Raw genomic sequence first — 54,283 nt, 5'->3', positions numbered from 1 at the left:
CGCCCTCGCCCAGCTTCTCGCGCAGCGAGGCGAAGAACCGCAGCTTCACCGTGATCACGACAGCAGCTCGGCGAAGGGGATGAAGCGGACCGCGTCACCCGCCTTGAAGGCCTGGCCGGCGGGGTTGTCCAGCAGGCCGTCGGCCCAGAAGGCCGAGGTCAGCACGCCGCTGCTCTGGTTGCCGAAGAGTGCCAGCCCACTCTCCTCGTCCAGGCGCACGCGCAGGAACTCGCGGCGCTTGTCGGGCTTGGGCCAGTCGAAGCCCGCCGCCAGCCGGTAGCCGCGCGGCGTGGTGCGCGCGGCACCCTGCAGCTTCAGCAAAAAGGGCCGCACCAGCACCAGGAAGGTCACGAGGCTGGACACCGGGTTGCCGGGCAGGCCGATGAAGTGGGCCGCACCGACACGGCCATACGCGAAGGGCTTGCCGGGCTTGATCGCGATGGCCCAGAGGTCGAGCTGACCCTCGGCCTGCACGGCCGGGCGCAGGTGGTCTTCCTCGCCGACAGAGACGCCGCCCGAGGTCAGGATGACGTCGGCCCTGGACGCGGCTTCGCGCAGGGCAGCGCGGGTCGCGTCGAGCTTGTCGGGCACGATGCCCAGGTCGATGACCTCGCAGCCCAGGCCTTCGAGCAGGGCCCGCAGCGTGAAACGGTTGCTGTTGTAGATGGCGCCCGGCGGCAGGGGCTTGCCGGGCATGACGAGTTCGTCGCCGGTCGAGAACAGGGCCACGCGCGGGCGGCGGGTCACCGTCAGTTCTGCGGCGCCGGCGGTCGCAGCCAAGCCGACGGCCACGGCATCCAGCCGCGTGCCGGCCGGCAGCACGACGGCACCGGCGCGCACATCCTCGCCACGCACGCGCACATTGGCGCCGGCGGTGAGGGGCTGGGTCACGCTGACCTGGTCACCCACCAGCTCGGTGAACTCCTGCATGACGACGGTGTCGGCACCCGGCGGCACATGCGCGCCGGTGAAGATGCGTGCGGCCTCGCCCGGCGGCAGCGGCGCGGGCACGCTGCCGGCGGGGATGCGCTGCGTGACCGGCAGCGGCTGGCCGGCATCGGCGGCACGCAGCGCGTAGCCGTCCATGGCCGAGTTGTCGGCCGGCGGCACGTCGACCGGCGAGATCAGGTCCGCCGCCAGCACGCGGCCGACCGCGGCGCTGGTGGCCAGCGTCTCGCGTTCAACCAGCGGCCGGACCTGCGCCAGCAGCGCGGCCAGCGCGTCGTCGAGAGGGGTCAGTGGCTTGCGGGGGGCGTCAGACATGGGCGTGAATGTAGGCCTTCACCTGGCCCACATCGGCCGGCATGACCTTCACGCGCTTCGGCAGAGTCTCGATACCTTCCAGGTTCGCCGGCCGCGGCGGTTCGGTGCCCAGGGCTTCGACGATGGTCGCCGCGAACTTGGCCGGCAGGGCCGTTTCCAGCACCAGCATGGTCACGGCCGGGTCGCGCTTCTCCAGCGCCACCTTGAGGCCGTCGGCCGTGTGCGGGTCGATGACGACGCCATGCTCCGCATGGCAGCGGCGGATGGTGGCGACGCGATCGGCATGGGTGCTGCGGCCGGAGATGAAGCCGAAGCCGGCGATGTCGGCATGCTCGCCGGCGCCCAGCTCGAACTGGCCGGCACCGAAGTGCTGCTTGACCAGGGTGCCATCGCGGCCCAGCAGGTCGAAAATGAAGCGCTCGAAATTGCTGGCCTTGGAGATGTCCATGGAGGGGCTGGACGTCTCGTGGGTGTCGGCCGTGCCGCGCGGGCGGTAGGCGCCGGTGCGGAAGAACTCGTCCAGCACGTCGTTCTCGTTGGTGGCGACGACCAGCCTGGCGATGGGCAGGCCCATCTGGCGCGCGACATGGCCGGCGCAGACATTGCCGAAGTTGCCGCTGGGCACCGTGAAGCTGACCTTCTCGGCGTTGCTCTTGGTGGCCTGGAAATAGCCGGCGAAGTAGTAGACGACCTGGGCCAGCAGCCGCGCCCAGTTGATGGAGTTGACCGTGCCGATGCGGTGCTCGCGCTTGAAGGCCAGGTCGTTGGACACGGCCTTGACGATGTCCTGGCAGTCGTCGAACACGCCGTCGATGGCGATGTTGTGGATGTTGGCGTCCTGCAGGCTGAACATCTGGGCCTGCTGGAAGGGGCTCATGCGGCCGTTGGGGCTGAGCATGAAGACGCAGACGCCCTTCTTGCCGCGCATCGCGTATTCGGCGGCGCTGCCGGTGTCGCCCGAGGTGGCGCCCAGGATGTTCAGCGTCTCGCCGCGGCGGCCGAGTTCGTACTCGAACAGGGCGCCGAGCAGCTGCATGGCCATGTCCTTGAAAGCCAGCGTCGGGCCGTTGGACAGGCCTTGCAGCGCGATGTGATCGCCCAGCCAGGTCAGCGGCGTGATCTGTTCGGTGCCGAAAACTTCGGCCGTGTAGACCTTGCGTGTGATGGCGCGCAGGTCATCGGCCGGGATGTCGTCGATATACAGCGACAGGATCTCGAAGGCCAGGTCGGCATAGGCCAGGCCACGCCAGCGCGCGAGCAGGGCCGCATCGACGCGCGGGTAGGTCTTGGGCAGGTAGAGGCCGCCGTCGGGCGCCAGGCCTTCGAGCAGGATGTCGGAGAAGCCGCGCTCGGTCTGATCACCGCGGGTGCTGATGTACTTCATGTCGTCGATTCCATATTCACTTCACCCGCATTCCATGCATTTGCGGGCCGAGCGCCGGGCCGCTCCCTAGCCGGCCCGCGCTGGCGATGTGCTTGCCGGTCGATCCGGCAAGCATCGCCGTCCCCTCGGGGGACCGGTCAGACGCACCGCGTTCAGCGGTGTGCGGCTGGACGAGGGGCTTCATTTCAGGCCAGTTCTTCCTTGCGGATGCGCACGATAGGCGCCAGGACCGTGGGCAGGCCCTGCATCTTGGCCAGGGCCTCGTTCATGCGGCCCTCGACGGTGTCGTGGGTCAGGATGATGAGGTCGGTCTGGCGCTCGCCTTCGCCGGATTCGCGCTGCAGCACGGCGTCGATGGAGATGTCGTGCTCGGCCAGGATGGTGGTGATGCGCGACAGCACGCCGGGCTGGTCGGCCACGACGAGGCGCAGGTAGAAGGCGGTGTGCACTTCGGCCATCTCGAGGATGGGCGTGTTGCTCATCGCATCGGGCTGGAAGGCCAGATGGGGCACGCGGTGGTCGGGGTCGGCGGTGTGCAGGCGGGTCACGTCGACCAGGTCGGCGACGACAGCCGAGGCGGTGGGCTCGGCACCGGCACCCTTGCCGTAGTAGAGCGTCGTGCCGACGGCATCGGCCTGCACGACGACGGCGTTCATCGCGCCCTCGACATTGGCGATCAGGCGGCTGGCGGGGATCAGCGTCGGATGCACACGCAACTCGATGCCATTGTCACGGCGGCGCGTGATGCCCAGCAGCTTGATGCGGTAGCCCAGCTGCTCGGCGTACTTGATGTCGGTGGCCTGCAGGCTGGAGATGCCTTCCACATGGGCCTTGCCGAACTGCACCGGCACACCGTAGGCGATGGCGCTCATGATGGTCAGCTTGTGGGCCGCGTCCACGCCTTCGATGTCGAAGGTGGGATCGCTCTCGGCATAGCCCAGGCGCTGGGCTTCCTTCAGCACGGTGGCGAAGTCCAGGCCCTTGCCGCGCATCTCCGACAGGATGAAGTTGGTGGTGCCGTTGATGATGCCGGCGATCCACTCGATGCGGTTGGCCGTCAGGCCTTCGCGCAGCGCCTTGATGATGGGGATGCCGCCGGCCACGGCGGCCTCGAAGGCAACAACGACGCCCTTCTCGCGGGCGGCTTCGAAGATCTCGGTGCCATGCAGGGCCAGCAGCGCCTTGTTGGCGGTGACCACATGCTTGCCGTTGGCAATCGCCTGCAGCACCAGGCTGCGCGCCGGCTCGATGCCGCCGATCAGCTCGACGACGATGTCGATGTCGGGGTTGTTGACCAGCAGCTGGGCGTCGCCGACGCAGGGCACGCCGTCACCGACGATGGCCTGGTAGGCCTTGGCGCGCTCGGCATTGCGGGCGGACACCATCGCAATCTCGATGCCCCGGCCGGCACGGCCGCGAATCTCGGCCTGGTTGCGCTGCAGGACATGGAAAGTACCGGCACCGACGGTGCCGAGGCCGATCAGGCCGACTTGGATGGCTTTCATATCAGTTCTCAGTCAGTTGGGGACAGAGCTACTCGCTTCGCTCGGGCGGTCAGTCCCGCAAGGTTTTCAGCTTGTGTGGCGACGACGGTAACCCGCCAGGAAACGTTCGATGCGGCCGATGGCTTCGCGCAGATCGTCCACATTGGGCAGGAAGACGAGGCGGAAGTGATCGTGCTGGGGCCAGTTGAAGCCGGTGCCCTGGACGATCAGCACCTTCTCCTCGGCCAGCAGCTCGTAGGCGAATTGCTGGTCGTCGGCGATGGGGTACATCCTGGGGTCCAGGCGCGGAAACATATAGAGCGCGGCCTTCGGTTTGACGACGGTGACCCCCGGGATCTGCGTCAGCAGCTCGTAGGCCAGGTCGCGCTGGCGAGCCAGTCGGCCGGTCGGGGCGACCAGGTCCTTGATGCTCTGGTAGCCGCCCAGGGCCGTCTGGATCGCCAATTGACCCGGCGTGTTGGAGCACAGCCGCAGCGAGGCCAGCATGTTCAGGCCCTCGATGTAGTCGCGGGCGTGGCGCTTCTCGCCGCTGACGACCATCCAGCCGGCGCGGTAGCCGCAGGCGCGGTAGTTCTTGGACAGGCCGTTGAAGGTGACGAAGAGCACGTCGTCGGCCAGGCTGGCCATGCTGACGTGCGTCTCGCCGTCGTAGAGCGTCTTGTCGTAGATCTCGTCGACCATCACCACCAGCTGGTGCTGGCGCGCCACCTCGATGATCTCCAGCAGCACTTCCTTCGGATACAGCGTGCCGGTGGGGTTGTTCGGGTTGATCACGACGATGGCGCGCGTGTTCGGCGTGACCTTGGCGCGGATGTCGGCGATGTCGGGCGCCCAGCCGGCCTGTTCGTCGCACATGTAGTGCACCGGCGTGCCGCCCGACAGGCCGGTCACGGCCGTCCACAACGGATAGTCGGGCGCCGGGATCAGCACCTCGTCGCCGTTGTTCAAGAGCGCGTTCAGGCTCATCGCGATGAGCTCGGAGGCGCCATTGCCCAGGTAGACATCGTCGATGCCGACGCCGGCGATGTTCTTCTCCTGCGTGTAGTGCACCACCGCCTTGCGCGGCGCGAACAGGCCCTTGCTGTCGGTATAGCCGGCGGCCACCTGGCTGGGCAGGTTGCGGATCATGTCCTGCACGATCTCGTCGGGCGGCTCCAGGCCGAAGGCGGCGATGTTGCCGATGTTCAGCTTGATGATCTTCTGGCCCTCTTCCTCCATCTGGCGCGCCTTGTCCAGCACGGGGCCGCGGATGTCATAGCTGACGCTGGCGAGCTTGCTGGACTTGGCGATGGGCTTCAAAACGGGCTCCGGCGCAGCGTTGCTGCAGTGCAAAAACAGGGATCTTGGAGTTTAAGCAAGGCCCGGGCATGCGCCCCGCCGACTTGAGGGACACTCGCGCCCGGCTTTCCTGGGCGATACCGCCTGTTTTCCGATGAAGTTCCAGCTCGACGAGCCGCAAGGCGGCAACAGCATTTCCCGCCATGACGCCCAGGGCGTCTGGGTCAATGGCCGGCCGCACACGGCCAGCGTCCTCGTCCCCTGGAAGGGTGACGTCGTCGCGTGGGCGCCTTCGCGCTTCGAGGAACTTGAAGCTGCGCATTTCGAAGCGATCCGGGCCCTGAATCCCGAGCTGGTCGTCTTCGGCAGCGGCGCCCGGCTGCGCTTTCCCAGCCCTGCGCTGTGGCGTGGGCTGGTCGAAGCGCGCATCGGTTTCGAGGTGATGGACAACGCAGCCGCTTGCCGTACTTACAACGTGCTTGCCAGTGAAGGTCGCAACGTTCTGGCAGCATTGCTCATCGAGGGATGACCGGACCGACCGGGAGGTCGGGGCGAGGCTTTATAATCACGGGCTATTGCTTGCGGGCGCCCGCGTGGAATGTTTCTGTGAAAGGCTTCACAGTCGCAATCACGAACCGGGGACCCCGTGAGCACAACGCTTCTGCTGCACTCCCCAATGACGCCTGCGCTCAACAAACCCCTGCCGGAAATTGAGGCTCAAGCCACCGGCGGCGTGAAGTTCACTGCCAATGCCTTCCTGGGCAAGTCGGTCGTTCTGTATTTCTACCCGAAAGACAACACGCCGGGTTGTACCACCGAGGCGATGCAATTCCGCGACCGCCACAAGGACTTCGTGAAGGCTGGCGCAGTCGTGCTGGGCGTTTCGCGCGACAACATGGCGTCGCACGAGAAGTTCAAGCAAGCCCTGGAATTGCCCTTCGAGCTGATCGCCGACACGGAAGAAAAGCTCTGCCACATGTTCGGTGTGGTCAAGAACAAGATCATGTACGGCAAGAAGGTCAAGGGCATCGAACGCTCGACCTTCCTGATCGCCCCGAATGGCATCCTGGTGGGCGAATGGCGCGGCATCAAGGTCGCCGGCCATGTCGACGAAGTCCTGAAGGCCGTGAAGGGCCTCAAGAAGGAAGCCGCCTGAGGCACCACCCTGACGCGTGAAGAACGCGTTGTTTGCTGACATCGCGGAGGCCCGCGGGATGTGCATAATCAGCTCATGCCCCGGGTCGAATCCTTGTCTCAGACGTCAAAGCCGCACTCATCCTGTGCGGCTTTTTGCTTTCTGGAGCCTGGATCGCGTGGGGTTCACTTCCCGTCGACACGCCGTACATGCCACTGCCTAAGCCTCCTGCACAACGCGCCAGCCGCCTCGATGCCACTGCTTACTCGGCCACTCTGACCCCCAGCAAACCCCGCGCGACACCACCCGTCGCGCCTGCGGTTGCCCCGGTGATACCGGCCGCAGCCCCGACAGCCGAAGTGCTGCGCCTCCCCACCCCTGCTTCCAGCCCGAATTCCGGTCCTGCCGCCCGGTCTGCCCTGCCCACCAAATCGGCCAGCAAGGCGCCCGCCAAGGCCGCCGCGCCCAAACGCACGCGCAAACCGGCCGGCGCCGCCAAGCTCTTCGTGCTCGACACCAATGTGCTGATGCACGACCCGATGTCGCTGTTCCGCTTCGAGGAGCACGACGTCTTCCTGCCGATGATCACGCTGGAAGAGCTGGACGGGCACAAGAAGGGCATGACCGAGGTCGCCCGCAATGTGCGCCAGGTCAGCCGTGAGCTCGACCAGCTCGCCGCCAGCCTGCAAAGCAGCAGCATCGCCGAGATGGCCAAGGGCCTGCCCCTGGCCGGCACCGGCCACCGCGAGGCCGAGGGCAAGCTGTTCTTCCAGACCGAGCTGATCGACGCTCCGCTGCCTCAGGGCCTGCCCCAGGGCAAGGCCGACAACCAGATCCTGGGCGTCGTCCAGGCGCTGAAGGGCCGCCACCCGGGCCGCGAAGTCGTGCTGGTGTCCAAGGACATCAACATGCGCATCAAGGCCCGCGCCCTGGGCCTGCCGGCGGAGGACTACCGCAACGACAAGACGCTGGAAGACTCCGACCTGCTCTACACCGGCGTCCAGGCCCTGCCCGCGGACTTCTGGGACCGCCATGGCAAGACCATGGAAAGCTGGCAGCAGGGCGGCACGACCTATTACCGCATCAGCGGCCCCCTCGTGCCCACGCTGCTGATCAACGAGCTGGTCTACCTGGAAGCCCCCGGCGAGACGCCGCTCTACGCCAAGGTCACCGAGATCACCGGCAAGACGGCCGTGCTGCGCACGCTGAAGGACTATGGCAACCAGAAGCATGCCGTCTGGGGCGTCACGTCGCGCAACCGCGAGCAGAACTTCGCCCTCAACCTGCTGATGGATCCGGAGTGCGACTTCATCACGCTGACCGGCACCGCCGGCACCGGCAAGACGCTGATGACGCTGGCCGCCGCCCTGGCCCAGGTCTTCGACGAGCGCCGCTACAGCGAGATCATCGTCACCCGGGTCACCGTGCCCGTCGGCGAGGACATCGGCTTCCTGCCCGGGACCGAGGAAGAAAAGATGGGCCCCTGGATGGGCGCCCTGGACGACAACCTCGAGGTGCTGGCCAAGGGCGGTTCTTCCGCCGGCGAATGGGGCCGTGCGGCCACCAACGACCTGGTGCGCAGCAAGATCAAGATCAAGAGCCTGAACTTCATGCGCGGGCGCACCTTCCTGAACAAGTTCGTCATCATCGACGAGGCCCAGAACCTGACGCCCAAGCAGATGAAGACCTTGATCACCCGCGCCGGTCCCGGCACCAAGATCGTCTGCCTGGGCAACCTGGCGCAGATCGACACGCCCTACCTGACCGAGGGCAGCTCGGGCCTGACGTTTGCGGTGGACCGCTTCAAGGGCTGGGCCCACAGCGGCCATGTGACGCTGGCCCGCGGCGAGCGCTCACGGCTGGCTGACTTCGCCTCCGAAGTGCTCTGACGAAAACGCCCCTCTGAGACGGCCCCCTCGGGGCCGTTTCTTCCTACCAAAATGGTTGCGATACCATTTCGTTTCCACTTTGCTGACCACCCCATGATCTACCGCCCCCTCGGCCGCACCGGCTGGAATGTCTCTGCCATCGGCTTCGGCGCCTGGGCCATCGGCGGCACCTGGGGCGACACCGATGACACGGCCGCCATGGCGGCCCTGCACCGCGCCCTGGACCGCGGCGTGAATTTCTTCGACACGGCCGACGTCTATGGCGACGGCCACAGCGAGCGCCTGCTGGCCCGCCTGAAGCGCGAGCGCCCGGGCGACGCCTTCGTTGTGGCGACCAAGGCCGGCCGGCGCCTGAACCCGCATCTGGCCGAGGGCTACCGTGACCTGAAGCCCTTCATCGAGCGCAGCCTGAAGAACCTCGAGACCGAGGCCATCGACCTGCTGCAGCTGCACTGCCCGCCCTCGGCCGTCTACGCCATGCCCGAGGTCTTCGGCGCGTTGGACGACTTGGTGCGCGCGGGCAAGCTGCGCCATTACGGCGTCAGCGTCGAGCGCATCGACGAGGCCCTGGCCGCGCTCAAGTTCACCGGTGTGCAGTCGGTGCAGATCATCTACAACCTGTTCCGCCAGCGGCCCGCCGAAGCCTTCCTGCCGGCGGCCCACGCGGCCCAGGTCGGCGTGCTGGCGCGGCTGCCGCTGTCCAGCGGCATGCTTACGGCCAAGTTCACCCGCGACAGCACTTTTGGCGCCGACGACCACCGCGGCTTCAACCGCCAGGGCGAGGCTTTCGACAAGGGCGAGACCTTCTCGGGCGTCGACTACGAGCAGGGCCTGGCCGCCGTCGAGGAGCTGCGCGCCCTGCTGCCCGAAGGCGTGTCCATGGCCCGCCTGGCCCTGCGCTGGATCCTGATGAACGAGGCCGTCACGACCGCCATCCCCGGCGGCCGCACACCGGCCCAGGTGGACGAGAACGTCAGCGCCGCCGACCTGGCTGCCTTGCCCGCGCCGCTGATGGCCGCGCTGGCCGAGCTCTACCAGCGCCGCATCGCGCCGCAGGTGCACGGTCTGTGGTGAGGCCCTTTCGTTGCGCATGAAAAAAGCGGCCCGCGGGCCGCTCTGCTCTTGTTCCCTGCGAGGGATCAGGCGCGACGACGGCGGCCGGCCACCAGGCCGGCCAGTGCAATCCCCACCAGGGCCATCGAGGCCGGCTCAGGCACGTTGACCGTGATGTCGGTGGTCGCCAGGGTGGCGCCGGCCGCATCGGTGACGAACAGGCGGAAGTCCGTCGAGCTGGCCGCATAGGGGTTGAAGTTGAATGCCGGCGTGGTCAGGAAGGACATCTCCAGATTCCACGATTCGCCCAGGAAGGTCGGCAGGCCGAAGCTCAGCAGGTCGATATCGGTGTAGTTGACGGCGGCGCTGCTGTCGGTGTCTATGCCCAGCCAGATCTTGCAGCCCTGGCAGCCACGAATGTCGTAGGCGAAGTCGAAGCTCCAGTTCGCGTAGTTCTTGCCGTCCGGCACATAGAGACCGCTCTGCGCGTAGAAGTTGCGCACGCCGTCATTGGGCAGAAAGGCGCTGTTCTTGTAGGCATGGGCCCCGATGGCGACCTTGACCCCACTCGCGGCCACCGCAGCGAATTGCACGGTCTCCAGGCCCGAGCTGCCAGCGGGCGGCCAACCGTCGGCCGCGTTCAACATCGTCAGGCCGGCGTGCGCCGCGAGCGGGGACAGGCCGGCAATCGCCGCCGTGGCAAGCATCTTCTTCATCATGGGTTTGTCTCCAGTGGATGTCGGTGTTCGCAGGCGCCGCGACGCAACGGTACGTTGGAGCGGCGCGCAATCCCTAACGCATCAACCATGCCAACACCGGGATGCTTGTAGGACGCTCCAGTAGGACAGACGCCCGACCGGTCTTGAAATGACCCCCACGTTTGAAGGTGGCAATTACCCCGACATGCGGCAAACCCTGAGTTCACCCTCCGCTGAAATGACCCGTCAGCAAATCGCAGCTTGCCGCCGCCTCATTCGCCGCGCTGCACGCTCGCCGAGAAGCGCTGCACGCCCCGGTCGCGCTGCACCGCGCGCCGGCCGGCAGCAATCAGTGCATCGATCTGCTCGGCCGGCAGCTTGAGCCGCGTGGGGATGGCGTTCAGCACCGCTTCCTCGGCCTCGGGCAGGTCGGCGAAGCTGATCTGCGTGACGGCGAACTTGATGTCCTCGCAGCGCCAGTCCGGGTTCCAGGCCCGCAGCGCGGCTTTGCGCTCATCGGGCAGCGAGCAGCGCCAGGTCACGATGTCGCGCTCCCAGTTGCGCACCATGGGGACGAAGTACGCGTAGCTCATGCGCATCGTGCTCTCGATCGCGGTGTCCACGGCGGCCGTTGCCACGTCCAGGCCCGAGGGCCCGGCCACCTCGCGGCCAAAGTCGCCGCTCGGCCCCTGACCCGCATCGACCACGACGAAGAGCAGGCGCCGCATGTTCGCCGCGTCATGCTCGCTGATCGGTCCATAGGGCGTGTTCAGCAGGATGCGGCTTTGCAGGATGCTGACCAGGCCCAGGTTGTCGGTGATGCCGCCATCCACCAGCTTGATGTAGCGGCCCGTCTGGGTATCGCGGAAGTCCTTCAGCGCCCGCAGCAGCGCCAGGCGCAGCCTGTGCTGGTCGTCGCGCTCGGGGCCTGGCACGCGGCTCACGCTGGCCGCAATGGGCTTCTGGCAGGACTCGGGAAACTTCTCCAGCACCACCGGCGCGAAGAACAGCGGCACGGCCATGGACGCCGCGACGGCCTCCGAAACCGGGAAGCTGGCCAGGTCGCTGCAGATCGCGTCGAAGGCCCGCTCATGGAAGGGGAAGGCCAGCCGGTACTGGGCATTGCTCGCATTGATCCAGATGACCGGCTTCTGATGGCGGAACATGTCAGCGAAAGTGGCGCCCTGGAAGACGTCGCGCTCCAGCCAGTCGCTGAAGTTGCTGCGGTCGTTCAGGCCGCCGGCGAACAGACGGCGCAGGTTGTTGGGGTTGAGCAGGCTGAAGCGCAGGCCGGCCTCGCCGTCGCGCATCAGCACCTTGTCGCGAAAGCCTCTCATGCCCTCGGTGCCATGCAGGCCGAAGTAGGCCGCGGTGATGGAGCCACCGGACACGCTGGTGATGAAACCCACGTCGTCCAGCAGGTTGTGGCCGCCGGCCGAGGGCTGGTCGCGCAGGCCCTCCAGCACGCCATAGGAGAAGGCCGCGGCACGCAGGCCGCCGCCCGAGAAGCTCAGGGCCACGATGGTCTCGCTGACGGCGCTTTGCGGCTCGCGCGCCACGGGCTCGGCCACGGCCGGCCTGTTCTTGGGCGTGTTCAGCGGTGCGCCCGCACAGGCGGCCAGCGAGAGGCCGATGAGGCAGGTGAAAAGCAGCAACAGGACGCGCATCGGACCTCTCTCCCTTGAGATTCGGCGCATTCTGCCGATGCTGCCAACCCCTGTCTTTATTCCCAGTGACAATCAGGGCCATGAACCAACCGGAGCGCTGGATCGCCCACCTCGACATGGACGCCTTCTACGCGTCCGTCGAGTTGCTGCGCTATCCGCAGCTCAAGGGCCAGGCCGTCGTCATCGGCGGCCGGCGCGCCGATGCGCCCCAGCAGCTGGAAGACGGCAGCTGGCGCTATTCAAAGCTGCGCGACTACACCGGACGCGGCGTCGTCACCACCAGCACCTATGCGGCCCGCGACCTCGGCGTGTTCTCGGCCATGGGCCTGATGAAGGCGGCCCTGCGCGCGCCCGACGCCATCCTGCTGCCGGCCGACTTCGACAGCTACCGCAAGTACTCGCGCCTCTTCAAGGCCGCCGTCGCCGAGGTCGCGCCCGTCATCGAGGACCGCGGCATCGACGAGATCTACATCGACCTGACCGACGTGCCTGGCGTGCGCGACGCCGTCGGCCACGACCCCCTCGGCGGCGTGAAGGCCGTGGCGCGCGAGATCAAGAACTCGGTCGGCCGCGCCACCGGCCTGACCTGCTCCATCGGCATCACGCCCAACAAGCTGCTCAGCAAGATCGCCAGCGAGCTGGACAAGCCCGACGGCATCAGCGTGCTGACGATGGACGACATCCCCGGCCGTGTCTGGCCGCTCGGCGTGCGCAAGATCAACGGCATCGGCCCCAAGGCCAGCGAGCGGCTGATCAAGCTGGGCATCGAAACCGTGGGCGACATCGCCGCGGCCGATCCGCGCTGGCTCGTCGAACAGTTCGGCGACAGTTACGGCCAGTGGCTGCACGCCGCCTCCCACGGCCGCGACTCGCGCCCCGTCGTCACCCACAGCGAGCCCGTCTCCATCAGCCGCGAGACCACCTTCGAGCGCGACCTCAGCGCCGTGCACGACAAGGTCCTGCTGGGCCAGATCATGGACGAGCTCTGCGAGAGCCTGTCGCGCGACCTCGCCCGCAAGCGCTATGCCGGCAAGACGGTGGGCATCAAGCTGCGCTTCGAGGGCTTCATCACCGTCACGCGCGACCAGACGCTCAAGCGCCCCATCAGCAGCGCCGCCGACATCCGTCATGCCGTTGGCCTGTGCCTCAAGCGCGTCAAGTTCGACAAGCGGCTGCGCCTGATGGGCGTGCGCATCGGCAACCTCGTGCATGCCAGCGAGGTGCAGGACGCGCCGCCGCCCAAGGACAGCGCGGCTGAGCCCCAACGCGAAAACCTCTCACTGTTCTAGCCCTTCATGCCCGGACCCGACATCCCCTTCTGGCAACAGCGCTACCTGACCCGGCAGACACCCTGGGACGACGGCGCCGACGACCCCGAGCTGCTGGCCTGGCTGGACGACGGCCAGCTGACGCTGAAGGACGCCCCCGTCCTCGTGCCCGGCTGCGGCTCCGGCCGCGACCTGCCGCTGATCGCCGCGCGCGGCATCGCCGTCACCGGCATCGACTACACGCCCGCCGCCGTCGCGCTGGCGCGCGAGCGGCTGGCGCAAGCCGGCCTGGCCGCGCCGCTGGCCCAGGTGGAGCAGGCCGACGTGCTCGCCTGGGCGCCGCCCGCCCCCGTGGGCGCCATCCTCGAGCGCACCTGCCTGTGCGCCCTGCATCCCGACCATTGGCAGCGCTACTCGCAGCAGTTGCATGCCTGGCTGCGGCCTGGTGGCCGGCTGTTCGCCCAGTTCGAGCAGGCCCTGCGCCCCAGCGCCGCCGAGGGCCGCGTGGAAGGCCCGCCCTACCACTGCGACATCAACGCCATGCGCGCCCTCTTCAGCGCCGACCGCTGGGCCTGGAGCAAACCGCCCTACCCGCGCGGCGCCGATGACGACCACTTGACCGTGCTGCTGACCCGGCTGCCCGGCTAGCCTCATGTCGCCCTCCTGGAGCTACAGCGTCTCGGTGCGCAGCCTGTGCGAGTTCACCGCCAAGCGCGGCGACCTGGACCGCCGCTTCACGCCGTCCGCCACCGCGCTGGAGGGCCAGGCCGGCCAGCTGGCCGTGCTGGCGCGCCGTTCGCCGGGCTATGAGATCGAGCTGCCACTGGAAGCCCAGGTCGGCCACCTGCGCGTACGCGGCCGGGCCGACGGCTACGAGGCCGACGTGAACCGGCTGGAGGAGATCAAGACCATCCGCGGTCCCGTCGACCTCATCCCCGAGAACCGCCGCGCCCTGCACTGGGCCCAGCTCGAGACCTATGGCGCCCTCATCGCCGCCGACCGCGGGCTGACCGAGCTGGAGCTGGCCCTGGTCTATGTGGACGCCGACAGCCAGAACGAGACCGTGCTGCGCGAGACCGTCACGGCCGCCGCCCTGCAGGCCGCCTTCGAGGCCCGCTGCCACGCCTTTGAGGCCTGGGCCCGGCAGGAGGCCGAGCACCGCGTCCGGCGCGATGCAGACCTGAGCGCACTGCCCTTCCCCAAGGGCGAGCTGCGCCCGGGCCAGCGCCTGCTGGCCGAGGCCGTCTACCGCGTCGCCGCCCACGGCCGCCATCTGCTGGCCCAGGCGCCCACCGGCATCGGCAAGACCCTGGGCACGCTCTACCCGCTGCTGCGCGCCATGCCCACGCAGCAGCTGGACAAGATCGGCTACATGACCTGCAAGGGCACCGGCCGCATCGCCGCGCTGGAAGCCCTGGATGCGCTGCGCGAGGTGTCGACAACGAAGTCGCTGCGCGTGCTGACCCTGGTGGCCAAGGAGCAGGCCTGCGAGTACCCGACCAAGGCCTGCCATGGCGATGCCTGCCCGCTGGCCAACGGCTTCTACGACAAGCTGCCCGCCGCCCGCGCCGAGGCCGTGCAGACCGCCTGGCTGGACCCGGCCGCCCAGCGCCGCATCGCGCTGCAGCACGAGGTCTGCCCCTACTACCTCGGCCAGGAGCTGCTGCGCTGGGCCGATGTCGTCGTCGGCGATGTCCACCACGCCTTCGACCCCTATGGCCAGCTCTATGGCCTGTCGCAGGCCCAGGGCTGGAAGCTGGCCCTGCTGGTGGACGAGGCCCACAACCTCATCGACCGCGCCCGCGACATGTACAGCGTCAGCCTCAGCCTGGCGCGGGTGCGCGAGGTGCTCGCCAGCGCGCCCATGAGCCTGCGCGCGCCGCTGCGCCGCCTGGCCGGCGAGCTGGCGCGCCTGGGCCGCGACCAGGTCGAGGACTACCAGCCCCTGCCCAGCCTGCCCGACGCGTTGGCCGAGGCCCTGCAGCGCGTCAACGTCGCCCTGGGCGAGCATGTGCAGAAGCACCCGCTGGAGGTGGGCACGCTGCTGGAGTTCTATTTCGAATGCTTCGGCCTGCAGCGCCTGCTGGACCGCTTCGACAGCCACTCCCTGTGCGACCTGCAGCGCAGCGCCGGCCGCGTGCTTCTGGCCGATGCGCCGCTGAACCTGTCGCTGCTGGAAGACGACGAGCCCGTCGACACCGGCGAGGTGCGTGACGTGGTGCTGTCTGTACGCAATATCGTGCCGGGCTTCTTCCTGAAGGAGCGCTTCGAGGGCTGCCACAGCGTCACGCTGTTCTCGGCCACGCTGGGCCCGCCCGACTACCCGCGCCAGCTTCTGGGCATGCCCGAGGACACGGCCTGGATCGACGTGCCCGCGCCCTTCCCGCCCGAGCATCTCGTCGTGCAGGTCGCGCAACGCCTGTCCACTCGCTACGAGCACCGCGAGGCCTCGCTGGACGCGCTGGTCGACCTGCTCGCCGCCCAGTTCGCCGAGCACCCCGGCAACTACCTCGCCTTCTTCAGCAGCTTCGACTACCTCGACAAGGCCGCGGCCCGCCTGGCGCTGCGCCACCCCGAGGTCGTGCAATGGAGCCAGGGCCGTGCCATGGGCGACACGGCCCGGCGTGCCTTCCTCGACCGCTTCGTCGAGGGCGGCCGCGGCATCGGCTTCGCCGTGCTGGGCGGCGCCTTCGCCGAGGGCGTGGACCTGCCCGGCACCCGCCTCATCGGCGCCTTCATCGCCACGCTGGGCCTGCCGCCGGTGTCGCCGCTGCAGGACCAGGTGCGCGAACGCCTGGACACCCTGTTCGGCGCCGACCATGGCTATGCCGACCTCGTACCCGGCCTGCAGAAGGTCGTGCAGGCCGCCGGCCGCGTGCTGCGCTCGGTGGACGACAAAGGCTGGGTCTGGCTGCTGGACAAACGCTATGCCCGGCCGGAAGTGCGGGCCTTGTTACCCGCTTGGTGGCAGCTGTAGCGGCGGCGCATCCGCGCGCATTCCGGGCCGAGCGCTGAGCCGCTCCCGAGCCGGCCCGCCATGGCGATGTGCTTGCGGCTCGATGCCGCAAGCATCGCCGTGCCCTCGGGGGACCGATCAGGCACGCCCGCGTTCAGCGGCGCGGGACTGAGCGAGGGGTAGAGTTGATTCCATGTTTGACCACGTCAAGTTCGGCGTCAGCGACTTCGCCGCCAGCAAGGCCTTCTATCTGCAGGCCCTGGCGCCCCTCGGCGTCACGGCCGGCACGGAAGGCGAGCCGAGCTACGGCATCGAGCTCGTCATCGAGGGCCAGATCACCAGCCTGTGTCTGTTCGAGACGAAGGAGAAACCGGCCCATCTGCATCTCGCCTTCATGGCGCAGACACGCCAGCAGGTCGATGAGTTCTATCGCGAGGCGCTGGCGGCGGGTGCCAGGGACAACGGCATACCGGGCCTGCGGCCCAAGTACCACGCGAACTACTACGCGGCCTTCGTCATCGACCCGGACGGGCACAACATCGAGGCCGTGTGCCACGCGCCCGAGGCCTGAAGCGACCCTCTTTGTGTGGGGATGTTGCGACCCGTCGCGAACGGGCTGCACCCGGTAACCGGGGCCGCGCCAAGGCATGCCACGCTGCGGGCCCATGAGCCCCTGCCCTTTGCCTTCTTCTCCCTTGTCCCTCACTGCGTCGCGCCTGCTGCCCCTGACTGTCGCCACCGTGGTGGCATTGACCGGCTGCGGCGGCGGGTCCGACTCACCGGCTCCGCCACCATCCCCCGCTCCCGCGCCTGCTCCGACGCCTGCTCCCGCACCGACGCCTGCGCCGGCCCCTGCACCCACGCCGGCGCCCGCGCCTCCCACCGCCGGCACCCGCATCACCTGCAATCTGGCCAACTTCCAGGCCGACATGCTGGCGGCCGTGAATGCCCATCGCCGTGCCGGCGCCACCTGCGGCGCCAACGGTGCCTTCGCGGCGGCGCGTGAGCTGACGTGGAACGCGGCCCTGACTCAGGCCGCCGTGGCCCACAGCGACGACATGGTGGCGAACAACTTCTTCAGCCACACCGGCAGCAACGGCAGCACCCTGGGCACGCGCGCGACGGCGGCCGGCTACAGCTGGAGCAGCCTGGGCGAGAACATCGCCGCCGGCCAGTCCACCGTCGCCATCGTGGTGGACGGCTGGATGAAGAGCGACGGCCATTGCGCCAACCTGATGAACCCGGGCTTCCGCGAGATCGGCGTCGCCTGCGTGGCGGGCAATGCCAACACCACCTACCGCACCTACTGGACGCAGGATTTCGGCAGTGGACGGTGAGCCCCTCGCCCAGCCGGCCGCGCTGAACGCGGGCCGGTCTGGTCGGTCCCCCGAGGGGACGGCGATGCTTGCAGCATTGAGCTGCAAGCACATCGCCATGGCGGGCCGGCTTGGGAGCGGCCCGGCGCTCGGCCCGAATGCATCAGCCGCAGAACCTGCAATCTTTTTTCTTCTGAGCTGAATCCAAACGCCTCGCCCGGACGCTCCAAGGAAGCACCATTCACCTGTTTCCCCGGAGCCGCCCATGTTCTTCGACAGCTTCCACGACGTCAGCCCGCTGATGATTCCCATCCTTTCGCTGCTGATTCCCATCGTGGCCATCGTGGCCCACTACCTGGGCAAGGCCCACAGCGAGCGCCAGCGCCACGAGACCATCCGCGAGCTGGCCCGGGCCGGCCAGCCCATCCCGCCCGAGCTGCTCAGCGATGTGCAGGACAGCGACTGGCACCGCGCCAGGCGCGACCAGGCCAACCCCAATCGCATCCTGATTCCCACCGTCATCAACGTCGGCCTCGGCCTGGGCCTGATGGGCATGTTCAACGCCATGATGCCCGGCACCTGGCTGTGGAGCATCGGCCTGATCCCCCTCTTCCTGGGGCTGGGCCTGGGGATCTACTGGGCCGTCGAGCGCAAGCAGCAACCGTCCCAGCCGTGACCTCCGGCGTGCCCGCCGCGCCTGCCGAGGCGGCCTTGCAGGAGGCCCGCCTGGTGGCCCGCGCCGCTGCCGGCGATCGCGCGGCCTTCGCCGCCCTCGTGCAGGCCCACCAGGGCTATCTGCGCAAGCTGCTCGGCCGAGTCTGCCGCGGCGACCAGGGCCGCGCCGACGACCTTGCACAGGAAGCCTTCGTGCGCGCCTGGCGCGCCCTGCCCAAGTTCCGCGGCGAGTCGCGCTTTCGCACCTGGCTGACGCGGCTGGCCTATTCCGCGCTGTCGGCAGAGAGGCCGGCCCTGCCCCTGATCGACGACGCAGCGCCCGAGCTGGGTTCCGACAGCGACTTCGCTCCAGGCGCCGACTGGCGCATCGACCTCGACCGCGCCATGGCCGGCTTGAGCGAGGCCCAGCGCCACGCGCTGCTGCTCTGCTATGGCGCCGACCTGAGCCACGCCGAAGCCGCCCAGGTGCTGGGCTGGCCGCTGGGCACCGTCAAGACGCAGGTGCTGCGCGCCAAAGCCAAGCTGCGCGAGCAATTGAAAGCATGGGAGAACACGCCATGACGACCACGAATCTCCACGACGACGGCAGCGACGCTTTCGACGCCGCGCTGCGGGCCCGGCTGCAGGGCGATGACGAACCCGATGACGACGGCTTCAGCCTGCGCGTGATGGCGGCGGCGGCTCCCAAGGGCGTCACGACGCAGCAACGACGCTGGGCGCGCAGCGCCAGGCGGGCGCAATGGGCGGCCATCAGCATCGCGGCCTGTGGGACGGCGGCGCTTTTGGCGGGCGAAAACGGGCCGCTGGACCTGCCCCATGCGGTGGCTGCGGTGGCGCTGATGGGATTGCTGATCTTCTGGTCGATCCCGAGCCGCTGGAGTCGGGGGTGAGGCTGCTCCGGGCGGCCGCGATGGCGCTCTGACCGGCGAGAATCGCGCCCCAGGCGGCCTCTCGCGGAGGCCATCAGAAGAATTTCACAGGTCGGCGTGGCGCCTCACGGACGACGAGGGAGGAATGGATGATCGGTCTCGGAATTGCCGGGCGGCGGCTGCTCGCCCTGGCGCTCGCCTCTTTGCTGCTCGCTCTCGGCGGATGCGCGACCAGCATCCAGACCTACGACAACCAGAAGCCGTCCAAGAGCCAGGCCATCGTGCTGCTGGGGCTGGATTCCAAGATCCCTCTGTCCGGCGCCGCCGCATGCTCGCTGTGTCCGTCGATGACCTTCGGCGGGCGCAAGGACATCTATGCCTTCGCGGTCAATGTGGGCAGCTCCTTCGCCATCACGGGCCTCTCGACCTATGACAAGCGGGTCGCCACCGTGAACGCCGAGGCTCTGAAGATCGACAAGCCGGGCATCTACTACTACGGCACCATCACGGGCAACCGCTTGGGCGCCGCTGTCCTGCGCGCGCCCGATGTGCGCATGCTGCTGGCGGCCAAGCGCAAGTTCGGCGACCGCTTCGACGATCTGGCGCCCGTCGACTTCAGCTGGCCCGATCCGTCGCGAGACAGCCTGCTGCCCGACAGCTATCGCGTCTCCAGCACCGTGCAGGCGGCGCTGCGCAAGTACACGGGTTTCTCCATCCGCGTCGACCGGCTGGCCGCCGCTGCCCAGCCCGACGTCCGCTGCCGCATGGGCGGCCCTCTGCCCAACCCCGACTTCCTGCCCTACGAGGAATACATCCGGCGCGCCCTCAACCTGGAGCTCGCCATCGCGGGCCTGTACGGCGAGGACGCCCAGGCGCACACGCTTTCCGGCGCCATCACGGAACTGTCCTTCGCCAACTACATGGACACGCACTGGAAGATGGGCATCCGGCTCGACGCCAGGCCCGGCCTGAGCGTCTCGGCCCGCCGGACGGCGCCCTATGCGGTCTCCATCCACGCCAATCCTGGCGAGGCCTGCGCCGCCGGCGAAGACGCCGTCGCAGGCGCGGTCGCGCGGCTGCTCGAAACCCTGGTTACCTCCGGCGAATTCGACGCGTTCATGACAGGGCTGGCCAGCGCATCGACACGCGCACGCTAGTGCGGCTTGGCTGCCGGCCCCGCCTGGGCAAGATGCGGCGCCATGATGAAGCCACACGCCCACGGCCGGCGCCCTGGGGCAGGCGGCGATGACGAGCGCATCGTGCCGACGGCCCGCACCTGGCAGGTCGGCCGGCGCTGACGCCCGCGGCTCAGGCCTCGATGCCGAGGCTCAGCCTGAGCTTCTTGGGCAGCTTGCCCGCCACCAGCTCATGCGAGCGCTTGACCAGCGCCTTCAGCTCGGCCAGCGGCAGCGCCTTGGGGTCTTCTACCGCCACCCAGTGATAGCGCGCCGCATAGGGCGCCGGCTTGATGCCGGGCAGGCCGGTCAGCTCCAGGAAGCGGTGCTCGTCAACCTTGAAGCTGCAATGCGTCCATTTGTCGGGGTGAGGCCCGCCGACGAAGAACATCTTGGCGCCAACGCTGGCGACCCAATCGGCGCCCCATTTGACGTCTTGCGTCGCACCGGGCAGTTCCATGGCGTACTTGGCGAGTGTGGAAAAACTCATGGTGCAGGGCACGACGCCGAGGCGGCCGGGGTGGAGGGAGGGCGATTCTCGTCCTCTGAAACCGCAATAGCGGCAATTTGCAGCAGAGCCACCCCTGGCTGGGTGGATGCGCGGCGGGCGAGGCCGTCGACAATGCGGCGATACACCTTGTCACACCGGGTTTGCGCCCGGAAGCGGCCGTCGCCGCCTTCGTCACCTCGCCTGCCGGATGCTCCTCCAAGACCTGGGCCCCAGCCCGATCAAAGCGCCGCCCGTCACCGCCTTGCAGAAGGGCATGGAACTCTTCCATGCCACGCCGCCGAACTATGAATCGGCCGTGCGCTGCTTTCGCGCCGCCGCGGACGCAGGCAGCGGCGACGGCCTGGCCATGCTCGGGCTGTGCCAGCTGGAGGGCCTGGGCATGCCGGCGGATCCGGTGCAAGCGCGTGCGCTGCTGAAGCAGGCCGCCGCACGCCGCAGCGCCCTCGGGCGCTTCCAGCTGGGCCGCGTGCTGATGACCGGCCGGGGCGGCGAAGCCGATGAAGGCGCGGGCCTGACGGCCTATGTGGCCGCGGCCGCCATGGGCCATGCCGAGGCCACCTTCAATCTGGCCAACTGCCTGTTCGCCGGCGTCGGCTGCATTCCGGATCGCCTCGCCGCCAAATCCCTCTACCTGCGCGCCCGTGCCCTTGGCTGCAGCCTGCGCCCGCAAGGCGTGCAGGTCAAGCGCAGCGAGCTGAAGGCGGTGCGCGTGCTGGCCGAGCGTTTCGCCGACCCGAGCCGCATGTTCTTCCTCGTGCAGGAGCGCCAGCAGCAGCTCGCCCTGGCCTATGCCCCGGCGCCGCGCGACCCGGCACAGGAGGCGGGCGCCGATGCCGGCCCCGGCACCCTGCGCAACGCCGGGCGGCTGGCCGCCGGGGTCGTGGCCGCCATGGCCGGCACCCTGGGCTACTACCTGCGGCCGAGCTCCGGCGACGCGGGCCCGACGACGATCGACTTCTGACCTCGGGGTGGCCGGCGCGCCGGCAATATTTCACGCTCCGCTCGGCCAACAAGTTACACCTTGCAAGACCCGGGTCCTGCAATCGATGTCGAGGCCGGCCGTTGCCCACAATCTAGGGATTAGAGGCCCCATCGGGCCCGCATCACCAGGTTGTCGTTGGATGAACTCCCGAGATCCGGGCCTTGCCCCACCCCCTGCCGCGAGCTTTGACGCCACGGCCATCAACCCCTTGGACCATGGCATGGCCCTGTTCGAGGCCACGCCACCCGACTACACGCGCGCCGTGGGCTGGTTCCGCGCGGCGGCGGATGGCGGCGACGCCGACGGCCTCGCCATGCTGGGCCTTTGCCAGCTGGAGGGCCTGGGCCTGCCGGCCGACACGGCGCAGGCCCGCGGCCTGCTGGAGATGGCGGCGACGCGCGGCAGCGCCATCGGCCGCTTCCACTTCGGCCGGGTGCTGATGACGGGCAGCGGCGGCCCGGCCGACGAGGCGCGCGGTGTGGCGGCCTATGTGTCGGCGGCGGCCATGGGCCACCCCGAGGCCTGCTTCAATCTGGCCAACTGCCTCTACGCCGGCGTGGGCTGCCTGCCCGACCGCCTGGCCGCCAAGGCCCTGTATCTGCGCAGCCGCACGCTGGGCTGCACGCTGCGCGCCCAGGGCGTGCGGATCCGCACCCGCGAATTGAAGGTCGTCAGCACGCTGGCCCAGCGCTTTGCCGATCCCGACCGCCTCATCTTCCTGGTCCAGGAGCGCCAGCAGGAGATCGCCCTCGTGCAGGCCGTGGCCCAGCGCGAGCTGCGCCGCGAGGCGCGGGCCAAGCCGCGCGGCTGGCGCAAGGCGAGTCATCTGGCTGCCGGTGTCATGGCGGCCATGGCCGGCACGCTGGCCCACTATGTGCGCATGCCCAAGCGCGACGCCGGTCCGACGACGGTCAACTTCTGAGCCACCGCCAGCGCCTTCCTCGGTGAAAAATCCCGCGCCTCAAGCTTGAGGATGACAGGCCGGCCGGACCGCCCCTAACTTCCGTTTCGCTAACGAACTTCTTCGGCGCAGCGAAGAAGGCGAACAGGGAGCGCGGATGGCCACCATCAAGAACATCAAGTCGCTGGACCAGGGCGACTTCACGATCGGCCCGGTGACGGGCCGCATCAAGGTCGAGCCCAAGCCCAAGCCGCCGCAGCTCAGCCTGCTGGGTGGGCTGGCGCCACTGGTCGGCACCTGGAAGGGCTCGGGCTTCAACCAGATCTGGCGCCCTCGCCAGGGCACCCCGACCCATTTCCTGCAGCTCAATGAAACGATAGAGGAACTGCAGTTCGTCGAGATCGCGGGCGAGATTCCCAACCGTGGCCTGCTGCAGCAGGACATCAGCCTGCACGGCATGACCTATCTGCAGCTGGTCAAGGATGCCCATGTCAAGGAGGGCGGCAAGCCGCTTGGCATCCATATCGAGCCTGGCCTCTGGCTCAACATCCCGGCCACCAGCAACCCCGCGAATCCTCCGACGGTGGCGCGGCTGGGCAATGTCCCCCATGGCACGGCCTTCGTCGCGCAGGGCATTGCCCGCACGCGCAAGGGGCCGCCGCAGTTTCCTTTCGCCAGCATCCGGCCCTTCCGCCAACTCGAGGACACCGTCCAGGAGTTCGATTTCCCCGAGGAGCAGCTGGGCACGCCCTCGCTGTTTCGCACCGCGGCGGCCGACATCCCCAACGTGACGCAGGACATGGTCGACAACCCGAACTCCGCGCTGCAGGCCGCCCAGGCCGGCAAGACCATCCTGTCGACGACGATGCTGCGCGTCTCCACCATGGCCCTGAAGCCGCCCTCGGCCGGCGGTGGCAACGGCAATATCGATTTCCTGCTGACGAACGCGAACTCCGTACAGGTGGATGCCACCTTCTGGATCCAGGACATCGTGATCAACGGCGAGAAGAAGCTCCAGCTGCAGTACAGCCAGCGCGTGATCCTGGACTTCAACACCCTGAGCTGGCCGCACTGGAGCGTCGCGACGCTCATCAAGCAGTAGCGCGCGCCGAGCGGCGCAAAAACTCATCGCGCTGAGAACTGGCGGCCGCGGAGCGCCGCAGAATCCAGGGCTGCATCCATCCGCCCTGCCTCGCGCCATGCCCGTCATCACCTGCATCGAAGACCTGCGCCAGCTCGCCCAGAAGCGCGTGCCGCGCATGTTCTACGACTACGCCGATTCCGGCTCCTGGACGGAGACCACCTACCGCGCCAACGAGAGCGACTTCCAGGCCATCAAGCTGCGCCAGCGCGTGGCGGTCAACATGGAAGGCCGCAGCACGGCCGTGAAGATGGTGGGCCAGGACGCCAAGATGCCGGTGGCCATCGCGCCCGTCGGCCTGACCGGCATGCAGCACGCCGACGGCGAGATCCATGCGGCGCGGGCGGCCGAGAAGTTCGGCATCCCCTTCACGCTGAGCACGATGAGCATCTGCTCCATCGAGGACATCGCCGAGCACACCTCGGCGCCCTTCTGGTTCCAGCTCTACATGATGCGCGATCGCGACGCGATGGCGCGCATGATCCAGCGCTGCAAGGCGGCGAAGTGTTCGGCCCTGGTGCTGACGCTGGACCTGCAGGTCATCGGCCAGCGCCACAAGGACCTGAAGAACGGCCTCACCGCGCCGCCGCGGCCGACGCTGGCCAATATCCTCAACCTGGCCACCAAGCCACGCTGGTGCCTGGGCATGCTGGGCACGAAACGCCACACCTTCCGCAACCTCGTCGGCCATGTGAAGGGCGTCAGCGACATGCGCTCCCTGTCGGCCTGGACCAACGAGCAGTTCGACCCCCGCCTGTCCTGGGCTGACATCGCCTGGGTCAAGGCCCAATGGGGCGGCAAGCTCATCCTCAAGGGCATCATGGACGTCGAGGACGCCAAGCTGGCCGTGCAGGCGGGCGCCGACGCCATCGTCGTCAGCAACCACGGTGGCCGCCAGCTCGACGGCGCGCCGAGCAGCATCCACGCGCTGCCGGCCATTGCAGCCGAGGTGGGCTCGCAGCTCGAAGTCTGGATGGACGGCGGCATCCGCTCCGGCCAGGACGTGCTCAAGGCCTGGGCTCTCGGAGCGCGGGGCACCATGATCGGCCGCGCCATGGCCTATGGCCTGGGCGCCATGGGCGAGGAAGGCGTGGCCAAGGCGCTGGCCATCCTGCACAAGGAGCTGGACGTGACCATGGCCTTCTGCGGCCACACGCAGTTGGCGAACGTCACGCGCGACATCCTGGTGCCCGGGACCTACCCGATCGCCTGAAGCCCCTCGTCCAAGGAGTACCTTGGCCGGTCCCCCGAGGGGACGGCGATGCGTGCCGGATCGACCGTCACGCACATCGCCGGTGCGGGCCGGCTAGGGAACGGCCCGGCGCTCGGCCCGCGTACTGAACTTCACCACGGTGTCTCGGCCGCCGTGCCCTGGTGATAGAGCATCTGCCAGGCCCCGCCCTCGTTCACCCAGATCGACGAGCGCAGCGTGTGCCGCGTCAACGATCCGTCGGGCAGACGATGTGCGGCGCGATAAGTCAGCAAGGCAGCAGCAGGTCCGAGGAGGCGCACCGCAAACTGATCTGGCACCACGCTTGCCGGGCCTTCGGCGCTGCCCCCCTGCTCAACCAGAAAGCGCAGGACGGTCGGCCTGTCATAGGCCCGGCCCGAACGCCCGACCTCGTGGAAGTCCGCATGCAGCAGGACTTGCAGGCGCGCGGCGTCCAAACGTAGGCCAGGATGGTGCAGGTCGGTTTCGAGGCGCCGCAGCGTCTCCAGCAGAGCGTCGTCTTCCATGCGGCGCATTGTCGTCAGCCGCGATGACTTTTCGCTGGCGCGATGACTTTTCGCTGGCGCGCCCGGCCATGCGCTACTGTGCCCCCATGAAGCCCGTCGCCGCCTGCATCGCCTTCGCCCTGTCCACGCTGAGCCTGGCGGCCGCCGCCCAGACCTGCGCGCCGCCCGCCAACCTGAAGACCGAGGCCGACCCGGTTCGCATCCAGCAGCAGGCCATCGCCCTGCTGCCCTGCCTCGCCCACCTCGACCCGCAGCTGCGCGACGACATCGCCTTTGAACAGATCGCGGCCTGGGCGCGTTCGGGCAAGCTGGAGGCGCCCACGCTGCAGCGGCTGCGGGCCGACCTGGTGGCCGTGCTCGACGCCAAGCCCGACGCGGCCGGTGTGCACCAGCCCTTTGCGGTGCTGACCCTGGCCGAGGTGGCGCGGGCCGACCGGCTCAAGCCCTTCATGAGTCCCGAGCAACGCGCCGAGCTGGTGGACCGCGCGGCGCGCTTCCTGACCGGCGTGCGCGACTACCGTGGCCTCATCTCCGGCGAGGGCTGGCGCCACGGCGTGGCCCATGGCGCCGATCTGGCCCTGCAACTCGGCATGAACGAGGCCCTCAGCCCCGCCCAGCGCCAGGCACTGCTGGACGCCGTCAGCAGCCAGGTGCTGGCCGACCACAGGCATGCCTATCGCTACGGCGAGGGCAACCGCCTGGCGCGAGCAGCGCTGCAACTGCAGCTCCGGCTCAAGCCGGAGGAAGCCGCGCTGCAGGCCTGGCTGGACCGGCTGCTGCAGCCGCTGAAGGCCGCCCAGGCCTGGGACGAGACCGCCTTCACGGACCTGCACAATCTGCGCGAATTCCTGTGGCCTCTGCTGGCCGGTGCACTGGACGTGACCGACGCTGGGCAGCGAGACAAGCTGGTCGTGCCACTGCAGAAAACACTGCGCCGTCTGCCCTAGCGCTCAGCGTCCGCGTGGCGCTCGAAATGCAGGCGGTCGTGCCAGACGCCGCCCAGCTCGAAGCTGCGCAGCGAGCGGCCGAACTCGCGAAAGCCGTTGCGCTGCAGCACCTTGATCGAGCCCTCGTTGCCGACCCGTGCCACTGCCTCCACGCGTGCCAGGCGCAGTTCGCTGAAGGCCTTGTCCAGCACCAGGCGCACGGCCTCGCTCGCATAGCCTCGGCCGCAGGCGGCTTCGGCCATGCGGTAGCCCAGCTCGCACATCTGGAAGTGGCTGCGCTTCACGCCCACCAGGTTGACGCGCCCGACCAGCTCGCCGGCCTCGTTGCGCACCAGGAACTGGTAGCCCTTGTCCTCCGCGGCCTCGCGCTCGGCCAGCGCGATGGCGGCGCGCACGGCCTCCGGCGAATAGTAGGTGGCCGGCCGCCAGTTGATGCGGGCCTCGAAGAAGGCACGGTTGTCGGCCTCGAAGCGCAGCAGTTCGTCGGCGACGTCGAGGGTGGGGGCAATGAGTTGAAGCAAAGGCATGGCCGGCGCATTTGAACAGCCGTTAGGCTCTCGGCCCGGAGGTCGCCCCATGCATCTGAACCGCTTCCTTGGATGGCTCGCCGCCCTGCCCCTGCTGGCGGCGGCCGCCGACATTCCCGACAGCGCCGCCATCGACGCCGAGGCCGCCCGGCTGATGGCCGCCACCCAGGCCCAGGGCCTGGCGCTGGCCGTCGTCGGCGACGGCCAGGTCGTGCATGTGGCCGCCTACGGCAAGCGCAATGCGGCCGGCGAGCCGCTGCTGACCGACACCGTCATGTACGGCGCCTCGCTGACCAAGGCCGTCTTCGGCTTCGCCGTCATGCAGCTCGTGGACGGCCGCCAGCTGGACCTGGACCGGCCGATTGCCGCCTACCTCGACAAGCCCCTGCCCGACTACCCGCGCGACGGCAAATACGGCCCCTGGCAGCACCTCGCCGGCGACGAGCGCTGGCGCAACCTGACGCCGCGCATGCTGTTGACGCACAGCAGCGGCTTCGGCAATTTCGCCTTCCTGGAGCCCGACCGCCGCCTGCGCATGCATTTCGCCCCCGGCACGCGCTATGCCTATTCGGGTGAAGGGCTGATCCTGCTGCAGTTCGTGCTGGAGCGCGGCCTGGGCCTGGACATGGGCGCGGAGATCCAGCGCCGCGTCTTCGACCGCTTCGGCATGAAGCGCACCGCCATGATGTGGCGGCCCGACTTCCGGCCCAATCTCGCCGACGGCTGGACCCTCGACGGCAAGGCCGTGCCGCATGACGAGCGCAGCCGTGTGCGCGTGGCCGGCTCCATGGACACGACCATCGCCGACATGGCGCGCATGGCGGCCGGCTATGTGAAGGGCGTCGGGCTGTCACCGGAAGCCGCCGCGGCGCTGACCGCCCCGCATTTGCCCATCACGACGGCCTCGCAGTTCCCGACGCTGCAGCCCGAGCTGCCGCCGGCCAAACGCCGTGCCGATCTCGCCGCAGGCCTCGGCGTCATCGCCTTCACGGGGCCGCAAGGCGCGGGCTTCTACAAGGGCGGCCACGACGACAGCACCGGCAACACCTGGGTCTGCGTCAAGGCCAGCCGGCGCTGCGTCGTCATCCTGGCCAACGACGTGCGCGCCGAGCGGGCCTTTCCTCAGCTGGTGAAGTTCATCCTCGGCGAGACCGGCGTGCCCTGGGACTGGGAGTACGGCACGATGGCCTTCGTGCGCTAGCGGCCCGCCGTCGTCACGAGTGCCTGTGCCTCTGCCGCCGTGACAGGGCCCGTCCCCGTCACCTCGACGACGACCAGATAGCCCGCCAGGTCGGCCCGCGCGCCGGCGGCGGCATAAGTCTGCGCCAGCGTGAGCTGGCGGCTGGCCAGCAGGCGGCCGCTGGACGGGTCCCAGTCCTCGTTGGAGATCATGCAGCCCTGCTGCGGCGTGCCGGGGAAATAGCTGGTGCCGGCGTAGTAGGCGGGGTTGATGGTCGTGCCGTGGACGAGCAGCTCGTCGCGTCCCGCGCGGCCGGCCAGCCAAGCCTCCTTGATCGCCGGAAAGCCGCGCCAACTGGGTGGCAGGAAGCTCTCGTAGACGGCCTCGCTCCAAGCGGTGGGCAAGTTGTCGACATGCTCGAACTCGGCAGTTGTCGCCTCGATGGGCAGCTTGCTGTGCAGATAGGGCACGGGGCCGATATTGGGATTGGTGGCCGTGCCGGCACCGACGACAGTGAAGACGCCTTGCGGCGTGTTGCCATTGGTGATGGTGCCGGGCAGGCCGCTGCGCGACAGGGCCAGCTGGGGCTGAGCGAAGAGCTGGCCGCGCGCATCGCGCACGAAGCGGCCGTCGGCGGCGCGAACCAGCACCAGGCCCATGTCGCCACGGCCGGGGCGCTGCAGGCTGTAGAGGACCGGGAAGCCCGGGCGCAGCGGTGCGGCCAGCAGCTCGGCCAGCGGCGGCTGGGCGGGGCGCGTGGTGGCCACCTCGTCCATCAGCGCGACCAGCCGCGCATCGTCGCGCCATTGCGGGAACTGGCGCGGCACGAGGTCGCGGATGAACTCGGCGTAGCCCGGATTGGCGGCTTTCAGCGTGTAGGCCGCGATGGCGAAGGGCCGGCTCAACGTCAGCTGCGTGAGCAGGGGTTGCAGGGCCGCTTGCACGGCGGCGTCGCCCGTGTACAGCGCGCGCGCCGCGGTCAGCAGCGCACGCTGATGGTTGGGGTCGCGGCTGGCCAGCGTCGGCAGCGCGTCCAGCAGCAGGGGCTTGGCGGCGGCGGCCTCGAGGTTGTATTGCGCGACCAGGTCGAAGAGGCGCGGCAGCGCCGCGTCGCGCTCGGGGCCGGGCGGCAGCGCGATGCGGGCGCGGATGTCGGCCAGCACGGCCTCGCGCAAGGCACGTTCACCGTCGGTCGACGTGGCCGGCCAGCTGAAGTCGCCCGGGCGCAGGGCCAGCAGTTCGGCGGCGCTGTAGCGCTTGTCGGGTCCGGGCTGGGGCTTGAGCGGCGCGCAGGCGGCCAGGGCCAGGGTCAGCAGGGCGATGGAGAGTCGGGCGATCATGGGGGCAGAGAAATTTGCGGGCTGCTGTCGAAATCGTGCGCCCCGCTTCGTCATAGTGTCAGGCAAGCGCCTCTCATCCACTTCACACCCATCCCAGGAGACTCCGATGACCCGACTGCTGCTGATCCCCGCCCTGCTCTGCGCGTCGCTCGCCCAGGCCGCGCCGATCACCTATGTCGTCGACCCGACCCACACCTACCCCAGCTTCGAGGCCGACCACATGGGCCTGTCGGTGTGGCGCGGCAAGCTGAACAAGAACGCCGGCACCGTCGTCTACGACAAGGCCAATGGCAGCGGCAGCGTGGACATGCAGATGGATCTGGCCAGCATCGACTTTGGCCTGGACGCGATGAATGCCTGGGCCAAGGGCAAGGATTTCTTCAACGTCGAGAAGAACCCCAGCGCCAGCTTCAAGGGCCGCTTCGAAGGCGCCAATGGGGGCGTGCCGGGCAAGCTGGTCGGCGAGCTGACGCTGAACGGCCACACCAAGCCGATGACGCTGGCCATCCACCAGCTCAAGTGCGTCCCCCACCCGCTGTTCAAGCGCGAACTCTGCGGCGCCGACGCCAGCGGCAGCTTCAACCGCGAGGACTTCGGCCTGGGTGCCGGCAAGGACTGGGGCTTCAAGATGGACGTGAACCTGCGCATCCAGGTGGAAGCTCTGGCGAAGGAGTGAAGCCAAAGAAAAACCGGCCCCGCGGGGCCGGTTTTGCATGGGGCGCGAGGGCTTACTTGACGCCCATCTCGTCCAGCAGGCGCGTCGTCTTGTCGACGGTGCTCATCTGCCACAGCATGTAGCGCGAATCCACGCAGATGCTGCGGACCATCTTGGGGTTGAAGTCCCAGTCGGAGATGACGGCGTCCAGCGTGCCGTCGAACAGCAGGCCGACGAGCTCGGCCTTCTTGTTCAGCACCGGGCTGCCGGAGTTGCCGCCGGTGGTGTCCAGCGTGGCCAGGAAGTTCACCGGCACGGAGTCCAGGGCCTTCACGCCATAGGGGCCGAAGTTGCGGGCCTTGATCGCGGCCAGCTGCTCGGCGGGCGCGTTGAACTCGCCACCGGCTTCGACCGGCCCCTTGTGCTTGGCCTGGATGCCGCGCAGCGTCGTGAAGGCAGACCAGGTGTTGCCGTCGTTGCCAGGGTTGCGGCCCTGCACCTTGCCGAAGCTGATGCGCAGCGTGTTGTTGGCATCCGGATAGACGGCGCGGCCCTGGGCGGCATTGAAGTCGATGACGGCCTGCATGGTGCCGGCATAGGCCTGCTGCAGCTTGCCACCCAGCTCCTTGTCGCGGCTCTCGCGCTGCTGGTCGTCGTCATACAGGGCCACGGCGGCCTTGATGAAGGCGTCGTCGCTGGCCTTGAAGGCGGCCACGTCCTTGGACAGCCAGGCCAGGCGGGTGGCCTGGTCGTTCAGCTTGGAGCCGGCGTAGAGGGCGTCCAGCTTGGCGCGCACCGCCGCCTCGTCCATGCCGGCCTTCAGGCCCAGGGCGTTCAGCCAGGCGGCGTTCAGCGTGCCGGCCGGCTGGGCCAGGTACTGGGACAGGAAGTGGGCGGCGCTCTTCTTGTCGGTCTGCTCGTCGTAGCGGCGGTCCAGGCGCTCCTGGTTGGCCTTGATGCGCGAGGCGTCGCGGTCCTGGTAGCCGCTCTTGCGCTCGGCGTCGGGCTTGGCGCGCTGCACGGCGGCCTCGTAAAGCTGGCGCGCGGCCTGCAGCAGCGACGGCGAGCTGAAGCCCAGCAGCAGCTCGTTGCGCGTGGTGGCCTCGCGCTCGGCCAGCAGGGCCTCGGTGGCGGTGATGTCGGCGCCGTAGCGGGCGTTGCGCTTGGCGTCGGCCTTGACCCAGGTCTTCACGGCGTCGAAGCCGGCCGTCTTGCGGGCCAGGATGTCGCCGCCGTCATAGCTCTGCTGCTGGCCCTGCAGGTTCTTGAAGTAGTTCTGCAGGCCCTGCATGCGGTTGGCCATCTTGATCTCGGCATCCCGGCGGTTCGCCGTCTCGGCCTTGATGATGTCGATGGCCTCGCCCATGGTCTTGATCTGCATGGGGTGCTGCCAGCCGAAGGCGAAGTCCACTTCGCGCGGCAGGCGGTGACGGTCGGTGTGGCCCGGGTAGCCGGCCACCATGACGAAGTCGCCTTCATTCAGCGGGCTCGCCGTCGGCGAGGCGACCTTCAGGTGGTGCTTGGGCTGGTAGGGCTTGTTGTCCTTGCTGAAGTCGGCCGGCTTGCCGTCCGGGCCGACATAGGCGCGGTAGAAGCTGTAGTCGCCGGTGTGGCGCGGCCAGATCCAGTTGTCGGCGTCGCCGCCGAACAGGCCCACGCCGGTGGCCGGCGCATGTACCAGGCGCACGTCGCGGATCTCGAGCTGCTTGATCAGCTGGTACTGCAGGCCGCCGTAGAAGGCGTAGACATTGCAGCGGTGGCCGGCGTCGGCCTCGCAGGCGGCGACCAGCTTCTTCTGCGTGTTCTCGATGGCGTCGGTGCGCGCCTTGCCGGTCAGCTTCAGCGTGTCGGCGTTGAGGATCTCGGCCGACACGTCCTTCATGTCGACGGTGACCAGGATGCGGCTGCCGGGCGCGGCGGGCAGCTCATCGGCCAGGGTCTGGGCGTAGAAGCCGTTCTTCAGCAGGTCGCGGTCCGGCTTGGAGTTGTACTGGATGCTGCCGTAGGCGCAGTGGTGGTTGGTGACCGTCAGGCCCTGGGGCGACACGAAGCTGGCCGTGCAGCCGCCCAGGGAGACGACGGCGCCCATCGGGAAGGCGGTCAGGTCGTTGAGCTTGGCCGGATCCAGGGCCAGGCCGCCGGCCTTCAGGGGCTTGGCGATCTGCGGCAGTTGCTTGGGCATCCACATGCCTTCGTCGGCATGGGCAGCGGTGGCGGCCAGCACGGCCAGGGCCAGCAGCGAGAGGGAATGACGGGTCATGGAGCGGTTCGGCAAGAAGACGAAACCGCGAGGGTAACCCGCGACGGGCGCTTGCCCGGGGTGAGGAAAGCCAGACTTCGGGCTGGGGAAAGCCCCGTGATCAGGGGACGGAAAAGACCCTTAGTGGGTCATGCCGATCCACTCACCCGCGGCCTGGTAGGCCTCGAAGAGGTCCAAAGCCAGGTCGCGCAGACCGGGGTGGTCGCTGGCATGGCCGTCGGCCAGGCGCTCATAGGCGTACTGGCGGTCGTAGAGCATGCGCGTCGGGTTGATGACCAGGCCGGCGTCGTTCATCAGCTGGCCGAAGCGCAGCAGGTCGCGGCTGCGGACCGGGCCGCTGGTGGTGCCGGCGCTGGTCAGGCCGAGGGCGCGGATGTCGCCCAGATTGACGCCCTGGGCGATCTTCAGGCCGCTCCAGGCGTGACCGGGATCGCCCGCGCCGCGGGGTTCGTCGGCGGGAATCGGGATCAGGTGCAGCGGGATGAGCATGGCGGGCCTCGGCGGACTTCTGGCGTGTGTAGCCATGGTGCCGAGGCCTCGGCAAAACAAAGGCCGGATTAAGCCCGAAAAGCCCGGGCTAACTCCGGCTCATCGGGCTCAAGTGAACTGCAGGTCGAGGTCGCCGTGGGCGTAGATGATGACGCCGGTGTCGGTCTCGGTGATGCGATGGCCGGTGCCTGCGGGAGCGAGCTGGTAGTCGCCCTGCTGCAGCAGCAGGTCGTCCAGGAAGAGCTCGCCCTGCACCATCAGGCATTCCTCGTCATGGCCATGGCTGTGCACGGGCACGCTGGCGCCGGGGTCGGCGCGGTAGAGCAAGGCGGCCTGGCCGTCGGCCGTCCACAGCACGCGGCGGCGGATGCCGGGCGCGAACTCGGGCCAACCGGCGTCGGCGTCGCGCACCAGGGTGCGTTCGACCGGGCCCTCGGCTTCGCGCACGAAGACATGGGCGCCGTCGCGGCTCGCCAGCTGAGGCGTGGCGCCGGCCGGCAGCAGCAGGAAGTCACGCAGGCTCAAGGGTTCGGCGTCCACGGTCAGGCTGCCGCGCACGACCAGGAATTCGCGGGCTCCGGCAGCGCTCATGTCGAGGCGGGCGCCGGGCTGCAGCTCGATGACACGGGCCGTGCGCGGTTCACCCGGACGCAGCGCGCGGCCTTGGTCTGCGCGGTAGAGCCAGCGCTGGTGCACGCCGTCGGCCAGGGCCTCGGGCTCGGTGCGGCGGCGGCGCACGGTCACCATGCCGCGCTCGGCATCCAGCGACTGCTGCAGGCGGCCGCTCAGGCGCTCGCCGAATCGGCCGGCCGACGCTGGGGCTGCCCAGGCGCTCGCGAAGGGCTCGCTGAGCAGCGGCGTCATGTCGTCGTCTTCACGTGATTCGGGGGTGGTGGGCATCGTCGTCATGGCGCCCTCCTTCAGGCCGGCAGCGCGTGCGCGCCAGTGTCGCCCAGGGCCTCGCGCAGCGTGATCAGGGCGCGGCGGATCTGGGATTTGACGGTACCCAACGGCAGGCTGGTCTGGCTGGCAATCTCTTCATGGGACAGGCCGTTGAAGAAGGCCAGGGCCACGAGCTGGCGCGGCTGGGGCTTGAGCAGCAGAAGGGCCCGGTGCAGTTCGGCATGGCCCTGGGCCACGGCCAGCAGCTCGTCGCCGGACTCGGCCGTGGGTGCCGACAGCGGCGCGCTTTCCTCGTCCAGCTCCTCGTGCTGGAAACGGGCCTCGCGGCGGATGGCGTCGATGGCGCGCGAACGGGCCATGCCCAGCAGCCAGGTCAGCGGCCGGCCGCGCTCGGGATCGAAGCGCGGCGCCTGGCGCCAGACCTGGAAAAAGACCTCCTCGGCCACCTCCTCGGCCAGCTGGGGCCGGCGCACCAGGCGCAGCACCAGGCCGTAGACGCGTGACAGCGTCGCTTCGTACAAGGCCAGCAGCGCGCGTTCGTCATGGTCGACGATGGCGTCTATCCAGGCGGCGAGCTGGGCGTCATCCAGCGTCGGGCAGCCGGGCTTGGCGGCCGCGGCTTCGACGACGCAGTCCTCCTCCTCATCGGCCTCCCGCAGCTCGATGTCGTCGAACAGCAGTGCCGGCGCGGGCGGCTCGTCGACGGTTTCTTTCGGATGAGGAAGGGTCATGGCGTCTCCTCAGACCAGAAGCTGGTCCACATGCGGCTCGGCACCGCGCAGAAAGATGGTGGCACCCGTCTCGGTGCTGATGCCGGCATGCAGGCTGCCAGCGCGGGCCAGGTGGTAGCCCCCGGGGCCGACCTCGACCTGGCTGCCGACCTTCAGCACGCCCTCCAGCACCAGGCATTCCTCGTCCTGGGGATGGCGGTGGGCCTCGAGGCGGGCGCCGGGCGCGAGCTTGAGCAGATAGCTCAGAATGCCTGCGTTCTCATGCAAGACCTTGATCTGCACCCCATCGCCGTAGGCCTGCCAGCCGCCCGCACCCGCGGGCACGGTCAGGTGGCTGTCATCGGTGTCGGCCACGCGCTCCAGCAGGCGCCGGCGGATGGCGCGGGCCTGGGCGGGGGTGGCGGAAGGCGAGGTCATGAAAGGCAGTTACGCAGCGTGAAGATTTCCGGATGCAGCGTAATCCTCGGCATCTACCCTGGGTAGTCCGGCGTATCCCCTTTGCATGTCTCAAACCGCGTATTTCGACCTTGTCAGCCATTGGCGCCTGGACGCGCCGGTCAGCCACGTCTGGCGGGCCATCACCGAAACCGAGCACTGGCCGCGCTGGTGGCCGGGCGTCGTCGACGTCAAGCAACTGCGCAGCGGCGACGGCACCGGCCTGGGGGTGATCCGCCAGATCACCTTCCGTACCGGCCTGGGCTACCGGCTGCACCTGGCGCTGGAGGTGACCGAGGTCATCACCGAGGAGCGGCTGCGCGCCAAGGCAGCCGGCACGCTGGCCGGCGAAGGCATCTGGCTGATGAAGCAGGCGGCGCCGGAGCTGGGTGCCCATACGGACGTGACCTTTGTCTGGCGCGTCACCCTGCCCCCGGGCATCCTGGCCTGGACGGCGCCGCTGCTGGCGCCGCTGTTCCGCTGGAATCACAAAAGGGTGATGCGGGCGGGGCGGATGGGGCTGATGCAGTATCTTGTGACGACGACAGCGTGAAGGCGGCTGGATGACCCTCGCCCAAGCGCTTGGAACCGCCATGTTCGGCGTGCTCGTCGTCGCTCTGTTCCTCTTCAAGCTAGCCGCCATGCGGGCAAGGCGGCGCTCGCTGAAACAGCTTCCCGCCAATACCTCCGGCGGCACTCCTGTCAAAACAACCAAACGGGAACGCGGGTTCGCGCTGCTCTTCTGCGCCTTCGTCCTGTCGGTCGTGATGTGGATGGTTCTCGGTCCGCGCTGAAGCGCTCTCTCAAGCCTTCGGCAGCGTCACCCCCACCTGCCCCTGGTATTTGCCGCCGCGGTCCTTGTAGCTGGTCTCGCAGACTTCATCGCTCTCGAAGAACAGCACCTGGGCGCAGCCTTCGCCGGCATAGATCTTGGCGGGCAGCGGCGTGGTGTTGCTGAACTCCAGCGTCACATAGCCTTCCCACTCGGGCTCGAAGGGCGTCACGTTGACGATGATGCCGCAGCGGGCGTAAGTGCTCTTGCCCAGGCAGACCGTCAGCACATTGCGCGGGATGCGGAAATACTCCATCGTGCGCGCCAAGGCAAAGCTGTTGGGCGGGATGATGCAGACATCCTTGTTGACGTCGACAAAGCTGTTCTCGTCGAAGTTCTTCGGGTCCACCACCGTCGAGTGGATGTTGGTGAAGACCTTGAACTCGGGCGCGCAGCGGATGTCGTAGCCATAGCTGCTGGTGCCGTAGCTGACGATCTTGCGGCCGTCCTGCTCACGCACCTGGCCGGGCTCGAAGGGTTCGATCATGCCGTGCTGCTCGCACATGCGGCGGATCCACTTGTCGCTCTTGATGCTCATCTCGTTTTCCTCGTTTAGCGTGGGGTCACGCCGTCGAAATACATGCTGCCGTCCAGGTCCAGGATGAAGCCCTTGACTGCCGCACGCTGCGGCACGGCCGGGCGGCCATGGGCCATGGGCGTCCAGGGAAGCTGTTCCAGCAGCAGGCGCTGGGCCTTGGCGTAATGGCGCTTGCGCTCATCCTGCGTGAGCGCCTGACGGGCCTCAGCCAGCAACTTGTCATAGGCCGGGTTGCACCAGCCACCCGTGCCGCTGGCAGCGCCGCAGGCCAATTGGCCCATGGTGCCGGCGGGCTCAGGATCGCCGTTCCAGCCGAACAAGGCAGTGTCGTGCTCGCCGGCGTCGATACGGCGAAGGTACTCGCCCCATTCGTAGGTCACGATGCGCGCAGTGACGCCCACCTTGGCCCAATCGGCCTGGATCATCTGCGCCATCAACTGGCCGTTGGGGTTGTAGGTACGCACCACGGGCATGGCCCACAACGTGAGGTTCAACGGCAGCACGCCAGCTTTCTGCAGCAGCGCCTTGGCCATGGCCGGGTTGTGCGGGGCCGACTTCAATGACGCGTCATGCGCCCAGCTGGCTGCGGGAAGAAGGGTGCTGGCCATCGTGCCGGCGTCGCCGTAGACGGTGCGAAGGATGGCGGCCTTGTCGATGGCCATGTCCAGGGCCTGGCGCACTTCGAGCTTGGAAAGGGTCGGGCGCTGGATGTTGTAGGCCAGGATGCCGACGTTCATGCCGGGCGCGGTCGCGAATTTCATGGCCGGGTTCTTGCGCAACTCGGCCTGCTCGGCCGCGCCGACCGGAGCCGCGATGTCGCATTCATCGCGCTTGAGGCGCTGGGCGCGCACCGTGGCATCGGGGGTGATCGCGAAGACGAGCTGGTCCGCGCGCGGCCTTTCGTCCCTGCGCCACCAGCCCGGGTGCTTCACGTAACGGATGACGGCGTCCGGCCGGAAGCTCTTGAGCTGGAAAGGCCCAGTGCCGATGGGCAGCTGGGTGATGCGCTGCGGCGTGCCGGCCTTGAGCAGCTGGCCGCCCAGCTCGGCCGACTCGATGGCCACGAAGGCCAGTGTCAGCGCATGCAGAAAGCTGGCATCGCGCTCGGCCAGCGTGATGCGAACCTGGTAGTCGCCGAGCTTCTCGACCTTGCGGATCAGTTTCTCCCAGCCGAAGGACGCCACATAGGGCGACACGCCAGGCAGGGCCTTGGCGAAGGCGCTGTCGCGATCCAGCAATCGGCCGAATGTGAACATCACGTCGTCGGCATTGAAATCGCGCGTCGGCTTGAACTCCTCATTCGCCTGCCAGGCCACGCCGCGGCGCAGCTCGAAGGTATAGGTCAGCCCGTCAGCGCTCAGCGTCCAGCTGGCAGCCAGGCCCGGAATGAACTGGTCGGTGCCACGCTTGACCTCGATCAGGGTGCCGAAGATGGGCAGGTGGGCGACATGGTCGATGCCGCTGTCGGTCATCGCCGGGTCGAAGGTCTTGGGGCTGCCCGCGGCGCAGAAGCGCAGCGTGGTGTCGGCCTGGGCCAGCAGCGGCAGGGCCAGCAGCAATACAGCGAGACGCTTCATTTCACGATTTCCGCAGACGGCACAAAGGGCAGGATGCCCATGGATTGATAGAGAGAGGACGGCGACAGGGCTTTGTCACCCTGGATGACCAGGACGATGCGACGGATGGCGCGGATGTCGGCCACCGGATCGCCATCAACGAGCACGAGGTCGGCGCGCTTGCCGCGCTCGATGCTGCCGATCTCGTTCAGGCGGTCGCTGTATTTCGCGCCATTCCAGGTCGCGATCTTCAGCGCCTGGGCGGCCGGGATGCCGGCCTGCACATAGAGCTCGAGCTCGCGCTGCAAGGCGAAGCCGGGCGTTGCGTCCGTGCCGGCCACCAGCGGAATGCCGGCCGCATGCATGCGGCGCAGCAGGTCCATCATGACCTTCCAGCTCGCGCCCCAGCGCCTGGCCTTGGCGTCGTCCATGTCGACCTCGGCCGACAGATAGCCGCGCTGCACGACGGCCGGCAGATTGGCCGCCACCATCGCATAGCTGGGGCTGGGCTGGCCCTGGCGCTGGGTGTAGGTGGCCTCGAACGCGGTCATGGTCGCGTCGACGATGGTGCCCTTGCGCTTGAGCAGCGCGATGAAGTCCTGGCTGCGGCGGTCGTTGAGCTTGAGGTCGGCGGCCTTGTCGCCGGGCAGGTTGAAGCGCAGCAGGGTGCGCGTGTCGTCACCCTTGCCGACGAGGAAGTTCAGCGTCAGCTGGTTGATGTGGTGCAGCTCGTCATAGCCGGCCTCGACGGCCTGGCTGGCCGTCATGAAGGCCGGCACATGGCCGCCTGTGCGCAGGCCCAAGGACCGTGCGTGCGCCACCATGGGCTTGACCCATTCGGGGCGGATGGAGTTGTAGAGCTTGAGCTGGCGGTAGCCGCGGGCGGCATACCAGTCGATGGCGGCAAGCGCATCGGGCAGGTTGTCCGGCACGAAATCGGCCTGCGACGAGAACGGGCTCTTGCCCTCGATGAAGCCATTCGCCGAGATGCGCGGACCGAGCACCTCGCCGCGCTCGATGCGGCCGTGCAGTTCGGCAAGGTCGTCGTTGCTGTTGCCGACATCGCGCACCGCCGTCACGCCCGAGGCCAGGTTGAGCAGCAGCGCGCTGGCATCCAGATGCGAGTGCATGTCAACGAAGCCGGGCAGCAGGGTGCGGCCCTTGCCGCTGATGCGCTGGGCCGGCGCCGCACTCTGCAGGCTGCCCGGCTTGGCAATTGCCGCGATGCGGCCGTCGAACAGATAGACGTCGGACGGGCCGCGCAGCTTGGCGGCCTGCGAGTCGAACCAGCGCACGCCCTCGATGACGGTGAGGCCGGGCAGCGGCTTGGGCAGTTCCCTGGCCAGCTTCTGCAGCCTCTCGATCTGGGCGATCTTCTGCACATCGGCCAGGCGGTCCATCTCGCCTTCGAAGCCCTGCAGCAGGGTGCCGCCCCAGCCCGGCGAAACCTGGGCGAAGAAGCCCTGGTTGTCCTCGCGCAGCCAGAGGTAGACGGGTTCGAGGTCGAAGCCCTGGATGGCGTAGAGGCCGACGTCGAAGCTCGCACCCGCGGGCTTGAGCGCCTGCACGCGCTCGATGCTGATCTGGCCCACGGGCAGGGCCGCCGCCCGCTTGTCGGGGCGCTGCAGCAAGGTGCGGGCGATGCGGCCCGACCAGGCCGGCGTGGCCTGCACGGGCAGGTAGACGAGGTCGCGGCCCACGCCGGGCTTGTCGCCCTTGTCGACGGGCGAGCGCCAGCTGGCGCGGCCGTCCTTCAGCTCGAAGCTCTCGTCGATGCGTGCGCCATAGGTGGACACGCCCTCGGTGCGGTAGCTCAGCCAGGCGCCGTCGGCGGCGAACTCGATCACCTCCTTCTGGTCGGGGCCGCGGCCGTTGTTGCGGTAGCTGTGGTCGGTCTCCAGCCGCGTGGCCGTCTCCTTGACCAGGAGACGCCCGCAGCTCACCTTGGCGCACATCACCGTGTAGGTCTGGGCCTGGGCCTGCATGGAGCCAGCGGCCAGCAGCAGGGCGATCAACGGGGGCAAGAGCTTCATGGGCGCAATCCCTGTGGGGTCCTTAGGTGGCGCGCACTTTACTGAGGGCCGCGACGCCCTTGTTCGCCAGCATGTCGGCGCGCTCGTTGCCGGGGTCGCCGGCATGGCCCTTGACCCAGCGCCAGTCCACCGTGTGCAGCTTGCGCAGCGCGTCCAGGCGCATCCACAGGTCGGCGTTCTTGACCGGCTTGCCGTCGGCCGTCTTCCAGCCGCGGCGCTGCCAGTTGGTGATCCATTCGGTGATGCCCTTGCGCACGTATTCGCTGTCGAGGTAGACGACCACGTCGCAGCTGCGCTTGAGCGAGGCCAGCGCCTCGATGGGCGCGGTCAGCTCCATGCGGTTGTTGGTCGTCTCGCGCTCGCCGCCGAAGAGTTCCTTGTCGTGGCCGCCGCTGGACAGCCAGGCACCCCAGCCGCCGGGGCCGGGGTTGCCCTTGCAGGCACCGTCGGTGTAGATCGTGACCTGCGGCTTCTTGATGGACAGCGCAGGCTTGGGTGCTTCTTCGGTCATTCTTTTTTGTGATGGTTGTTCAGCGCGACGGCCGGTGCAGTCTTGGCCGCCACGCGCTTGTTCTTGGCCAGGCCGATCATGCGCATGCCCTGCACGCGCTTGACCGCCTGGATGAAATAGACGGCGCCCAGCACCGGCCACCAGCGCGAGCCGACGCCGTCGACCCAGCGCCAGCGCTGCAGCCAGGCCTCGGAGCGCAGCGGCGGCCGGTAGATGCCGAAGCGCGCCGCCTCGACGTCGAAGGACAGCAGCTTGAGCCAGTCGCGCAGCCGCCAGTAGCCGATGAACTCGCCGTCGCGCGGCAGATAGGGCTCGCCACGGCGCTTGAGCCGGCCCAGGTTCTGGCGCAGGCCCCAGAGGCTGGCCGGGTTCAGGCCGAAGACGATGAGGCGACCCTCGGGCCTGAGCACCCGCTCCACCTCGCGCAGCAGGGCATGGGCGTCGGGGGCCAGTTCCAGCGCATGCGGCATCAGGACCAGGTCCAGGCTGGCACTCTCGAAAGGCAGGGCATCGAAGTCACACAGCAGATCGCGGCCGACCAGCCAGCGGTGCGGCATGCGGTTGGTCAACAGACCGTCAAGTTCGGGGAGGCCGAGTTGCAAGGCATGGAACCCGAACAGATCGGCCACGGCCGCATCCACCTGGGCCTGCTCCCAGGCGAGCAGATGCTGTCCGGGCGGGGTTTGCAGCCAGGCTGCCAAATCTATACTCGGCGCTTTATCTGTCATGTGTTGGCGCCCTTGACGCATAACTGGACGCTCAGGCCGATTCCCGCTTTTGACGACAACTACCTCTGGCTGCTGGACAACGGCCGCGAGGCCCTCGTCGTCGATCCCGGTGACGCCGCGCCGGTGGCCGCGGCGCTCGATGCCCGGGGCCTGACGCTCGCGGGCATTCTATTGACCCATCACCATGGCGATCACGTCGGTGGCGTCGACGCGCTGCGCCCGCGCCTGCAAGGCCCCGTCTACGGCCCCATCCACGAGAAGCTGCCCGAACCGGTCCAGCGCCTGCACGGCGGCGACACGGTCGAGTTGCTCGGCCTGAAATTCGCCGTCATGGACGTGCCCGGCCACACTGCGGGTCACATTGCCTATTTCGCGGCCGACGTTCCCGAGAGCTTGTCGAACGGCGACCCGCTGCTGTTCTGCGGCGACACCCTGTTCAGCGCCGGCTGCGGCCGACTCTTCGAGGGCACGCCGGCGCAGATGCATGCCTCCCTGCAATCCCTGGCGGCCCTGCCGCCCGAAACGCGGGTCTGCTGCGCCCACGAGTACACCCTGTCCAATCTGCGCTTCGCGCGCGAGGTGGACCCGGCCAACACGGCCCTGGCCGCCTACACCGCCTGGTGCGAGGCCGAGCGCAGCGCCGGCCGCCCCACCCTGCCCGGCCGCATGGGCAACGAGGTCCGCATCAACCCTTTCCTGCGCTGCACAGACGCCGCCCTGCGTGAGTCCGCCCGGCGGCACGCCCCTCTCAAACTCCCGGCCGCGCCCAGCCCGGTCGATGTGTTCGCCACCCTGCGCGAATGGAAGAACGGATTCCGATGACACTGATCCACCGCCTGTCCCCGATCTTGCTAGCCGGTTTGCTGGCCGCCTGTGCCACCACCACCGCGCCCCTGCCGGACGAAGCGCCGGCCCAGCCCCTCTCCCCGCCCGCCGCCGCTGCAGTCGCCAGCGCCACGGCCGCAACGCCCACGCCCGCCCTGCCGGTGCGCGCCATGGCCGCCGAGCTGCTCGAGGACAACCTGCGCCCCGGCGAGAAGATCGACCTCGACAGCCCCGAGGTGAACGCCGACCTCTGGGCCCGTGTGCGCAAGGGCTTCCAGCTGCAGGACCTGGACGACGACTGGGTGCGCAAGGCCGAGGGCTGGTACAGCGCGCGGCCCGACTACGTCGAGCGCATGACGACGCGCGGCAGCCGCTACCTCTTCCACATCGTCGACGAGGTCGAGAAGCGCGGCATGCCCACCGAGCTGGCCCTGCTGCCCTTCGTCGAGAGCGCCTTCGTCACGCATGCCGTCTCCAGCGCCAAGGCCACCGGCATGTGGCAGTTCATGCCCGCCACCGGCCGCGACTTCGACCTGAAGCAGAACATCTTCCGCGACGACCGCCGCGACGTGCTGGCCTCCACGCGTGCCGCGCTCGACTACCTCGGCCGCCTGCACAAGCAGTTCGGCGACTGGCACCTCGCGCTGGCAGCCTACAACTGGGGCCAGGGCAATGTGCAGAAGGCCATCGCGCGCAACCAGAAGCTCGGCCTGGCGACGGACTACGCCAGCCTGAAGATGCCCGACGAGACGCGCTACTACGTCCCCAAGCTGCAGGCGGTGAAGAACATCGTCTTCGCGCCGGACCGCTACGCGCTGACGCTGCCGGTGGTGGCCAACCACCCCTATTTTCTGAGTGTGAAGATCGAGCGCGACATCGACGTGGCCCTGGCCGCCCAGCTCGCCGGCATCACGCTGGAGACCTTCCAGCAGTTCAACCCGCAGATGAACAAGCCGGTCATCCTGGCCGCCGCCACGCCGCAGGTGCTGCTGCCCTATGACCAGGCCAGCGCCTTCGCCGAGAACCTGGCCCGCCACAACGGCCCGCTCGCCAGCTGGACGGCCTGGGTCGTGCCCAAGACCATGACGCCGGGCGAAGCCGCCAAGCGTGCCGGCACCAGCGAGGCCCTGCTGCGCGACATCAACAAGATCCCGCCCAAGATGCTGGTCAAGGCCGGCTCCACGCTGCTGGTGCCGCGCGGCGAGCATGTGCATGCCGATGTCTCCGAGCGCCTGGCCGACACGGCCAGCCTCAGCCTGGCGCCCGATGCGCCGCCGCTGCGCAAGGTCACCTACAGGGCCGGCAAGGCCGATACCGTGGCCGGCGTGGCGGCGCGCTACAAGGTCAGGGCCGAGCAGCTGGCGCAGTGGAACAAGGTGGCCGCCAACGGCCGCTTCAAGCCGGGCCAGGCCATCGTGGTCTACACCGCCGCGGCGCCTGCCAAGGCGGCTGTGGCCAAGGCCAAGGCGCCTGCCAGATCGGTCAAGGTGGCGGCCGCCAAGCCTCAGCCCAAGGCCAAGGGCGGCAAGGGCCGCACCGTCGTGGCCGCGGCCACGCCCTGAGCCAGGGCTTCAGCGAACGAAGAAGAGGGCGACGCAGGCCGCCAGGCCCACCGACCACACCAGGGAGCGCAGCAGGGCCTGATCGGCCAGGTACAGGCCGATGAAGCCCAGGCGCGCGGCGATGAAGCCCATGGCCAGCGCATCCACCGTGGCCTGGGCGGCCTGGTGCTGATGGGCCACGAACAGACCGGCCATGAAGACGGGCAAGGCCTCCCAGCTGTTGGCCTGGGCCGAATTCGCGCGCGCCTGCCAGCCACTCAGCCTGGCCAGCCATTCGCGGGGCTGGTGGTTGTCGAAGCCGCCGTCGCGGCGGCGCTTGCCGAAGCCCTTGGACTTGGCCAGCCAGGTGCAGCCCAGGGGCAGCACGCAGGCGAGGAGCAGGCAGATCTGGGCAATCGTCAAGGCGGCCTCCTTCAGCGGCGGTCAACGTCGATCAGACAGGGCATGGGCGATGGTGCCCAGGTCCACATATTCGAGTTCGCTGCCTATCGGCACGCCGCGCGCCAGCCGCGTCGACTTGATGCCGCGCGCGCGCAGGGCCTCGGCCAGTACATGGGCCGTGGCCTCGCCCTCGGCCGTGAAGCTGGTGGCGAGGATGACCTCCTCTACGCCCTCCTCGCCCGCCCGCGCCAGCAGCTCGGCCGCGCCGATCTGGCGCGTGCCGACACCATCGAGCGGACTCAGCCGGCCCAGCAGCACGAAGTAATAGCCCAGGTAGGAGCCGGTGCGCTCCAGCGCGGCCTGGTCGGCCGGCGTCTCGACGACGCACAGCAGCCGGCCATCGCGCTTGGCGTCCGCGCAGACGATGCACAGCGGCTTCTCGCTGAAGGTGTGGCAGCGCTCGCAATGCTTGATGCGCTCGCCCGCCGCCGTCAGCGCATTGGCCAGCCGCGGCATGGCCGTGCGGTCATGCTGCAGCAGGTGGTAGGCCATGCGCTGGGCCGATTTCTGGCCCACGCCAGGCAGGCGCTTGAGCGCCTCAACAAGAGAATCCAGAGCGTTCAAACGGAAGCCACCCTGTCGTCAGCAAACGATCGCCGCCGCAGGCGCGATCCCATCAAGCGGCAGCCGTGGAACTGGCTTTGCCAGGCCACTGGCTGCGCCCCCTCGAGGGGGAGGCGCGAAGCGCTTCGGGGGTGGGTCAAAACGGAAATTTCATGCCGGGAGGCATGGGCATGCCGGCGGTCAGCTTGCCCATCTTCTCGCTGCTGGTGGCCTCGGCGCGGCGCACGGCGTCGTTGAAGGCGGCGGCGACGAGGTCTTCCAGCATGTCCTTGTCATCGGCCAGCAGGCTGGGGTCGATGGTCACGCGGCGAACCTCGTTCTTGCAGGTCATGACGACCTTGACGAGGCCGGCGCCGCTCTGGCCCTCGACCTCGATATTGGCGAGTTCTTCCTGCGCCTTCTTCAGGTTGTCCTGCATCGCCTGGGCTTGCTTCATCAAGCCGGCGAGTTGGTTCTTCATCATGATCGTGTCCTTGTCTACTCAAGAGGTCGTCAGCACGGGCTGCACGGAGCCCGGCAGGATGCGTGCCGACGGGAATTGGGAAAGCAGCGTGCGCGTCATCGGATGCTGGGCGGCGAGGTCCTCGGCTGAGCGTTGCTCAGCTTCGACGCGGGCGACGGTGCGCAGGGCGATGGAGTCTTCGGCCACGCCGGCCTCGATGTCCAGCCTGGCGTTCAGCGCCGCTTCCAGCTTGGCGACCAGGGCCGGCGCGCGCAGGGATTCGCGCTCGACGCGCAGCCTCCAGACCTCGCGGCCATCGACGCTCGAGCAGCCCAGGGCCTGGGCCTGGCGGGCCAGCTCGCCGGTCATGCCGACGATGTTCAAGGCCGCGATGCGCTCGGCCCACTCGGCGCCCTCGGGCGTCTCGCGCAACTCGGCGCGGCGCGGGGCTTCGGCCTCGCGGGCCGCAGCAGCGACCGGGGCGGGCGAGTCGTCCGCGTCCATCCACGGCGGCGGCGCGTCATCGGGCGGCGGGCCATCCAGGTCCATGGCCTCTTCTTCGGCCTGGGCCTCGACGGGCTTGGGACGCAGGCGGTCGCTGAGCCTGGGGGCCGCGGGCGGCTCGGCCACCACGGGCGCGGCCACCGCCGGTGCGGGAGCCTCGGCCTTGGGGGCCACGGGTGCCACCACGGGCGCCGGCGGCGCCACCTTGGGCAGGGGCACGGCCACGACGGCCTTGGCCACCGCCGCCGGCCTCACCAGGGCGGCGGCCTTGACGGCCTTGGGTTGGGTGCCAGCAGGCCGGAAGGCCAGCATGCGCAGCAGCACCATCAGCAGGCCGGCGTATTCATCGGGCGCCAGATGCAGCTCGGCACGGCCATGCAGGGCCATGCTGTACATCAGCTGGATCTCGTCGGCCGGCAAGGCGGCAGCCAGGCGGCGGATCTCGGCGGTCTCGTTGTCGCTGTCGTCCAGGGCCGCGGGCGCGGCCTGGGCCAGGGCCATCTGCTGGAACAGCGTGGCCAGGTCCTCCAGCGTGCCGGCGGCAGACAACCCGGCACCGCGCAGCGCATCGGCCTGGGCCACGACGGCCTCGCCGCTGGCCGCGGCCAAGGCATCGACGATGGCCACCACATGGCCGCGGTCCACGCTGCCCAGCATCTGGCGCACGCCGGCTTCGCTCAGCGACCCGGCACCGAAGGCGATGGCCTGGTCGGTCAGCGACAGCGCATCGCGCATGGAGCCACGCGCGGCCCGCGACAGCAGGCGCAGCGCGCCAGGCTCGGCCGGCACGCTCTCGGCGCCCAGCACATTGGTCAGGTGCATCTGCACGTCGGCCGCCGCCATGGGCCGCAGATTGAACTGCAGGCAGCGCGACAGCACCGTGACCGGCACCTTCTGCGGGTCGGTCGTGGCCAGCACGAACTTCAGGTAGTCGGGCGGCTCCTCCAGCGTCTTCAGCATCGCGTTGAAGGCGGTGTTCGAGAGCATGTGCACTTCGTCGATCATGTAGACCTTGAAGCGCCCGACGACCGGCTTGTAGACGGCCTGGTCCAGCAGCTGGGAGATCTCCTCGACGCCGCGGTTGGACGCCGCGTCCAGCTCCACATAGTCGACGAAGCGGCCGGAGTCGATGTCCCGGCAGGCCGGGCAGACGCCGCAGGGCTGGGCCGTGATGCCGCCCGTGCCGTCAGCCCCGGTGCAGTTCAGGCTCTTGGCCAGGATGCGCGACACCGTCGTCTTGCCGACGCCGCGGGTGCCGGTGAACAGATAGGCGTGGTGCAGCCGGCCCTGCGTCAGGGCATTGGCGAGGGCCTGCACGACATGCTCCTGCCCCACGAGCTGCTCGAAACTCTGCGGACGGTATTTGCGGGCCAGGACCTGATAACTCATGGGGCAGGATTCTATGGGTGGGGCCACCGGGGATAATCCCGCGCCATGACCTCGCAAGCCCCCCTCACCTACGACCAAGCCGGCGTCAACTACGACCTGATCGACCCGCTGAAGATCACGGCCCAGCGCGCCGCCGCCGCCACCGCCTCCCACCTCGCCGGCCACGGCTTCAGCGAGGTCAAGGCCTCGCGCGGCGAATCGGCCTATGTCGTGGACGTGGGCCCTTTCTACATCGCCTCCATCGTCGAATGCCTGGGCACCAAGACCCTGGTGGCCGACGAGATGGCCAAGCTGACCGGCAAGAGCTTCTTCGCCGGTATCGCCCAGGACACCATCGCGATGGCGGTCAATGACCTGATCACCGTCGGCGCCACGCCCCTGGTCGTGCAGGCCTACTGGGCCGCCGGCGGCAGCGACTGGTTCGGCGACGCCCAGCGCGCGCAAGCCCTGGTGGCCGGCTGGAAGGCCGCCTGCGACACCTGCCAGGTCGCCTGGGGCGGCGGCGAGACGCCGGCCCTGGCCGGCATCGTTGAGGACGGCCGCATCGACCTGGCCGCCTCCTGCACCGGCCTCATCAACCCCAAGGAACGCCTGTCGGTCGGCGACAAGCTGGGCGCCGGCGACGCCATCGTGCTGCTGGCCTCCAGCGGCATCCACGCCAACGGCCTGAGCCTGGCCCGCAAGCTGGCCGAGCGCCTGCCCCAGGGCTATCTGACCGAGATCGAGCCGGGCCTGAGCTACGGCGAGGCCCTGCTGGCCCCTACCGCCCTGTACTCGCCCGTGACCGAGGCGCTGTGGAAGGCCGGCATCGCGCCCCACTACTGCGCCAACATCACCGGCCACGGCTGGCGCAAGCTGCTGCGCCACCCCAGCCAGCTGACCTACCGCATCCACACCGTGCCGCCCAAGACGGCCGTGCTCGACTTCATCCAGAAGCAGGCCGGCCAGGACGACCGCGAGGCCTATTCGACGCTGAACATGGGCGCCGGCTTCGCCATCTTCGTCAAGGCCGAGGACGCCGAGCGCACCGCCCAGGTCGCCCGCGACTGCGGCATCGCCGCCTGGGTGGCCGGCATGGTCGAGGCGGGCGAGAAGCAGTTGCTGATCGAGCCTCTCAACATCCGTTTCAGCGAAGACGACCTCGCGCTGCGCTGATATGTCACGCGTACAACCCGGGTTGGCTTCGCGGGCCGAGCGCCGGGCCGCTCCCAAGCCGGCCCGCCATGGCGATGTGCTTGCGGCCCGATGCCGCAAGCATCGCCGTCCCCTCGGGGGACCGGCCGGGCTCGCCTGCGTTCAGCAGGGTGAGACCGGACGAGGGGCATCATGAGCTGGTATTACACGCAGATGATCCAGTGGCATGTGCTGCTGGCTTGGTGCAGCGTGGGGCTGTTTTTCGTGCGCGGGCTGTTGGTGCAGTTCGGCACAGCTCAAGTGCAAGCGTTCGCAAAGGATGCCCGCCTGCTGGTGGTGGTGTTTGGCGTCAATGCCTGCCTGGTCGTCACCGGCCTGAGCCTGTGGGGTTCCATCGGCTACCACCCCATCCGCGACTGGTGGCTGGGCGTCAAGCTCATCGCCCTGGTGGGCTACATGATCTGCGGCCACTGGGCCATGAGCCAGGCACGGCTGCATCTGCTGGGCTACCTCACCGCACTCGCGTTGCTGGCCCTGGCCATGGACTTGTCCATCAATCGCCAGTTCCTCCCGGGTTGACTGTCGTGGCCCGGTTAGAATGCTCGTCGACGGGCCTCCCCGCATGGAAGCGCGCCCAACCGGGTCAGGTGGGGAACCAAGCAGCCCTAAGCGTTGCAACCAGTGCCGGGGGTAAGGCTCGTCACCCCTCCCCTCCCTTTTTGACGCCCGACGCCGCCCATGTCGACGGCTGACGCGCGTCCGCTCAGCGGCCAGCCCTTCCAGGTCGGTGACTGGACGGTGGATGCCGCGGGCAACCGCCTGCTGCGCGACGGCGAGGTCCGCCCGCTGCGCTTCAAGGCCATGGCCCTGCTGCTGCTGCTGGCCGAGCGCGCCGGCCAGACCGTGCCGCGCGAGGACATCGTCGCGCTGATCTGGGACGGCAACGAGTACGTCGCGCCCCAGGCCATCAACAACGCGATCTGGTCCATACGCCAGGCCCTGGGCGACGACAGCGAGTCGCCGCGCTATCTCGAGACCATCCCGAAGAAGGGCTATCGCCTCATCGCCCAGGTGCAGCGCCTGCCCGACGCTCCTGCCACCGCAGCATCTCCCGCCGCCCGGCGCTGGCCGATGGCGGCCGTGGCAGCGCTGCTGGCTCTGGTTCTGGCCGCCATGGGCTGGTGGCTGCAGCGCGGCGCGGCGTCGCCGGCCAGCGAATCGGTCAGCTGGAACATCACGCCGCTGACGCAATACGCCGGCCATGAATTCGTCGGCGCGCTGTCACCCGACGGCCGCCAGCTCGCCTTCGGCTGGTGGCAGGGCCAGGGCCAGGCCGAGCTCTATCTGCGCACCGCGGCCGACACCCAGGCCAAGCCGCAGGCCATCGGCGGCGGCGTGGGCGACATCGTCGGCCTGTCCTGGTCGCCCGACGGCCAGGCCCTCGTCTTCGCGGCCCGACCCAGCCCCGAGCAATGCCAGCTGTGGATCTACGAGCTGCGCGCCGCCAGCCGGCGCGCGCTCGCCCCCTGCCATCCGCTGTTCACGCCCATCGTCGCCTGGTCGCCGCGCGGCGACCGCATCGCCTTCACGGGCGACCAGGCCGGCGAGGCCGGCCTCTTCCTGATCGCGCCCGAGGGCGGCAAGCCCCAGCGCCTGACGCGCAACTCGCCCCAGGCCCTGCCCGACCACCAGCCCGCCTGGTCGCCCGACGGCCAGCGCCTGGCCTTTGCCCGCAGCGACCCGGTCGGCGGCACGCGCGACCTCTTCGAGCTGGATATCGCCAGCGGTGCCATCACGCGCCTGAGCCGCGAGAAGCTGCACTATCTGCATGGCATCAGCTACGCGGCCAACGGCCAGGACCTGATCTACGCCACCACCCAGCACGACTCCCGCATGCTGATGCGCTGGGACCGCCGCCACGCCCGCGCCGTTCCGCTGGGTCTGGAGGGCAGCGCGCCGGCCATGGGCCGCGACGGCCACCTCGTCTATGCGCTGATGCGCAGCCACGTCAGCATCGGCGAGGTGCGGCTGGACGGCACTGAAACTGACAACAGTGCCGCGCCGCGCCGCCTCATCGGCTCGGTCGCTTCCGACCGACAACCCGATTTCAATGCCGCCCAGCGCCTGCTGGCCTTCAGTTCGCGCCGCTCCGGCCTGCCGCAGATCTGGACCGCCCACCTCGACGGCGGCCAGGCCCAGGGCCTGACCCGGCTGCCGGGCCGGGCCACGGCGCCGGCCTGGTCGGCCGACGGGCGCCGGCTGGCCTTTGTCGGCCACTGCGGCGAGCAGCAGCGCACCGGCTTGTGCCTGCTGGACGGCCAGGGCGGCGCGGTCCGGGCCCTGGCCGCCGACGGCTTCCTCTACGGTCCACCGACCTGGGATGGCGAGCAGATCTGGATCAGCAGCAACCGCGGTGGCAAGACGGCCAGCGAATGGCAGGTCTGGCGCTTCGCCGCGGACGGCAGCGGCGGCCAGGCCCTGGCCAAGGCTCCGGCGCCGGCCGAGGCCAGCCGGGTCGCCAGCGACGGGCGCAGCCTCTACTACCAGCCGGCCGGCTCCTCCCAGTTGCTGGCGTGGACGCTCGCGGACGGCAGCATGCAGGCCCTGGACGTCGCCGCCGAGGGCGCCAGCCTGGTCGACTGGACCCTGCACCCCGAAGGCCTGCTGGCCCTGACCCGCTCGGACGCCGAACGCTTCGAGCTGATGCCCTGGAAAGGCGGCCCGCGCCGCGTGCTGGCCCGGCATGCGCTGGGCAGCTTCCCGGAGATGGCTGCCTTCAGCCTCGGCGCGGGCGGGCGCAGCGCCTTTGTCGAGCTCGCCGACCTGGCCTATGCCGACCTGATGCTGGCTCGCTAAGTCGTTGATTCGTCTGGCGGAATTTATTTTGGATGGCGGCTGGATGCCGATTGGAGGGCGAACGCTTGCCCGGCATCGAGGCGGGATTTCCTAATGGCCTGACCCGCCAAAAAGGAGATCACCTTGCCCGCACGCCACCCCCTTCCCCTGCTGTTCCTGCTCACCCTGCTGTCCAGCCTGTCCGGCTGCGGCGGTGGCGGCAGCGATGCGCCGGCGCCCTCTCCAGCGCCTGCCCCGGCCCCGGCCCCGGCCCCGGCTCCCGCGCCAGCACCGACGCCTGCGCCCGCTCCCTCGCCGGCCCCGGCCCCTGCTCCCGCCCCGGCGCCTGCACCGGCACCCTCACCGGCCGGCTGGACCGCCCTGGCCGACCTGCCCGGCGGCGCCGCGAAGTTCGGCGTCGCCGAGGTGAATGGCAAGCTCTTCGTCACCGGCGGCTATGACACCAGCCGCACGGTCTATGTCTACGACATCTCCGGCAACACCTGGGCCGCCGGCCCCAACCTGCCGCGCGGCACCGACAACACTGCTGCGCTGTCCGCGGGCGGCAAGATCTACACCCTGGGCGGCGAGGCCAGCACCTCGCTGCAGGTCTACGACCCGGCCAGCAACAGCTGGACCCTGGGCCCCGCCCTGCCCTCGGGCCGCTTCGCCCATGCCGCGGCGGCGCTGAACGGCAAGCTCTACATGCTCGGCGGCTGGAACCTCAGCAATGCGGCCAGCGCGTCCCTGGCCAGCGTGTCGGCCTTCGACACGGCCGGCAATGCCTGGAGCAACGAAGCGCTGGCGGCCATGCCCACCGCGCGCAATGCGGCGGCGGCCGGCGTCATCGGCGCCCAGATCCACGTCATCGGCGGCCGCTCACCCGGCATCCGCAGCAACGACCATCTGAGCCTGGCCACCCACGAGGTCTACAACCCGGTGAGCAACAGCTGGCAGACCGCGGCGGCCCTGCCGACGGCACGCGGCAGCATCGCGGCGGCCGTGCTGAACGGCAAGCTCTATGTCTTCGGCGGCGAGGCGACGACGGCCAGCGGCAGCACGGTCAGCAATGCTGTGGAGCGCTATGACCCCGCCACCAACAGCTGGCAGGTGCTGGACGCCATGCCCTACCGCGCCCACGGCCTCGGCGCCGTGGCGGTGGGCAATGCCATCTATGTGATGGGCGGCTTCACGGGCGGTTCGGACGCAGTGGGAACCGAGTCGCGGGCTCTGTACCGCTTCCAGCCGCCGAATTGAAAACAGGGGACAAAGCCCCCTGTTCATTGATTCCAGGTTCAACCACCCGGTGACTTGGGAATGTCGGTGGACCTCACGGTCAGCGTCTTCATCTCGCCGCCGGCTTGCACGCTGCCCGTCACGACGCCTTCACGCACACGGCGCTCGCACATCTCGCGGTCTTCGGCTGGCTGGGCCTGGCAGCGCTTGAGGGCGTTGCTGGCCCACTGCTCCGGCCGATCATCCGAGGAGATCAATCGGCCTTGGCGCGCCTGGGCGTAGGCCGCCCCGGCTTCCTTCAGGCAGACGTCGCGCGGCTGGTTGGTCTGGCCGGTCATGCAGGCGGCGCGCTCGCGCTCGTACTGCATGCGCAGCGAGTCGACGTTCTTGGCCTTAGGGCCGGCCTGGGCGGCGCCGCTCACGGCGAGCAGGGCGGCGGCCAGCCAGGCGGCGGTATGACATCGATGGTTCTTCATGGCGATCTCCTTGCGGAATGCGGCCTCAGCCGCGGGCACGAACCGGTTGGTTGTCGTTCGAGATATAGACCTCGACGCGACGGTTCATGGCACGGTCGGTGTTGCTCGAGTTGCTGGCCACCGGATAGGCCTCGCCATAGCCGCGTGACTCGATGCGGGTCGCATCGACGCCGCGGGCGCGCAGCGCTTCGGCCACGGCCAGGGAGCGGCGCTGCGACAGCGTCAGGTTGGCGGCGTCGCTGCCGACGCTGTCGGTGAAGCCTTCGATCAGCACGCGGCGGTCGGGATGCTGGTTCAGGTAGTTGGCCAGCTTGCCGATCTCGTTCTGCGCAGCCGGCTTGATCTCGGCGCGGCCGAACTCGAACAGCACATCACCCAAGGTGACCAGCATGCCGCGGTCGGTCTGCTTGGCCTGCAGATCGGCGAGCTCCTTGGCCAGCGCGGCGGCCTGGGCCTGGGCCTGGGCGGCGTCCATGTTGGCGGCCGCGGCCTGCTGGCGCGCGGCGTTGGCATCGGCGCTGGCATTGGCCGCGGCGATCTGCGCGTTGGCAGCCTGCGCCTGCGCGGCGCTGGCGCGGCGGGCATTGGCATCGGCACGCGCGCGTTCACGGTCGGCCTCGGCGGCCTTGATGGCCTCTTCCTCGGTCGCGGCCTTGGCCAGGGCCATGGCGGTGCGTGCCTGGGTCGAGGCGACATAGGCGGCCGAGTCGATGTCGGCGGGGGATTCACGCTTGGCGGCGAGTTCCTCGGCGCGCTTCAGCGAATCGCCGGCCTTCTTGACGTCCAGCGAGGCGTACTTCAGCACGGCCGGGTCGGCCTCGGCGGCGCGCACATTGCTGCGCGCCTGCTGCAGGCCGGGCGTGACGGTGGGGGCGCTGGCGCAGCCGGCCATCAGGGCGGCAGCGGCGGCCAGCGTGGTCAGGGTGGAAGCGAACTTCATGATGACGGTCCTTTCGATGATCAGGAACGGTTCAGCTGCGCCTGCAGCTGCCGGATGCTTTCGTTGACCTCGGCCAGCGCGCGGCTGGAGCGGGCGGTGCGAGCCTGGGCCTGGGCCAGGGCCGCGTCGGCGGCGGCCTCGTCGGCGAGTTGGCGGGCGGCCACATAGTCCTTGCGGGCCATGGCGGCGTTGGCGCGGGCCAGCTTGTCGCGGGCGGTGCTCAGCTCGGCAGGGGCCTCGGCCGCGTTGCCGGTGGCCTGGTCGACAGAGGCATTGGCCACCGCCATCTGCTCCTTGGGAGCGTCGCCAGTGGAGGCGCAACCGGCCAGAGCGGTGGCGGCAACCACCGCCAACAACGCCGCTCGGCCATTCATCATCGAATGGGGATTCATAGGAACTCCTGTGATTTGCGTTCCCCGGCGATCAGCATCGCCCCCGCCGGGCTCGGGTTCTTTTCAGGATGCAAATCCAGTATTCGCGACGGCGGTCCCGGCCCCAGTCAGCCGGCCGGTGCGACTGTGGTCAGCCTGCGGCCTCAAGGCATGTGGGACAGGCCCTACACCCCTGTCGGAATGCTCAGGAACTAGCCGGTGGCTTGTCTGAAAGCCATCACGGCCTGATTGCGCAGCGTGCGGAGCAAGGACAACTCCTTCTCGCCCAGCTGCACGGCACCGTCCACGGCGTGGTCGGCATAGATCAGCCCGAGGGGCGCGCCCTTCAGCATCAGGGGCAGCAGCAGGAAGCTCTGCGCCTGCAGCTCGCCGCGGAACCAGCTCGGCAGCCGCGGCGCAATGTTGGCGGCGCGGGCGTCCTGGATCAGCGTATCGGCCCCCTTCAGGCAGACGGCGGCGAACAGGTCGGGCGGCT

At 69.0% G+C, this 54,283-nt stretch carries 57 protein-coding genes and 1 other RNA gene (2 of these 58 cut by a window edge); 29 read left to right on the top strand and 29 right to left on the bottom strand.

Features of this window, described 5'->3' with window-relative positions; genetic code table 11:
• From moaD to AC07OY_RS05915, 5 genes are all read right to left on the bottom strand, one after another.
• Positions 1-58 carry the start of a molybdopterin converting factor subunit 1 gene (gene moaD / locus AC07OY_RS05935; protein WP_495041590.1) on the bottom strand. The gene continues 197 nt to the left of window position 1, outside the view, so 58 of the gene's 255 nt are visible here — the first part of the coding sequence; it begins with the start codon at positions 56-58; the stop codon falls past the left edge of the window.
• The gene (locus AC07OY_RS05930) at positions 55-1,263 is read right to left on the bottom strand and encodes a molybdopterin molybdotransferase MoeA (protein ID WP_495041589.1); all 1,209 of its coding nucleotides are present in this window, start codon (positions 1,261-1,263) and stop codon (positions 55-57) included. Before AC07OY_RS05930 ends, moaD begins: the two co-directional genes overlap by 4 nt.
• Entirely contained in the window at positions 1,256-2,647 is a 1,392-nt protein-coding gene (gene thrC, locus AC07OY_RS05925; RefSeq protein ID WP_495041588.1) for a threonine synthase, read from the bottom strand. The genes AC07OY_RS05930 and thrC overlap by 8 nt, the downstream gene beginning before the upstream one ends.
• A gap of 185 nt (positions 2,648-2,832) precedes the next feature.
• Complete coding sequence (locus AC07OY_RS05920; protein WP_495041587.1) at positions 2,833-4,152, bottom strand: homoserine dehydrogenase; 1,320 nt, start codon at positions 4,150-4,152, stop codon at positions 2,833-2,835.
• A 66-nt stretch (positions 4,153-4,218) separates the two neighbouring features.
• On the bottom strand, positions 4,219-5,451 hold the full coding sequence (locus AC07OY_RS05915; protein WP_495041586.1) for a pyridoxal phosphate-dependent aminotransferase: 1,233 nt from the start codon (positions 5,449-5,451) through the stop codon (positions 4,219-4,221).
• A gap of 133 nt (positions 5,452-5,584) precedes the next feature.
• Between AC07OY_RS05915 and AC07OY_RS05910 the strand changes: the two genes are divergently transcribed.
• The 4 genes from AC07OY_RS05910 to AC07OY_RS05895 all read left to right on the top strand — a co-directional run bounded on the left by AC07OY_RS05910 (position 5,585) and on the right by AC07OY_RS05895 (position 9,528).
• Positions 5,585-5,959: an Mth938-like domain-containing protein gene (locus AC07OY_RS05910; RefSeq protein ID WP_495041585.1), complete on the top strand. Its 375-nt coding sequence runs from the start codon at positions 5,585-5,587 to the stop codon at positions 5,957-5,959.
• A gap of 147 nt (positions 5,960-6,106) precedes the next feature.
• Positions 6,107-6,586, top strand: coding sequence for a peroxiredoxin (locus AC07OY_RS05905; protein WP_056195593.1), 480 nt, complete (start codon positions 6,107-6,109; stop codon positions 6,584-6,586).
• 188 nt (positions 6,587-6,774) lie between these two features.
• Complete coding sequence (locus AC07OY_RS05900; protein WP_495041584.1) at positions 6,775-8,454, top strand: PhoH family protein; 1,680 nt, start codon at positions 6,775-6,777, stop codon at positions 8,452-8,454.
• 93 nt (positions 8,455-8,547) lie between these two features.
• The gene (locus tag AC07OY_RS05895; protein WP_495041583.1) at positions 8,548-9,528 is read left to right on the top strand and encodes an aldo/keto reductase; all 981 of its coding nucleotides are present in this window, start codon (positions 8,548-8,550) and stop codon (positions 9,526-9,528) included.
• Positions 9,529-9,593: 65 nt separating this feature from the next.
• Here the strand turns inward: AC07OY_RS05895 and AC07OY_RS05890 are convergent, their stop codons facing one another.
• Together AC07OY_RS05890 and AC07OY_RS05885 are read right to left on the bottom strand one after the other, a co-directional pair.
• Complete coding sequence (locus tag AC07OY_RS05890; protein ID WP_495041582.1) at positions 9,594-10,226, bottom strand: PEP-CTERM sorting domain-containing protein; 633 nt, start codon at positions 10,224-10,226, stop codon at positions 9,594-9,596.
• Between the two features lie 251 nt (positions 10,227-10,477).
• Positions 10,478-11,872: a patatin-like phospholipase family protein gene (locus AC07OY_RS05885; RefSeq protein ID WP_495041581.1), complete on the bottom strand. Its 1,395-nt coding sequence runs from the start codon at positions 11,870-11,872 to the stop codon at positions 10,478-10,480.
• An 80-nt stretch (positions 11,873-11,952) separates the two neighbouring features.
• Between AC07OY_RS05885 and dinB the strand changes: the two genes are divergently transcribed.
• The 9 genes from dinB to AC07OY_RS05840 all read left to right on the top strand — a co-directional run bounded on the left by dinB (position 11,953) and on the right by AC07OY_RS05840 (position 20,113).
• Positions 11,953-13,161 (top strand): DNA polymerase IV, encoded by a 1,209-nt coding sequence (gene dinB, locus AC07OY_RS05880; RefSeq protein ID WP_495041580.1) that lies wholly within the window; start codon positions 11,953-11,955, stop codon positions 13,159-13,161.
• A 6-nt stretch (positions 13,162-13,167) separates the two neighbouring features.
• Complete coding sequence (locus AC07OY_RS05875; protein ID WP_495041579.1) at positions 13,168-13,788, top strand: methyltransferase domain-containing protein; 621 nt, start codon at positions 13,168-13,170, stop codon at positions 13,786-13,788.
• A 4-nt stretch (positions 13,789-13,792) separates the two neighbouring features.
• Complete coding sequence (locus AC07OY_RS05870) at positions 13,793-16,117, top strand: ATP-dependent DNA helicase (protein WP_495041578.1); 2,325 nt, start codon at positions 13,793-13,795, stop codon at positions 16,115-16,117.
• 172 nt (positions 16,118-16,289) lie between these two features.
• Entirely contained in the window at positions 16,290-16,667 is a 378-nt protein-coding gene (locus AC07OY_RS05865) for a VOC family protein (RefSeq protein WP_495041577.1), read from the top strand.
• A 124-nt stretch (positions 16,668-16,791) separates the two neighbouring features.
• Complete coding sequence (locus AC07OY_RS05860; RefSeq protein WP_495041576.1) at positions 16,792-17,433, top strand: CAP domain-containing protein; 642 nt, start codon at positions 16,792-16,794, stop codon at positions 17,431-17,433.
• A gap of 244 nt (positions 17,434-17,677) precedes the next feature.
• Entirely contained in the window at positions 17,678-18,088 is a 411-nt protein-coding gene (locus AC07OY_RS05855; protein ID WP_495041575.1) for a DUF6249 domain-containing protein, read from the top strand.
• Complete coding sequence (locus tag AC07OY_RS05850; protein WP_495041574.1) at positions 18,085-18,648, top strand: RNA polymerase sigma factor; 564 nt, start codon at positions 18,085-18,087, stop codon at positions 18,646-18,648. The genes AC07OY_RS05855 and AC07OY_RS05850 overlap by 4 nt, the downstream gene beginning before the upstream one ends.
• On the top strand, positions 18,645-18,977 hold the full coding sequence (locus AC07OY_RS05845) for a hypothetical protein (RefSeq protein ID WP_495041573.1): 333 nt from the start codon (positions 18,645-18,647) through the stop codon (positions 18,975-18,977). The genes AC07OY_RS05850 and AC07OY_RS05845 overlap by 4 nt, the downstream gene beginning before the upstream one ends.
• Before the next feature lie 128 nt (positions 18,978-19,105).
• Positions 19,106-20,113 (top strand): hypothetical protein, encoded by a 1,008-nt coding sequence (locus AC07OY_RS05840; RefSeq protein ID WP_495041572.1) that lies wholly within the window; start codon positions 19,106-19,108, stop codon positions 20,111-20,113.
• Positions 20,114-20,264: 151 nt separating this feature from the next.
• On the opposite strand, the gene AC07OY_RS05835 is transcribed toward AC07OY_RS05840, so the two are convergent.
• A complete protein-coding gene (locus AC07OY_RS05835; protein ID WP_495041571.1) occupies positions 20,265-20,621 on the bottom strand; it encodes an MmcQ/YjbR family DNA-binding protein in 357 nt (118 codons plus the stop codon).
• A gap of 274 nt (positions 20,622-20,895) precedes the next feature.
• Here AC07OY_RS05835 and AC07OY_RS05830 point away from each other — a divergent pair, with 274 nt between their 5' ends.
• The 4 genes from AC07OY_RS05830 to AC07OY_RS05815 all read left to right on the top strand — a co-directional run bounded on the left by AC07OY_RS05830 (position 20,896) and on the right by AC07OY_RS05815 (position 24,879).
• The gene (locus AC07OY_RS05830) at positions 20,896-21,603 is read left to right on the top strand and encodes a tetratricopeptide repeat protein (protein ID WP_495041570.1); all 708 of its coding nucleotides are present in this window, start codon (positions 20,896-20,898) and stop codon (positions 21,601-21,603) included.
• A gap of 160 nt (positions 21,604-21,763) precedes the next feature.
• The gene (locus AC07OY_RS05825) at positions 21,764-22,546 is read left to right on the top strand and encodes a tetratricopeptide repeat protein (RefSeq protein WP_495041569.1); all 783 of its coding nucleotides are present in this window, start codon (positions 21,764-21,766) and stop codon (positions 22,544-22,546) included.
• A 136-nt stretch (positions 22,547-22,682) separates the two neighbouring features.
• Positions 22,683-23,627: a heme-binding protein gene (locus tag AC07OY_RS05820; RefSeq protein ID WP_495041568.1), complete on the top strand. Its 945-nt coding sequence runs from the start codon at positions 22,683-22,685 to the stop codon at positions 23,625-23,627.
• A 97-nt stretch (positions 23,628-23,724) separates the two neighbouring features.
• The gene (locus tag AC07OY_RS05815) at positions 23,725-24,879 is read left to right on the top strand and encodes an alpha-hydroxy acid oxidase (RefSeq protein ID WP_495041567.1); all 1,155 of its coding nucleotides are present in this window, start codon (positions 23,725-23,727) and stop codon (positions 24,877-24,879) included.
• A gap of 131 nt (positions 24,880-25,010) precedes the next feature.
• On the opposite strand, the gene AC07OY_RS05810 is transcribed toward AC07OY_RS05815, so the two are convergent.
• A complete protein-coding gene (locus tag AC07OY_RS05810; protein WP_495041566.1) occupies positions 25,011-25,403 on the bottom strand; it encodes a nuclear transport factor 2 family protein in 393 nt (130 codons plus the stop codon).
• A gap of 86 nt (positions 25,404-25,489) precedes the next feature.
• Between AC07OY_RS05810 and AC07OY_RS05805 the strand changes: the two genes are divergently transcribed.
• The gene (locus tag AC07OY_RS05805; RefSeq protein WP_495041565.1) at positions 25,490-26,350 is read left to right on the top strand and encodes a DUF2785 domain-containing protein; all 861 of its coding nucleotides are present in this window, start codon (positions 25,490-25,492) and stop codon (positions 26,348-26,350) included.
• Here AC07OY_RS05805 and AC07OY_RS05800 read toward each other — a convergent pair.
• Positions 26,347-26,877 (bottom strand): GNAT family N-acetyltransferase, encoded by a 531-nt coding sequence (locus AC07OY_RS05800; protein WP_495041564.1) that lies wholly within the window; start codon positions 26,875-26,877, stop codon positions 26,347-26,349. The genes AC07OY_RS05805 and AC07OY_RS05800 overlap by 4 nt on opposite strands.
• Before the next feature lie 49 nt (positions 26,878-26,926).
• On the opposite strand from AC07OY_RS05800, the gene AC07OY_RS05795 reads away from it, so the two are divergent.
• Positions 26,927-28,078, top strand: coding sequence for a serine hydrolase domain-containing protein (locus tag AC07OY_RS05795; RefSeq protein WP_495041563.1), 1,152 nt, complete (start codon positions 26,927-26,929; stop codon positions 28,076-28,078).
• On the opposite strand, the gene AC07OY_RS05790 is transcribed toward AC07OY_RS05795, so the two are convergent.
• Positions 28,075-29,397, bottom strand: coding sequence for a hypothetical protein (locus AC07OY_RS05790; protein WP_495041562.1), 1,323 nt, complete (start codon positions 29,395-29,397; stop codon positions 28,075-28,077). The genes AC07OY_RS05795 and AC07OY_RS05790 overlap by 4 nt on opposite strands.
• A gap of 106 nt (positions 29,398-29,503) precedes the next feature.
• Between AC07OY_RS05790 and AC07OY_RS05785 the strand changes: the two genes are divergently transcribed.
• On the top strand, positions 29,504-30,073 hold the full coding sequence (locus AC07OY_RS05785) for a YceI family protein (RefSeq protein ID WP_495041561.1): 570 nt from the start codon (positions 29,504-29,506) through the stop codon (positions 30,071-30,073).
• 52 nt (positions 30,074-30,125) lie between these two features.
• On the opposite strand, the gene AC07OY_RS05780 is transcribed toward AC07OY_RS05785, so the two are convergent.
• The 5 genes from AC07OY_RS05780 to AC07OY_RS05760 all read right to left on the bottom strand — a co-directional run bounded on the left by AC07OY_RS05780 (position 30,126) and on the right by AC07OY_RS05760 (position 34,852).
• Complete coding sequence (locus tag AC07OY_RS05780) at positions 30,126-32,312, bottom strand: S46 family peptidase (protein WP_495041560.1); 2,187 nt, start codon at positions 32,310-32,312, stop codon at positions 30,126-30,128.
• Between the two features lie 120 nt (positions 32,313-32,432).
• The gene (locus AC07OY_RS05775) at positions 32,433-32,801 is read right to left on the bottom strand and encodes a hypothetical protein (RefSeq protein ID WP_495041559.1); all 369 of its coding nucleotides are present in this window, start codon (positions 32,799-32,801) and stop codon (positions 32,433-32,435) included.
• 108 nt (positions 32,802-32,909) lie between these two features.
• Entirely contained in the window at positions 32,910-33,710 is an 801-nt protein-coding gene (locus AC07OY_RS05770; RefSeq protein ID WP_495041558.1) for a cupin domain-containing protein, read from the bottom strand.
• Positions 33,711-33,721: 11 nt separating this feature from the next.
• Complete coding sequence (locus AC07OY_RS05765) at positions 33,722-34,435, bottom strand: sigma-70 family RNA polymerase sigma factor (RefSeq protein ID WP_495041557.1); 714 nt, start codon at positions 34,433-34,435, stop codon at positions 33,722-33,724.
• A gap of 9 nt (positions 34,436-34,444) precedes the next feature.
• Positions 34,445-34,852: a cupin domain-containing protein gene (locus tag AC07OY_RS05760; RefSeq protein WP_495041556.1), complete on the bottom strand. Its 408-nt coding sequence runs from the start codon at positions 34,850-34,852 to the stop codon at positions 34,445-34,447.
• A gap of 85 nt (positions 34,853-34,937) precedes the next feature.
• Here AC07OY_RS05760 and AC07OY_RS05755 point away from each other — a divergent pair, with 85 nt between their 5' ends.
• Entirely contained in the window at positions 34,938-35,423 is a 486-nt protein-coding gene (locus tag AC07OY_RS05755; protein WP_495041555.1) for an SRPBCC family protein, read from the top strand.
• A 10-nt stretch (positions 35,424-35,433) separates the two neighbouring features.
• Positions 35,434-35,664 carry a hypothetical protein gene (locus AC07OY_RS05750; RefSeq protein ID WP_495041554.1) on the top strand — a complete coding sequence of 77 codons (231 nt, stop codon included), beginning with the start codon at positions 35,434-35,436 and terminating at the stop codon, positions 35,662-35,664.
• 9 nt (positions 35,665-35,673) lie between these two features.
• Here the strand turns inward: AC07OY_RS05750 and dcd are convergent, their stop codons facing one another.
• From dcd to AC07OY_RS05725, 5 genes are read right to left on the bottom strand one after another with little or no spacing between them, the layout of a single operon-like run.
• Positions 35,674-36,240 (bottom strand): dCTP deaminase, encoded by a 567-nt coding sequence (gene dcd / locus AC07OY_RS05745; RefSeq protein WP_495041553.1) that lies wholly within the window; start codon positions 36,238-36,240, stop codon positions 35,674-35,676.
• 14 nt (positions 36,241-36,254) lie between these two features.
• Positions 36,255-37,817, bottom strand: a complete 1,563-nt coding sequence (locus tag AC07OY_RS05740; RefSeq protein ID WP_495041552.1) for an ABC transporter substrate-binding protein — start codon at positions 37,815-37,817, stop codon at positions 36,255-36,257.
• The gene (locus tag AC07OY_RS05735) at positions 37,814-39,829 is read right to left on the bottom strand and encodes an amidohydrolase family protein (RefSeq protein WP_495041551.1); all 2,016 of its coding nucleotides are present in this window, start codon (positions 39,827-39,829) and stop codon (positions 37,814-37,816) included. Before AC07OY_RS05735 ends, AC07OY_RS05740 begins: the two co-directional genes overlap by 4 nt.
• 22 nt (positions 39,830-39,851) lie before the next feature.
• Positions 39,852-40,340 carry a ribonuclease HI gene (rnhA, locus tag AC07OY_RS05730; RefSeq protein WP_495041550.1) on the bottom strand — a complete coding sequence of 163 codons (489 nt, stop codon included), beginning with the start codon at positions 40,338-40,340 and terminating at the stop codon, positions 39,852-39,854.
• The gene (locus AC07OY_RS05725; RefSeq protein WP_495041549.1) at positions 40,337-41,041 is read right to left on the bottom strand and encodes a class I SAM-dependent methyltransferase; all 705 of its coding nucleotides are present in this window, start codon (positions 41,039-41,041) and stop codon (positions 40,337-40,339) included. The genes rnhA and AC07OY_RS05725 overlap by 4 nt, the downstream gene beginning before the upstream one ends.
• Positions 41,042-41,080: 39 nt before the next feature.
• Here AC07OY_RS05725 and gloB point away from each other — a divergent pair, with 39 nt between their 5' ends.
• Both gloB and AC07OY_RS05715 read left to right on the top strand, forming a co-directional pair.
• Complete coding sequence (gene gloB / locus AC07OY_RS05720; protein ID WP_495041548.1) at positions 41,081-41,890, top strand: hydroxyacylglutathione hydrolase; 810 nt, start codon at positions 41,081-41,083, stop codon at positions 41,888-41,890.
• Positions 41,887-43,455 carry a transglycosylase SLT domain-containing protein gene (locus tag AC07OY_RS05715; protein ID WP_495041547.1) on the top strand — a complete coding sequence of 523 codons (1,569 nt, stop codon included), beginning with the start codon at positions 41,887-41,889 and terminating at the stop codon, positions 43,453-43,455. Before gloB ends, AC07OY_RS05715 begins: the two co-directional genes overlap by 4 nt.
• 9 nt (positions 43,456-43,464) lie before the next feature.
• On the opposite strand, the gene AC07OY_RS05710 is transcribed toward AC07OY_RS05715, so the two are convergent.
• From AC07OY_RS05710 to dnaX, 4 genes are all read right to left on the bottom strand, one after another.
• Positions 43,465-43,857 (bottom strand): MAPEG family protein, encoded by a 393-nt coding sequence (locus AC07OY_RS05710; RefSeq protein WP_495041546.1) that lies wholly within the window; start codon positions 43,855-43,857, stop codon positions 43,465-43,467.
• Between the two features lie 21 nt (positions 43,858-43,878).
• On the bottom strand, positions 43,879-44,460 hold the full coding sequence (gene recR / locus AC07OY_RS05705; RefSeq protein WP_495041545.1) for a recombination mediator RecR: 582 nt from the start codon (positions 44,458-44,460) through the stop codon (positions 43,879-43,881).
• Positions 44,461-44,596: 136 nt separating this feature from the next.
• Entirely contained in the window at positions 44,597-44,923 is a 327-nt protein-coding gene (locus AC07OY_RS05700; RefSeq protein ID WP_310324841.1) for a YbaB/EbfC family nucleoid-associated protein, read from the bottom strand.
• A gap of 18 nt (positions 44,924-44,941) precedes the next feature.
• Positions 44,942-46,795: a DNA polymerase III subunit gamma/tau gene (gene dnaX, locus AC07OY_RS05695; protein ID WP_495041544.1), complete on the bottom strand. Its 1,854-nt coding sequence runs from the start codon at positions 46,793-46,795 to the stop codon at positions 44,942-44,944.
• A 45-nt stretch (positions 46,796-46,840) separates the two neighbouring features.
• On the opposite strand from dnaX, the gene AC07OY_RS05690 reads away from it, so the two are divergent.
• The 5 genes from AC07OY_RS05690 to AC07OY_RS05670 all read left to right on the top strand — a co-directional run bounded on the left by AC07OY_RS05690 (position 46,841) and on the right by AC07OY_RS05670 (position 52,021).
• Positions 46,841-47,950 (top strand): AIR synthase related protein, encoded by a 1,110-nt coding sequence (locus tag AC07OY_RS05690; RefSeq protein ID WP_495041543.1) that lies wholly within the window; start codon positions 46,841-46,843, stop codon positions 47,948-47,950.
• Between the two features lie 171 nt (positions 47,951-48,121).
• Positions 48,122-48,508 carry a SirB2 family protein gene (locus AC07OY_RS05685; RefSeq protein WP_495041542.1) on the top strand — a complete coding sequence of 129 codons (387 nt, stop codon included), beginning with the start codon at positions 48,122-48,124 and terminating at the stop codon, positions 48,506-48,508.
• A gap of 28 nt (positions 48,509-48,536) precedes the next feature.
• An RNA gene (gene ffs, locus AC07OY_RS05680) (signal recognition particle sRNA small type) lies at positions 48,537-48,634 on the top strand.
• Between the two features lie 33 nt (positions 48,635-48,667).
• A complete protein-coding gene (locus AC07OY_RS05675; RefSeq protein WP_495041541.1) occupies positions 48,668-50,785 on the top strand; it encodes a winged helix-turn-helix domain-containing protein in 2,118 nt (705 codons plus the stop codon).
• 123 nt (positions 50,786-50,908) lie between these two features.
• Positions 50,909-52,021 (top strand): Kelch repeat-containing protein, encoded by a 1,113-nt coding sequence (locus tag AC07OY_RS05670; protein ID WP_495041540.1) that lies wholly within the window; start codon positions 50,909-50,911, stop codon positions 52,019-52,021.
• A 38-nt stretch (positions 52,022-52,059) separates the two neighbouring features.
• Here the strand turns inward: AC07OY_RS05670 and AC07OY_RS05665 are convergent, their stop codons facing one another.
• From AC07OY_RS05665 to AC07OY_RS05650, 4 genes are all read right to left on the bottom strand, one after another.
• The gene (locus AC07OY_RS05665; RefSeq protein ID WP_495041539.1) at positions 52,060-52,476 is read right to left on the bottom strand and encodes a hypothetical protein; all 417 of its coding nucleotides are present in this window, start codon (positions 52,474-52,476) and stop codon (positions 52,060-52,062) included.
• A 25-nt stretch (positions 52,477-52,501) separates the two neighbouring features.
• Positions 52,502-53,416: an OmpA family protein gene (locus tag AC07OY_RS05660; protein WP_495041538.1), complete on the bottom strand. Its 915-nt coding sequence runs from the start codon at positions 53,414-53,416 to the stop codon at positions 52,502-52,504.
• A gap of 20 nt (positions 53,417-53,436) precedes the next feature.
• Positions 53,437-53,808, bottom strand: a complete 372-nt coding sequence (locus AC07OY_RS05655) for a DUF4398 domain-containing protein (protein WP_495041537.1) — start codon at positions 53,806-53,808, stop codon at positions 53,437-53,439.
• Between the two features lie 191 nt (positions 53,809-53,999).
• Positions 54,000-54,283, bottom strand: the 3' end of a protein-coding gene (locus tag AC07OY_RS05650; RefSeq protein WP_495041536.1) for a protein kinase domain-containing protein. It continues 2,095 nt past the right edge of the window; the window shows 284 of its 2,379 coding nt (coding positions 2,096-2,379); its start codon lies beyond the right edge, outside the window; its stop codon occupies positions 54,000-54,002.

It is taken from the genome of Roseateles sp. GW821-FHT09H10 (assembly GCF_059415865.1).
The sequence above is the reverse complement of the archived record's forward strand: the minus strand, read 5'-3'. Positions and strand labels throughout refer to the sequence as shown.

Excerpts from the sequence above, each read along its gene's own strand:
- AC07OY_RS05930 (WP_495041589.1), bottom strand. The coding sequence starts at position 1,263 with ATGTCTGACGCCCCCCGCAAGCCACTGACCCCTCTCGACGACGCGCTG.
- thrC (WP_495041588.1), bottom strand. The coding sequence starts at position 2,647 with ATGAAGTACATCAGCACCCGCGGTGATCAGACCGAGCGCGGCTTCTCC.
- AC07OY_RS05920 (WP_495041587.1), bottom strand. The coding sequence starts at position 4,152 with ATGAAAGCCATCCAAGTCGGCCTGATCGGCCTCGGCACCGTCGGTGCC.
- AC07OY_RS05910 (WP_495041585.1), top strand. The coding sequence starts at position 5,585 with ATGAAGTTCCAGCTCGACGAGCCGCAAGGCGGCAACAGCATTTCCCGC.
- AC07OY_RS05905 (WP_056195593.1), top strand. The coding sequence starts at position 6,107 with ATGACGCCTGCGCTCAACAAACCCCTGCCGGAAATTGAGGCTCAAGCC.
- AC07OY_RS05900 (WP_495041584.1), top strand. The coding sequence starts at position 6,775 with ATGCCACTGCCTAAGCCTCCTGCACAACGCGCCAGCCGCCTCGATGCC.
- AC07OY_RS05895 (WP_495041583.1), top strand. The coding sequence starts at position 8,548 with ATGATCTACCGCCCCCTCGGCCGCACCGGCTGGAATGTCTCTGCCATC.
- AC07OY_RS05890 (WP_495041582.1), bottom strand. The coding sequence starts at position 10,226 with ATGATGAAGAAGATGCTTGCCACGGCGGCGATTGCCGGCCTGTCCCCG.
- AC07OY_RS05885 (WP_495041581.1), bottom strand. The coding sequence starts at position 11,872 with ATGCGCGTCCTGTTGCTGCTTTTCACCTGCCTCATCGGCCTCTCGCTG.
- dinB (WP_495041580.1), top strand. The coding sequence starts at position 11,953 with ATGAACCAACCGGAGCGCTGGATCGCCCACCTCGACATGGACGCCTTC.
- AC07OY_RS05875 (WP_495041579.1), top strand. The coding sequence starts at position 13,168 with ATGCCCGGACCCGACATCCCCTTCTGGCAACAGCGCTACCTGACCCGG.
- AC07OY_RS05870 (WP_495041578.1), top strand. The coding sequence starts at position 13,793 with ATGTCGCCCTCCTGGAGCTACAGCGTCTCGGTGCGCAGCCTGTGCGAG.
- AC07OY_RS05865 (WP_495041577.1), top strand. The coding sequence starts at position 16,290 with ATGTTTGACCACGTCAAGTTCGGCGTCAGCGACTTCGCCGCCAGCAAG.
- AC07OY_RS05855 (WP_495041575.1), top strand. The coding sequence starts at position 17,678 with ATGTTCTTCGACAGCTTCCACGACGTCAGCCCGCTGATGATTCCCATC.
- AC07OY_RS05845 (WP_495041573.1), top strand. The coding sequence starts at position 18,645 with ATGACGACCACGAATCTCCACGACGACGGCAGCGACGCTTTCGACGCC.
- AC07OY_RS05840 (WP_495041572.1), top strand. The coding sequence starts at position 19,106 with ATGATCGGTCTCGGAATTGCCGGGCGGCGGCTGCTCGCCCTGGCGCTC.
- AC07OY_RS05835 (WP_495041571.1), bottom strand. The coding sequence starts at position 20,621 with ATGAGTTTTTCCACACTCGCCAAGTACGCCATGGAACTGCCCGGTGCG.
- AC07OY_RS05830 (WP_495041570.1), top strand. The coding sequence starts at position 20,896 with ATGGAACTCTTCCATGCCACGCCGCCGAACTATGAATCGGCCGTGCGC.
- AC07OY_RS05825 (WP_495041569.1), top strand. The coding sequence starts at position 21,764 with ATGAACTCCCGAGATCCGGGCCTTGCCCCACCCCCTGCCGCGAGCTTT.
- AC07OY_RS05820 (WP_495041568.1), top strand. The coding sequence starts at position 22,683 with ATGGCCACCATCAAGAACATCAAGTCGCTGGACCAGGGCGACTTCACG.
- AC07OY_RS05815 (WP_495041567.1), top strand. The coding sequence starts at position 23,725 with ATGCCCGTCATCACCTGCATCGAAGACCTGCGCCAGCTCGCCCAGAAG.
- AC07OY_RS05810 (WP_495041566.1), bottom strand. The coding sequence starts at position 25,403 with ATGGAAGACGACGCTCTGCTGGAGACGCTGCGGCGCCTCGAAACCGAC.
- AC07OY_RS05805 (WP_495041565.1), top strand. The coding sequence starts at position 25,490 with ATGAAGCCCGTCGCCGCCTGCATCGCCTTCGCCCTGTCCACGCTGAGC.
- AC07OY_RS05800 (WP_495041564.1), bottom strand. The coding sequence starts at position 26,877 with ATGCCTTTGCTTCAACTCATTGCCCCCACCCTCGACGTCGCCGACGAA.
- AC07OY_RS05795 (WP_495041563.1), top strand. The coding sequence starts at position 26,927 with ATGCATCTGAACCGCTTCCTTGGATGGCTCGCCGCCCTGCCCCTGCTG.
- AC07OY_RS05790 (WP_495041562.1), bottom strand. The coding sequence starts at position 29,397 with ATGATCGCCCGACTCTCCATCGCCCTGCTGACCCTGGCCCTGGCCGCC.
- AC07OY_RS05785 (WP_495041561.1), top strand. The coding sequence starts at position 29,504 with ATGACCCGACTGCTGCTGATCCCCGCCCTGCTCTGCGCGTCGCTCGCC.
- AC07OY_RS05780 (WP_495041560.1), bottom strand. The coding sequence starts at position 32,312 with ATGACCCGTCATTCCCTCTCGCTGCTGGCCCTGGCCGTGCTGGCCGCC.
- AC07OY_RS05775 (WP_495041559.1), bottom strand. The coding sequence starts at position 32,801 with ATGCTCATCCCGCTGCACCTGATCCCGATTCCCGCCGACGAACCCCGC.
- AC07OY_RS05770 (WP_495041558.1), bottom strand. The coding sequence starts at position 33,710 with ATGACGACGATGCCCACCACCCCCGAATCACGTGAAGACGACGACATG.
- AC07OY_RS05765 (WP_495041557.1), bottom strand. The coding sequence starts at position 34,435 with ATGACCCTTCCTCATCCGAAAGAAACCGTCGACGAGCCGCCCGCGCCG.
- AC07OY_RS05760 (WP_495041556.1), bottom strand. The coding sequence starts at position 34,852 with ATGACCTCGCCTTCCGCCACCCCCGCCCAGGCCCGCGCCATCCGCCGG.
- AC07OY_RS05755 (WP_495041555.1), top strand. The coding sequence starts at position 34,938 with ATGTCTCAAACCGCGTATTTCGACCTTGTCAGCCATTGGCGCCTGGAC.
- AC07OY_RS05750 (WP_495041554.1), top strand. The coding sequence starts at position 35,434 with ATGACCCTCGCCCAAGCGCTTGGAACCGCCATGTTCGGCGTGCTCGTC.
- dcd (WP_495041553.1), bottom strand. The coding sequence starts at position 36,240 with ATGAGCATCAAGAGCGACAAGTGGATCCGCCGCATGTGCGAGCAGCAC.
- AC07OY_RS05740 (WP_495041552.1), bottom strand. The coding sequence starts at position 37,817 with ATGAAGCGTCTCGCTGTATTGCTGCTGGCCCTGCCGCTGCTGGCCCAG.
- AC07OY_RS05735 (WP_495041551.1), bottom strand. The coding sequence starts at position 39,829 with ATGAAGCTCTTGCCCCCGTTGATCGCCCTGCTGCTGGCCGCTGGCTCC.
- rnhA (WP_495041550.1), bottom strand. The coding sequence starts at position 40,340 with ATGACCGAAGAAGCACCCAAGCCTGCGCTGTCCATCAAGAAGCCGCAG.
- AC07OY_RS05715 (WP_495041547.1), top strand. The coding sequence starts at position 41,887 with ATGACACTGATCCACCGCCTGTCCCCGATCTTGCTAGCCGGTTTGCTG.
- AC07OY_RS05700 (WP_310324841.1), bottom strand. The coding sequence starts at position 44,923 with ATGATGAAGAACCAACTCGCCGGCTTGATGAAGCAAGCCCAGGCGATG.
- dnaX (WP_495041544.1), bottom strand. The coding sequence starts at position 46,795 with ATGAGTTATCAGGTCCTGGCCCGCAAATACCGTCCGCAGAGTTTCGAG.
- AC07OY_RS05690 (WP_495041543.1), top strand. The coding sequence starts at position 46,841 with ATGACCTCGCAAGCCCCCCTCACCTACGACCAAGCCGGCGTCAACTAC.
- AC07OY_RS05685 (WP_495041542.1), top strand. The coding sequence starts at position 48,122 with ATGAGCTGGTATTACACGCAGATGATCCAGTGGCATGTGCTGCTGGCT.
- AC07OY_RS05675 (WP_495041541.1), top strand. The coding sequence starts at position 48,668 with ATGTCGACGGCTGACGCGCGTCCGCTCAGCGGCCAGCCCTTCCAGGTC.
- AC07OY_RS05665 (WP_495041539.1), bottom strand. The coding sequence starts at position 52,476 with ATGAAGAACCATCGATGTCATACCGCCGCCTGGCTGGCCGCCGCCCTG.
- AC07OY_RS05660 (WP_495041538.1), bottom strand. The coding sequence starts at position 53,416 with ATGAAGTTCGCTTCCACCCTGACCACGCTGGCCGCCGCTGCCGCCCTG.
- AC07OY_RS05655 (WP_495041537.1), bottom strand. The coding sequence starts at position 53,808 with ATGAATCCCCATTCGATGATGAATGGCCGAGCGGCGTTGTTGGCGGTG.